At 68.1% G+C, this 55,095-nt stretch carries 58 protein-coding genes and 1 pseudogene (2 of these 59 running past the window's edge); 22 read left to right on the top strand and 37 right to left on the bottom strand.

The features are described from left to right. The 3 genes from ACIBK6_RS06405 to ACIBK6_RS06395 all read left to right on the top strand — a co-directional run. On the top strand, positions 1-385 hold the final stretch of the coding sequence (locus tag ACIBK6_RS06405; protein ID WP_399049243.1) for an MFS transporter. 857 nt of this gene lie to the left of the window's left edge; only the last 385 of its 1,242 coding nucleotides appear in the window; its start codon lies beyond the left edge, outside the window; it ends in the stop codon at positions 383-385. A gap of 501 nt (positions 386-886) precedes the next feature. Continuing rightward, positions 887-1,978, top strand: coding sequence for an IS110 family transposase (locus tag ACIBK6_RS06400; RefSeq protein ID WP_399049241.1), 1,092 nt, complete (start codon positions 887-889; stop codon positions 1,976-1,978). Positions 1,979-2,033: 55 nt separating this feature from the next. Next, entirely contained in the window at positions 2,034-2,732 is a 699-nt protein-coding gene (locus tag ACIBK6_RS06395; protein ID WP_399049240.1) for a transposase family protein, read from the top strand. A gap of 96 nt (positions 2,733-2,828) precedes the next feature. Here the strand turns inward: ACIBK6_RS06395 and ACIBK6_RS06390 are convergent, their stop codons facing one another. Both ACIBK6_RS06390 and ACIBK6_RS06385 read right to left on the bottom strand, forming a co-directional pair. Further along, positions 2,829-3,062, bottom strand: coding sequence for a hypothetical protein (locus tag ACIBK6_RS06390; protein WP_399049238.1), 234 nt, complete (start codon positions 3,060-3,062; stop codon positions 2,829-2,831). Then, positions 3,046-4,065: a hypothetical protein gene (locus tag ACIBK6_RS06385; RefSeq protein WP_399049237.1), complete on the bottom strand. Its 1,020-nt coding sequence runs from the start codon at positions 4,063-4,065 to the stop codon at positions 3,046-3,048. The genes ACIBK6_RS06390 and ACIBK6_RS06385 overlap by 17 nt, the downstream gene beginning before the upstream one ends. A 529-nt stretch (positions 4,066-4,594) precedes the next feature. Between ACIBK6_RS06385 and ACIBK6_RS06380 the strand changes: the two genes are divergently transcribed. Further along, complete coding sequence (locus ACIBK6_RS06380; RefSeq protein WP_399049236.1) at positions 4,595-4,900, top strand: hypothetical protein; 306 nt, start codon at positions 4,595-4,597, stop codon at positions 4,898-4,900. A 51-nt stretch (positions 4,901-4,951) separates the two neighbouring features. On the opposite strand, the gene ACIBK6_RS06375 is transcribed toward ACIBK6_RS06380, so the two are convergent. From ACIBK6_RS06375 to ACIBK6_RS06365, 3 genes are all read right to left on the bottom strand, one after another. Next, positions 4,952-6,214 carry an MFS transporter gene (locus ACIBK6_RS06375; RefSeq protein WP_399049234.1) on the bottom strand — a complete coding sequence of 421 codons (1,263 nt, stop codon included), beginning with the start codon at positions 6,212-6,214 and terminating at the stop codon, positions 4,952-4,954. 122 nt (positions 6,215-6,336) lie between these two features. Beyond that, positions 6,337-7,071: a TetR/AcrR family transcriptional regulator gene (locus ACIBK6_RS06370; RefSeq protein WP_399049233.1), complete on the bottom strand. Its 735-nt coding sequence runs from the start codon at positions 7,069-7,071 to the stop codon at positions 6,337-6,339. Positions 7,072-7,096: 25 nt separating this feature from the next. Then, entirely contained in the window at positions 7,097-8,299 is a 1,203-nt protein-coding gene (locus ACIBK6_RS06365) for a serine hydrolase domain-containing protein (protein WP_399049232.1), read from the bottom strand. Positions 8,300-8,584: 285 nt separating this feature from the next. On the opposite strand from ACIBK6_RS06365, the gene ACIBK6_RS06360 reads away from it, so the two are divergent. Next, positions 8,585-9,421 (top strand): SDR family NAD(P)-dependent oxidoreductase, encoded by an 837-nt coding sequence (locus ACIBK6_RS06360; RefSeq protein ID WP_399049231.1) that lies wholly within the window; start codon positions 8,585-8,587, stop codon positions 9,419-9,421. A 66-nt stretch (positions 9,422-9,487) separates the two neighbouring features. Continuing rightward, positions 9,488-9,748 (top strand): hypothetical protein, encoded by a 261-nt coding sequence (locus tag ACIBK6_RS06355; protein WP_399049230.1) that lies wholly within the window; start codon positions 9,488-9,490, stop codon positions 9,746-9,748. 50 nt (positions 9,749-9,798) lie between these two features. On the opposite strand, the pseudogene ACIBK6_RS06350 reads toward ACIBK6_RS06355, so the two are convergent. Beyond that, positions 9,799-10,230, bottom strand: a pseudogene (locus tag ACIBK6_RS06350) (site-specific integrase); the annotation flags it as partial. 131 nt (positions 10,231-10,361) lie between these two features. On the opposite strand from ACIBK6_RS06350, the gene ACIBK6_RS06345 reads away from it, so the two are divergent. Continuing rightward, on the top strand, positions 10,362-10,751 hold the full coding sequence (locus ACIBK6_RS06345) for a hypothetical protein (protein ID WP_399049229.1): 390 nt from the start codon (positions 10,362-10,364) through the stop codon (positions 10,749-10,751). A 545-nt stretch (positions 10,752-11,296) separates the two neighbouring features. Here the strand turns inward: ACIBK6_RS06345 and ACIBK6_RS06340 are convergent. Further along, the gene (locus tag ACIBK6_RS06340) at positions 11,297-12,508 is read right to left on the bottom strand and encodes an MFS transporter (RefSeq protein ID WP_399049228.1); all 1,212 of its coding nucleotides are present in this window, start codon (positions 12,506-12,508) and stop codon (positions 11,297-11,299) included. Positions 12,509-12,670: 162 nt separating this feature from the next. On the opposite strand from ACIBK6_RS06340, the gene ACIBK6_RS06335 reads away from it, so the two are divergent. Beyond that, positions 12,671-13,492, top strand: coding sequence for a helix-turn-helix domain-containing protein (locus tag ACIBK6_RS06335; RefSeq protein WP_399049227.1), 822 nt, complete (start codon positions 12,671-12,673; stop codon positions 13,490-13,492). Positions 13,493-13,636: 144 nt separating this feature from the next. On the opposite strand, the gene ACIBK6_RS06330 is transcribed toward ACIBK6_RS06335, so the two are convergent. Genes ACIBK6_RS06330 through ACIBK6_RS06305 form a run of 6 tightly spaced genes read right to left on the bottom strand, consistent with a single transcriptional unit; the run spans position 13,637 to position 18,208 of the window. Further along, positions 13,637-14,743, bottom strand: coding sequence for a zinc-binding dehydrogenase (locus ACIBK6_RS06330; RefSeq protein WP_399049226.1), 1,107 nt, complete (start codon positions 14,741-14,743; stop codon positions 13,637-13,639). Continuing rightward, positions 14,740-15,558 carry a phytanoyl-CoA dioxygenase family protein gene (locus tag ACIBK6_RS06325; RefSeq protein WP_399049224.1) on the bottom strand — a complete coding sequence of 273 codons (819 nt, stop codon included), beginning with the start codon at positions 15,556-15,558 and terminating at the stop codon, positions 14,740-14,742. The genes ACIBK6_RS06330 and ACIBK6_RS06325 overlap by 4 nt, the downstream gene beginning before the upstream one ends. 59 nt (positions 15,559-15,617) lie before the next feature. After that, entirely contained in the window at positions 15,618-16,352 is a 735-nt protein-coding gene (locus ACIBK6_RS06320) for an SDR family NAD(P)-dependent oxidoreductase (protein ID WP_399049222.1), read from the bottom strand. Positions 16,353-16,383: 31 nt separating this feature from the next. After that, positions 16,384-16,800 (bottom strand): aspartate 1-decarboxylase, encoded by a 417-nt coding sequence (gene panD / locus ACIBK6_RS06315; RefSeq protein ID WP_399049221.1) that lies wholly within the window; start codon positions 16,798-16,800, stop codon positions 16,384-16,386. Between the two features lie 53 nt (positions 16,801-16,853). Further along, positions 16,854-17,375 (bottom strand): flavin reductase family protein, encoded by a 522-nt coding sequence (locus ACIBK6_RS06310; RefSeq protein WP_399049219.1) that lies wholly within the window; start codon positions 17,373-17,375, stop codon positions 16,854-16,856. Then, positions 17,369-18,208 (bottom strand): acyl-CoA dehydrogenase, encoded by an 840-nt coding sequence (locus ACIBK6_RS06305; RefSeq protein WP_399049217.1) that lies wholly within the window; start codon positions 18,206-18,208, stop codon positions 17,369-17,371. Before ACIBK6_RS06305 ends, ACIBK6_RS06310 begins: the two co-directional genes overlap by 7 nt. Positions 18,209-18,276: 68 nt before the next feature. On the opposite strand from ACIBK6_RS06305, the gene ACIBK6_RS06300 reads away from it, so the two are divergent. Together ACIBK6_RS06300 and ACIBK6_RS06295 are read left to right on the top strand one after the other, a co-directional pair. Continuing rightward, positions 18,277-18,438, top strand: a complete 162-nt coding sequence (locus ACIBK6_RS06300; RefSeq protein ID WP_399049215.1) for a hypothetical protein — start codon at positions 18,277-18,279, stop codon at positions 18,436-18,438. 583 nt (positions 18,439-19,021) lie between these two features. Next, complete coding sequence (locus ACIBK6_RS06295) at positions 19,022-20,218, top strand: Cmx/CmrA family chloramphenicol efflux MFS transporter (RefSeq protein WP_399049213.1); 1,197 nt, start codon at positions 19,022-19,024, stop codon at positions 20,216-20,218. A 217-nt stretch (positions 20,219-20,435) separates the two neighbouring features. On the opposite strand, the gene ACIBK6_RS06290 is transcribed toward ACIBK6_RS06295, so the two are convergent. Together ACIBK6_RS06290 and ACIBK6_RS06285 are read right to left on the bottom strand one after the other, a co-directional pair. Then, on the bottom strand, positions 20,436-21,596 hold the full coding sequence (locus ACIBK6_RS06290) for a 3-deoxy-7-phosphoheptulonate synthase (RefSeq protein WP_399049211.1): 1,161 nt from the start codon (positions 21,594-21,596) through the stop codon (positions 20,436-20,438). A gap of 58 nt (positions 21,597-21,654) precedes the next feature. Continuing rightward, entirely contained in the window at positions 21,655-21,969 is a 315-nt protein-coding gene (locus ACIBK6_RS06285) for a chorismate mutase family protein (RefSeq protein WP_399049209.1), read from the bottom strand. Between the two features lie 116 nt (positions 21,970-22,085). Here ACIBK6_RS06285 and ACIBK6_RS06280 point away from each other — a divergent pair, with 116 nt between their 5' ends. Further along, positions 22,086-23,036: a UDP-N-acetylmuramate dehydrogenase gene (locus tag ACIBK6_RS06280; RefSeq protein ID WP_399049208.1), complete on the top strand. Its 951-nt coding sequence runs from the start codon at positions 22,086-22,088 to the stop codon at positions 23,034-23,036. Between the two features lie 665 nt (positions 23,037-23,701). On the opposite strand, the gene ACIBK6_RS06275 is transcribed toward ACIBK6_RS06280, so the two are convergent. Then, positions 23,702-23,950, bottom strand: coding sequence for a hypothetical protein (locus ACIBK6_RS06275; protein WP_399049207.1), 249 nt, complete (start codon positions 23,948-23,950; stop codon positions 23,702-23,704). Between the two features lie 86 nt (positions 23,951-24,036). Next, entirely contained in the window at positions 24,037-24,534 is a 498-nt protein-coding gene (locus tag ACIBK6_RS06270) for a nuclear transport factor 2 family protein (RefSeq protein ID WP_399049205.1), read from the bottom strand. Positions 24,535-24,726: 192 nt separating this feature from the next. Here ACIBK6_RS06270 and thrS point away from each other — a divergent pair, with 192 nt between their 5' ends. Next, positions 24,727-26,787, top strand: coding sequence for a threonine--tRNA ligase (gene thrS, locus ACIBK6_RS06265; protein WP_399049204.1), 2,061 nt, complete (start codon positions 24,727-24,729; stop codon positions 26,785-26,787). 69 nt (positions 26,788-26,856) lie between these two features. Here the strand turns inward: thrS and ACIBK6_RS06260 are convergent, their stop codons facing one another. The 8 genes from ACIBK6_RS06260 to ACIBK6_RS06225 all read right to left on the bottom strand — a co-directional run bounded on the left by ACIBK6_RS06260 (position 26,857) and on the right by ACIBK6_RS06225 (position 34,635). Beyond that, positions 26,857-28,122 carry an MFS transporter gene (locus ACIBK6_RS06260; RefSeq protein ID WP_399049203.1) on the bottom strand — a complete coding sequence of 422 codons (1,266 nt, stop codon included), beginning with the start codon at positions 28,120-28,122 and terminating at the stop codon, positions 26,857-26,859. Positions 28,123-28,154: 32 nt separating this feature from the next. Then, positions 28,155-29,462 carry a peptide ligase PGM1-related protein gene (locus tag ACIBK6_RS06255; RefSeq protein WP_399049201.1) on the bottom strand — a complete coding sequence of 436 codons (1,308 nt, stop codon included), beginning with the start codon at positions 29,460-29,462 and terminating at the stop codon, positions 28,155-28,157. 59 nt (positions 29,463-29,521) lie between these two features. Next, a complete protein-coding gene (locus tag ACIBK6_RS06250; RefSeq protein ID WP_399049199.1) occupies positions 29,522-30,862 on the bottom strand; it encodes a hypothetical protein in 1,341 nt (446 codons plus the stop codon). A gap of 61 nt (positions 30,863-30,923) precedes the next feature. Next, positions 30,924-31,967, bottom strand: coding sequence for a radical SAM protein (locus ACIBK6_RS06245; protein ID WP_399049198.1), 1,044 nt, complete (start codon positions 31,965-31,967; stop codon positions 30,924-30,926). A gap of 65 nt (positions 31,968-32,032) precedes the next feature. Further along, complete coding sequence (locus ACIBK6_RS06240) at positions 32,033-32,461, bottom strand: GFA family protein (RefSeq protein ID WP_399049197.1); 429 nt, start codon at positions 32,459-32,461, stop codon at positions 32,033-32,035. Between the two features lie 14 nt (positions 32,462-32,475). Further along, positions 32,476-33,435, bottom strand: coding sequence for a fatty acid desaturase family protein (locus ACIBK6_RS06235; RefSeq protein ID WP_399049196.1), 960 nt, complete (start codon positions 33,433-33,435; stop codon positions 32,476-32,478). Then, positions 33,432-34,382, bottom strand: coding sequence for a 2OG-Fe dioxygenase family protein (locus ACIBK6_RS06230; protein ID WP_399049194.1), 951 nt, complete (start codon positions 34,380-34,382; stop codon positions 33,432-33,434). Before ACIBK6_RS06230 ends, ACIBK6_RS06235 begins: the two co-directional genes overlap by 4 nt. Before the next feature lie 76 nt (positions 34,383-34,458). Then, positions 34,459-34,635: a hypothetical protein gene (locus ACIBK6_RS06225; RefSeq protein WP_399049193.1), complete on the bottom strand. Its 177-nt coding sequence runs from the start codon at positions 34,633-34,635 to the stop codon at positions 34,459-34,461. A 992-nt stretch (positions 34,636-35,627) separates the two neighbouring features. On the opposite strand from ACIBK6_RS06225, the gene ACIBK6_RS06220 reads away from it, so the two are divergent. From ACIBK6_RS06220 to ACIBK6_RS06195, 6 genes are all read left to right on the top strand, one after another. After that, positions 35,628-36,644 (top strand): LuxR C-terminal-related transcriptional regulator, encoded by a 1,017-nt coding sequence (locus tag ACIBK6_RS06220; protein WP_399049191.1) that lies wholly within the window; start codon positions 35,628-35,630, stop codon positions 36,642-36,644. 354 nt (positions 36,645-36,998) lie between these two features. After that, a complete protein-coding gene (locus tag ACIBK6_RS06215; protein ID WP_399049189.1) occupies positions 36,999-37,163 on the top strand; it encodes a hypothetical protein in 165 nt (54 codons plus the stop codon). Positions 37,164-37,371: 208 nt separating this feature from the next. Further along, positions 37,372-38,286, top strand: a complete 915-nt coding sequence (locus ACIBK6_RS06210) for a phytanoyl-CoA dioxygenase family protein (protein WP_399049187.1) — start codon at positions 37,372-37,374, stop codon at positions 38,284-38,286. A 67-nt stretch (positions 38,287-38,353) separates the two neighbouring features. Next, positions 38,354-39,730, top strand: coding sequence for a cation:proton antiporter (locus ACIBK6_RS06205; protein WP_399049185.1), 1,377 nt, complete (start codon positions 38,354-38,356; stop codon positions 39,728-39,730). A 123-nt stretch (positions 39,731-39,853) separates the two neighbouring features. Next, positions 39,854-40,582, top strand: coding sequence for a ferredoxin--NADP reductase (locus tag ACIBK6_RS06200; RefSeq protein WP_399049183.1), 729 nt, complete (start codon positions 39,854-39,856; stop codon positions 40,580-40,582). Positions 40,583-40,608: 26 nt separating this feature from the next. After that, entirely contained in the window at positions 40,609-41,832 is a 1,224-nt protein-coding gene (locus ACIBK6_RS06195) for a MalY/PatB family protein (protein WP_399049181.1), read from the top strand. A 113-nt stretch (positions 41,833-41,945) separates the two neighbouring features. Here the strand turns inward: ACIBK6_RS06195 and ACIBK6_RS06190 are convergent, their stop codons facing one another. The 4 genes from ACIBK6_RS06190 to merB form a co-directional block, all read right to left on the bottom strand. Beyond that, entirely contained in the window at positions 41,946-42,749 is an 804-nt protein-coding gene (locus ACIBK6_RS06190) for a class I SAM-dependent methyltransferase (RefSeq protein ID WP_399049180.1), read from the bottom strand. Positions 42,750-42,847: 98 nt separating this feature from the next. Continuing rightward, positions 42,848-44,173 carry a tryptophan 7-halogenase gene (locus ACIBK6_RS06185; protein WP_399049179.1) on the bottom strand — a complete coding sequence of 442 codons (1,326 nt, stop codon included), beginning with the start codon at positions 44,171-44,173 and terminating at the stop codon, positions 42,848-42,850. 288 nt (positions 44,174-44,461) lie between these two features. Beyond that, complete coding sequence (locus ACIBK6_RS06180) at positions 44,462-44,692, bottom strand: hypothetical protein (protein ID WP_399049178.1); 231 nt, start codon at positions 44,690-44,692, stop codon at positions 44,462-44,464. 13 nt (positions 44,693-44,705) lie between these two features. After that, the gene (merB, locus tag ACIBK6_RS06175; protein WP_399049176.1) at positions 44,706-45,704 is read right to left on the bottom strand and encodes an organomercurial lyase; all 999 of its coding nucleotides are present in this window, start codon (positions 45,702-45,704) and stop codon (positions 44,706-44,708) included. 83 nt (positions 45,705-45,787) lie between these two features. Between merB and ACIBK6_RS06170 the strand changes: the two genes are divergently transcribed. Continuing rightward, positions 45,788-46,186, top strand: a complete 399-nt coding sequence (locus tag ACIBK6_RS06170) for a heavy metal-responsive transcriptional regulator (RefSeq protein ID WP_399049175.1) — start codon at positions 45,788-45,790, stop codon at positions 46,184-46,186. Here the strand turns inward: ACIBK6_RS06170 and ACIBK6_RS06165 are convergent. Next, the gene (locus ACIBK6_RS06165) at positions 46,173-46,406 is read right to left on the bottom strand and encodes a hypothetical protein (RefSeq protein ID WP_399049174.1); all 234 of its coding nucleotides are present in this window, start codon (positions 46,404-46,406) and stop codon (positions 46,173-46,175) included. The two genes, ACIBK6_RS06170 and ACIBK6_RS06165, sit on opposite strands and share 14 nt — an antisense overlap. An 890-nt stretch (positions 46,407-47,296) precedes the next feature. Here ACIBK6_RS06165 and ACIBK6_RS06160 point away from each other — a divergent pair. Next, positions 47,297-47,479, top strand: coding sequence for a hypothetical protein (locus ACIBK6_RS06160; protein WP_399049173.1), 183 nt, complete (start codon positions 47,297-47,299; stop codon positions 47,477-47,479). A 160-nt stretch (positions 47,480-47,639) separates the two neighbouring features. Beyond that, positions 47,640-48,002: a hypothetical protein gene (locus ACIBK6_RS06155; protein WP_399049172.1), complete on the top strand. Its 363-nt coding sequence runs from the start codon at positions 47,640-47,642 to the stop codon at positions 48,000-48,002. A gap of 504 nt (positions 48,003-48,506) precedes the next feature. On the opposite strand, the gene ACIBK6_RS06150 is transcribed toward ACIBK6_RS06155, so the two are convergent. Further along, positions 48,507-49,673 (bottom strand): nitric oxide synthase oxygenase, encoded by a 1,167-nt coding sequence (locus tag ACIBK6_RS06150; RefSeq protein WP_399049170.1) that lies wholly within the window; start codon positions 49,671-49,673, stop codon positions 48,507-48,509. 413 nt (positions 49,674-50,086) lie between these two features. Between ACIBK6_RS06150 and ACIBK6_RS06145 the strand changes: the two genes are divergently transcribed. Then, positions 50,087-50,383, top strand: coding sequence for a hypothetical protein (locus tag ACIBK6_RS06145; RefSeq protein WP_399049169.1), 297 nt, complete (start codon positions 50,087-50,089; stop codon positions 50,381-50,383). A 401-nt stretch (positions 50,384-50,784) separates the two neighbouring features. Here the strand turns inward: ACIBK6_RS06145 and ACIBK6_RS06140 are convergent, their stop codons facing one another. The 6 genes from ACIBK6_RS06140 to ACIBK6_RS06115 all read right to left on the bottom strand — a co-directional run. Beyond that, the gene (locus ACIBK6_RS06140; protein ID WP_399049168.1) at positions 50,785-51,549 is read right to left on the bottom strand and encodes a hypothetical protein; all 765 of its coding nucleotides are present in this window, start codon (positions 51,547-51,549) and stop codon (positions 50,785-50,787) included. A gap of 55 nt (positions 51,550-51,604) precedes the next feature. Further along, entirely contained in the window at positions 51,605-52,072 is a 468-nt protein-coding gene (locus tag ACIBK6_RS06135) for a signal peptidase I (protein WP_399049166.1), read from the bottom strand. A gap of 218 nt (positions 52,073-52,290) precedes the next feature. After that, positions 52,291-52,926 carry a TasA family protein gene (locus ACIBK6_RS06130; protein WP_399049165.1) on the bottom strand — a complete coding sequence of 212 codons (636 nt, stop codon included), beginning with the start codon at positions 52,924-52,926 and terminating at the stop codon, positions 52,291-52,293. Positions 52,927-53,096: 170 nt separating this feature from the next. Next, entirely contained in the window at positions 53,097-53,654 is a 558-nt protein-coding gene (locus ACIBK6_RS06125; RefSeq protein ID WP_399049163.1) for a DsbA family protein, read from the bottom strand. Between the two features lie 191 nt (positions 53,655-53,845). Next, positions 53,846-54,466, bottom strand: coding sequence for a signal peptidase I (locus tag ACIBK6_RS06120; protein ID WP_399049161.1), 621 nt, complete (start codon positions 54,464-54,466; stop codon positions 53,846-53,848). Positions 54,467-54,601: 135 nt separating this feature from the next. Further along, on the bottom strand, positions 54,602-55,095 hold the 3' portion of the coding sequence (locus ACIBK6_RS06115) for a hypothetical protein (protein WP_399049159.1). Its footprint extends 160 nt past the window's final position; the window shows 494 of its 654 coding nt (coding positions 161-654); the start codon falls outside the window, past its right edge — the gene reads right to left on this strand; its stop codon occupies positions 54,602-54,604.

Here is a 55,095-nt window from a genome sequence, read left to right as displayed (position 1 = left end):
CGGAAGCCGCAGTCGGCGCTGGTCCGTCCAGGTCTCGCTCAGGGTGGGCATGGTGGTCGTCAGCGCGGGCGCCCTGCTGCCCGTACTCGTCTGGGACAACTGGTCGATGGGCCTGGCCCTGGTCGTCCTCGGCTCCTTCGAGGCGCCCATGACCGTGATCCTTTACAAGATCATCTCGCGGACCGCGCGCGCGACCCACGTCACCGAGGCGTTCACCTGGTCGTCCACGATCAGTCTCGGGGGCTCCGCGCTCGGCGCGCAGATCGGCGGCCTGCTCCTCACGTCCCCCGGCACCCAGATGGCCTTCCTCTGCGCGTTCACCGTCCTGCTCGTCGCCGTCACGATCGCCTTCACCACACGCCACCGGCTCGCGAAGGCCCTCTGACCTCGACCTCAGCCCTCGGCCTCGACCTCTCAGCCGGACCCCAGGCCAGATCTCATCTGACCTGGGGTTTTCCGGTGATGCAGCGCGCATTCCCGAGCCGCGCGTTTCGACAGGTGGGCGGGGGCGGCGGGCGAGCCGGGAGCGGAGCCCGTAGAACACGTTCAGTGAGCTTTTTCAGCTCGGCCACCGATCGGGTGATGGTGGGGGTGGCGTGACGGGCGAGGGCTCCCGGGAGTTGAGAGCGGTGTGCTGCGCCTCAACGCCTGTCCCCGGGAGCCTCGTTGGTTACCTATCCTGCCTGCGAGGATGGCCGTGCCGCTCCGGGGTGCGGTCTGGCCCATATTCTGCCTGGCTCGTCTGCCGATGCCCTGAATGCGATCTGCCGACTGTACTCGGGGGTGGCGTGTCTGCCTCCGGGCAGGAGGCTCGTGTCCGGATAGGGGCTTTGCTGCGGCATCGTCACAGGTCTGACCGTTCTTCCCACCTGGTGCACTGTTGTTCATGCACTTGGGACAGGGGACTGCGCCTGTGATTCATTCAGCGACGGCCGACCAGGGCGAGGTTGTCCTCGGTGTCGACACGCACAAGGACTGCCACGTGGCTGTGGCACTCAACACGCTTGGCGTGGTCGTGGGATGCCAGCCGTTCCCGGTGACTGCTGCGGGCTACCAGGACCTGCTGCAGTGGGCGTATGCCCTGGGCCGCGTCACGCGGGCCGGCGTGGAAGGCACCGGTTCCTACGGTGCCGGACTGACCAGGGCACTTCAGAGTGCCGGAGTAAACGTCGTGGAGGTGAACCGGCCGAACCGGGCGATGCGCCGGCGGCGGGGCAAGAGCGACGCCGTCGACGCAGAAGCAGCCGCACGTGCCGTGCTCAGCGGCGAGGCAACGGCTGTGCCCAAGAACGGTGATGGCCCAGTCGAGGCACTGCGGGTCCTGAAGATCGTCAAAGACTCAGCGGTCAAGGCCCGGGTCCAGGCCGTCAACCAGCTCAAAGCGGTGCTGGTCAACGCGACCGCATCGATCCGCGAACCGCTGGAGGGGCTGTCCCTGCCCCGGCTTCTCGCCCGGTGCACAGTATTGCGGCCGACCAGTTCGGCCCCTGCCGAGTCGACGGTGGTCCAGAGCCTTGGCCGACTGGCCCGGCGCATCCAGTACCTCGACGAGGAGGTCAAGGATGCCCTCGCGCAGATGACCGCCCTGGTCCGCCGGACAGCGCCGGCCCTGCTGGACTTCCACGGCATCGGACCGGACTCGGCCGCCACCTTGCTCATCGCAGCTGGCGACAATCCCGAACGGCTGCGCGGTGAAGCGTCGTTCGCTGCCCTGTGCGGGACCAGCCCCGTCGAGGCGTCATCCGGGAAGACCAACAAACGACGACTCAGCCGCGGCGGCGACCGGCAGGCCAACGCCGCCCTGTTCCGGGCCGTGCTCTCCCGCCTGCGCTGGGACGCAGACACCCAGGAGTACGCACGGAGGCGAACCACCGAAGGCATGTCCAAACGAGAGATCATCCGCTGCCTGAAGCGATACCTCGCCCGCACTGTCTACAAGATCCTGCGAGCCAGCCTGCCCCTGGCATCAGCTACTTGACTTCCATAGGGGCATCGCACTCGACCTGCCGCACGCCCTCGTGGAGACGGTCACGATGCTCATCGTCCTTCGGAAGGGTGACCGCCGGTGCAAGCTGCGCCCGTCCGCCCGTGCCCTGGTCGCGCTGGTGTACCTGCGCAAGCACGACACCCTCGCCCAGATCGCCGCGGGTTTCCGGATCAGCGTCGGCACCGCGCACGCCTACGTCCGCTCCGTCATCCAGCTCCTTGCCAAGCTCGCGCCGGGCCTCACCCGCGCCCTGCGCGAGGCGAAGGCCGAAGCGGAATACGTGCTGGTGGACGGCACGCTCGCGGAGTGCGACCGGGTCGGCGACAGCCGCGGCGACTATTCCGGCAAGCACCGCCGTCACGGCGTGAACCTCCAGCTCATCACCGGCCCCGACGGCCAAGTCCTCTGGGTCTCGCGGGCCCTGCCAGGACTCACCCACGACCTCACCGCCGCCCGGCGGCACCGCATCATCGCCACCTGCACCCGGCTCGGCGTCCCCGTCCTGGCGGACAAGGGATACACCGGAGCCGGCGGGACCTTCGCCTTCCCCATCCGACGCAAGCCCCGGACCGAGCCCACCGCCCGCGAGAAGTCGCTGAACAAGGCCCACGCCCGGCTCCGGTATCCCGTCGAGCGAGGCGTCGCCCGGATCAAGACCTGGCGGATCCTCCGCCACGCCCGCTGCAGCCATAACCAGCTCGCGTCAGCCGTCAAGGCCATCCTCACCCTGGAGACTCACCGCTGAAAAAGCTCAGTGGCAGATGGCGTCGCGAAAGTCGGTATCCGGCGATACTGAGGACCCCACTGCTACTAACAATCAAAAAATCGCCGATCTTTGCTGCTACATTCCCTTCGGTTCATCCTCTGCATACGGATGTACGTAGCAGCCCCTGTCGAAAGGGGTGAACCACGAGCCGATCGACATGGGCGCGATGCCGAGGGCCTCCCCAGCCGGGCTCTCGTCGATCCCGTCGGTCGAGTCGTCGTACAACCACTCGTGGTCCATGTCCTCATAGACGTTCGCAGCGAACGATTCGAGCGCGTCCGACACTCCGGAATCAAGGAGACCGACCACATCCAGGCTGACCTCGGCCTCGCGCAGCAGGAGCCGGAGGGCGAGCTCCTCCGCGAGACAACTGAGCTGGACGAAGCCGCCGTTGGTGAACCGGGTCGTCATGACAATTCGCGGTCACCAGGAAGCGGCGCGCGAAATGGGCGTTGTACTGGAGGGCGTAGCGCTCGGGCAGCTCTTCCAACAGCCAGAACGGCCGGTCGCACTCGGCAACGTTGGTGCGCTCCCGGGTCAGCGTCTGCACATCCTGGAAGAGCTTGTCCACCAACAGGTGCATCCCGTACGCCAAGGAGCCGGCCGCGAGTTTGGCATCCTCCGGCAAGACACTGAAGTCGTGCTCGCTCTCCTCTTCGCCCTCGTCGTCGAGCACGCCGAACATAACGGGCGGGAAGGAGCGCAGCTCAGCTGCCATGGCCAGCATTCGGTCACGCGTGGCCGCGGCATCCGCTTCCGCGTCGTAGTCGTCCCCGCCACTCCGAGCGGCAGCCTGTGCGGCATGGTGGGCCTTGCGGGAGGCCGGATCATCGGGCGGAGCGTCCGGGCCGTCGGAAGCGGCGAGGCTCTCCCGGGCCAGGTCGGGGTGGAGCTGGACCTCGCACTTGTCGACCGTCCACTCGGCCAGCACCTCGGAGCGCTCCAGCAGCTCCCCCACTACCGAGCTCACCGCCTCCTCGGCGAACTCCAACGCCGGGGCGTCCACGAAGATCTTGAGTAGCGCTCCGCCCGGATGGACGGCCACGATCGTCTCGTGGAGGTCGGCCTCCATCCCGTCCGGGCCCTCGATGCCCTCTACCGAGGCGAGCCCGGATTCGAGGATCGCCACCGCGCCGGCACGTTGCAGAGGGTCCATCTCCGGCGTGCCCTCCGGGATGTGGGTTTCCACGCTCACGACGTACGTCACGCCGACCAGCGTGGCAGGATCGGACCCTGCCGCGAGGGAAATCGGCCCGTTCGCGAGCGCCCTTGCTCCCGCAACCTCGATCCCCCGCCACGCGAGCGCGCTCATGCCACGGGGCGGATCAGAGAAGTCATCGCACCTCAGCCGGCCGCCTCGGCCACCGCGTGCCCCATCCGTGCCCTCCAGACCGGAAAACCCCGGTCAACAGCAGTGCAACTGGGTCCGCGATAGAAGCCACACCAGCCCCTGTTTTCGCAGGTCAGACAGCACACCATCCCCGCAGAACCCGTTGATTCCCAAGCTTAGAGCGCGGGTTCGATTCCCGTCACTCGCTCCATCCTTCGCCCCCAGGTCATCGGCCTGGGGGTTGTTTGTTGCCTAGACCAATTCGGCCCCATTCGGGGGCGCCGTGCCCCCCGAATGCCCTAAGTCGCGCCGAAGGGCTGGTCGGGGAGCGTCTTGCGAGGTCGACGGGGGACGACACCCGGAAGCCGTCTCGAATACCGATATGCATTTCGCGCGACCTGCGTCACTTGCCCATGCTCTCGGTATGAACTCGCTGCTGCAAAGCGGGGGTTGCGGGGTAGTCGCCGAGGACGGAGAGTCAGGGGGCAACGGCCTAGGCACCATGGGGTGCATGACGGTGACGCAGGAGTGGACCTACGACGGCACGGAGCTGGCCTGGCTGCAGGACGGGCTCAAGGGGCTCGGCAGCACGGAGGGGCACCTGGTCGCCGAGCTCGTGCCGGGCGGCTTCGCCGCGTACCTGCGCGTCTTCCACCGGTTCGAGGCGTCGGACGGGTCCGGCCGTACGCGGCTCTGGCGCGACTGGGCCGAGGAGAGCGGGGTGGTTTTCCACGCCGAGCTGTCGCACTACTCGCTGCCGGACGAGGAGCAGGTCCCGGGCAGCACCCCGCTGTCGTGGCATCGGCGGATCATCTAGGGGGCGCTGCGCTGAAATGGGTCTTCGTCCGCGTTCCGCCGAGCAGGATCGTCACTGAGGGCCGCGGGGCTCGGGCGGCGGGGCGGTGCCAGCCACAGGTGGTGGGGGCATGGGTGCAGGCATCATGGCGCCGGAACTGGTCACGCGGAGCAATGGCCCGACCGCGATGCAGGTGGCGAGCGCGAGGACGACGCCCAGTGCAGGGGCGCTGGTGGCGTCCAGCACCGCACCGACCGCTGGCGGGCCTAGTGCCGTGCCAACGGCCACGGCGCCGCTGCCGGCGGCGACCCAGCGACCTCCGGGGTCGATCTCCGCCATGACTGAGATCAGCAGCACCAGCACGGCCAGATAGCAGGCTTGCCACAGCACCGTGGCCACGGTGTACGTGGCGGCCGAATCCCCCCAGGCGATCGCCCACTTGGCCACCGCTTCGAGCAGCACGCACCCAAGCAGGGCGGGTGCCCGCCCGAAGCGGCGAGCGGTGAGGGAAGCGGCCGTGATTCCGGCGAGCGCGCCGATCCCGGCGACGGCGAGTACTGAGGAGACTGCCGAGGACGACAGGTGGACGTGCTCCTCACCGAGCACCGCCGCGTACGACCATGCCCCCTGGTCCGTCGCGGCAAGAAGTGCCACCGCGCCGAGCAGTACGGGCCCTGGCGCGGAGCCGGGCCCCGGCTTCGCGCCGCCGAGCTCGGCACCGTGCGCCTCGCAGCCGTCCGGCAGACCGCCGACCAGGACGTACGCTGCCCCGCAGCCCGCGGCGACCACGGCGAAACCGGCCCCACCGCCTCCGATGTCGTTCACTGCGGGAACCACGAGCAGGAGTACCGCGGTGACGACCGTGCTGCCGAAGACGGAGAGCGTCGAGGCGCGGTCGGCGTCGTCGGTCGACGCCAGCCCCGCGCTGGAAGCCGCAAACACCGCTCCCAGCCCTGCCCCGGCGACCACGTGCGCGATGGCCAGCTGCGCGGGAGCCTGCGCCAGCCCGGCACCGGCGAATCCCGCGCCCGCGATGAGGCATCCGATGCGCGCCGTGCGCACCCGCCCCGGACGCGCGGCTCGCCGGGCCAGGACCAGGGCCACGGCAGCCGTGGCCAGCAGTTGGGCTGCTGCCAGGATCCCCGCGACCGTGTGGGACAAGCGAAGGCGGGAGCTGTAGTCGGTCAGTAGCACCGGCAGCAGATTGCCGCCGATGTTTCCCACGGTGACACCCGCGATGAGCGCGGTGAGCATCCGGGCCCCCATCGAGGCGCCCGTGCCGGGCGTGGCCGCCTTCCTCCCAAGGGGATCCGGCAGCTCAAGAGGATCTGACATCGGCGACCTCGCAGAGGGAGTTACGCCGCGGTGGGGAGCGCAACAAGGTTGTCAACATTGGTGATATAGGTGGAGGATCTCCCGCTGTCAACAGGATGACCGCCTCGCGAGTGCCCCAGGCGTCAGTCCTCCGCGTGTTCGTCTTCGCGTTCGCGGGCGCGCTGCGCGCGGAGTTCCACGGCGTCGAGGAACAGGCCGATCGCGGTCTCGAACTGGTCTTCCTCGTCGATGTCCGCGAGATAGGGGGCCACCTGCGCCAGGTTTGGGTACCGCTGCGGCGAGGCCGCCAGGTACTCGCGGTGCCAGGCCAGCCGGTCCCCTTCCTGGGCGCCCTTGTCCAGCACGTTGAAGGACGCCTCGTACGCGCCGGCAGCCAGTGCGGTATCGGCCAGGACCCGGTAGTACGAGGCCGCTTCGCGTCCACGGAGGCCGGCCTCGAACAAGGCGCCGATGACCACGTCGGCACCATGGAACTCCGGGTCTCGACGCGAGGTGCGGGCCGCGACCAGGACGGCCACACCGGGGTGCCGCAGGCATGCGGTACGGATACGGCGGGCGAGCGACGCGAGGGTCTCGCGCCAGCTCTCGGACGGCGCGAAGTCGTGCAGGGCGTCCTTGACCAGCCGGGCGGCAAGGCCGAGCAGCAGATCGTCCTTGCTGCCGAAGTGCCGCAGGACGGCGGTGTGGTCGGCACCCAGATCAGCGCCCAGCCGACGGAAGGTGAGCGCCTCCGGACCATCCGTCTCGATCACGGTCATGGCGGTATCCAGGATCAGATCCGGGGTGAGGAAGGATGCCGGACGCCGCTTCCGCCGCGCGGGAGTGGCCCCCGTCGAGTCGGTCTTCGCGCTTGTCATGGCCGTCATCTTATCGACGGCGTTGTCAACGGTGGATCTCCTGCAGATGGTCGGCCACCGCCCGCAGCGCCGTGACGGACTCCGCGTCACGCGAGGCGTCGTCCGCCGTCGGCCAGGCGCTGGTCTTGACGATCACCACGTCGGCTTCCGGGTCCACGTACAGGTACTGGCCGTGGATGCCCACCGCGGTGAACGGACGCCGCTCGCCGCCGAGTGTCCACCACTGGTTGCTGTACCCGTAATGCGGGTAGCTGCTGGGGCCCAGCGCCCCGACGTCCAGGTGCGGCACCCCCCGACCCCGGCTGCGCGCCACCCACTCCTCGGGCACGATGCGCTGCCCGTTCAGCTCTCCGCCACGGGACATGAGCAGCCCCAGCCGGGCCATGTCGCGGGCGGTGGCGTTGAGCGAGCCGCCGCCGATGGCGGTGCGCGGATGTTTGCGAGTGAGCCAGTAGTACGCGTCGTGTTCGGCGCCGATGCGGCTCCAGAGGCGTTCCGTGGCGTACTGCGCGAGGGAGCGGCCGGTGGCGGCCTCCAGTACCCATCCCAGGACCTGGGTGTCGATCGTCGAGTAGTTGAACTGGGTGCCGGCCTCCGTCGAGCGCTCGGCCGCGGTGATGACGTCGTGCAGCGAGCCGCCACCCGTAGCGGCCTGCTCGAACCGGTTGATCAGGCTGTCCCGGACGGTATAGATCTCCAGGTCACCGACCCCGCTGCTCATGTCGAGCAGTTGCTCGATGGTCACCCCGTCGAACGCGGAGCCCACCAGCCCGCCGCAGTACGCCGTCGCTGGCTCGGTCACCTCCTTGATCGCCCCCTCGTCCAAAGCGATACCGATCAGCATTGACGTCACCGATTTGGTGACCGAGAACATCTGGAACCGCACGTCGTCGCCGGCGAAGCGTCCCGGGTAGGACTCGTGGACGATCTCGCCGCCGTGCAGCACGACGAAGGACGTGGTGTTCGTCCGCGCGTGCAGTTCCGCAAGGCTCCGCTCCCGTCCCTCGAAGACGTAGGTCACCGGCAGGTGCCCCGGCCGCCTCGACAGCGGGAAGACCTCCTCGCCGCGCCGGACGTCTTCGGTGGGCATGAGGAGGTTCATGTGGGTGAACGTCCACTCGTTGACCGGGCGACGGGTCATCACCGCGCCCTGATGGCGCCACAGCCACACCGCCCCGGCACCCGCCGCGGCAGCCCCCAGCAGCCACCCACCCGCAACATTTCGCATCACTGAGCCCCTTCATCACACGGACACGCCGAGCTTCGGCGCCCTCATTCTGAGAGTGGAATACCAACGGTGTCAACACTGGTGCACATGTCGACCAACGACGGTGTCACCAACGTTGACATCACTGTGGATGCGCGGCCATGATGACGGCGGCCCGTCGGGCCCACTTCCTCAACACCCCTACCAAGGACGGCTCATGACAGCGATCCATGGGCAGCTGTGCCACAGGCGCACCCCAGACGGACGCACGGTGAACGCGCTCGCGGACCGCAGGAACGGTGACCGATGAGCGGTGACGAACTGCCGACGGCCCGCCGACTGCTCGGGAAGCTGCCCTTCGTCGACCCGGGCCGGCCTCCGCTGCCCGCGAGGACCGCGTTCCTGACCGGTGCCAGTTCGGGGATCGGCAAGGCGCTGGCAGCCGAGTTGTGCGCCCGCGACTACGACGTGTGCCTCACCGCACGCAGGATCGATGCTCTGGAGGAACTGCAGGCGCAGCTCACCGCCGCATTCCCCCGGCGTTCGGTGACCGTGGCCGCCCTCGACGTTACCGACTACGAGGCGGTGACGCGGGCGGTCGACGACGCGACCTGGCGATTCGGCAGGCTGGGACTGGTCATCGCCAACGCCGGGGCCGACACCTGGGGCAACATCGGCGAGGGCCGCTTCGATGCGCACCGCGCGGTGGTCGACGTCAACCTGCTGGGCGCGATGGCGACCATCGACGCGGCCGTTACGCACTTCCGCCGTCAGGGCGCCGGGCAGGTGGTGGGCGTCACCTCAGTCGCGGCGGTCTGCGGTGTGCCAGGCGGGTCGCCGTACAGCGCCTCCAAGGCGGGGCTCGCGAGGTACCTTCAGTCGCTCCGTGGCGAGTTGTGGAAAAGCGGTATCACCGTGACCACGATCGCCCCGGGCTACATCGACACCCCGATCAACGACTCCCTGGGCGACAAGCGGCCGTTCCTCATCGATACCCGCACCGGCGCCCGCAAGATCATGGACCGCGTCGAGGCCGGTGCCGTCCATGCGACAGTGCCCCGCGTGCCCTGGGCCGTCGTCGAATACCTGCTGGCACGAACCCCGACCCATATGCTGCGGAAATTGGAGCACTTCGAGAACTGAACTCCCCGCGCGTCGCGGGGCGGTGCGGATGCTGCTCAGACGACTTTGCTCTGCCCGCTCAATGATGTGTCCAATGCAATTCCGCCCGTTTACACCCTTGGCAGGTCACCGACCGACGGCCGCAGCAAGGCCAGCAGCTGGTTGGCCCTGGAGACCGGGGCCAACCTCTGCTCGATCACGGTCTGGGACACCGGCGAGGCAGAACTCGATCAGGCAGAGCTTGCGAGCGCTCAGGTCCACTCCGAACACCGCGACCTGCAGACCCACGCCGATCTCAACGACGCGCTGGCCATTCTCGTCGTCTGGCTGCGTCGACCTCCGGGGTGAACCGGGTGGGAGCACCCCATACCGAGCGCTCCCGCCCTGCGCGTCCCGTTCTACGCCTCGCGGGCGGCTCGCTTCTCGCCGACCTTGGCCCGTTGGGCACGGACCAGGCCGTCGATGCCATCGGCGACCTCCATCTGGCGGTCCACCGGCGAGTGCTGGTACCCCATGGCCGCCTTCTCCGAGGACTGGCCGGCACGGACCATCGTGTCCTTCAGGGTCGCGCCGGAGCGGGTAGAGAGGGTGTGGCCCGTGTGGCGGAGGTCGTAGAACCGGAAGTTGTCCGGCAGGCCGACCCGCTCACGGGCCTTGCGCCACTTGCGGCCGAAGGTCGTACGGCGGAAGGGGGCACCCTTCTCTCCGACGAACAGCAGGCCGTTCTCACCCGGCTCGGCGAACCACCGCAGGTGCCTGTCAACCTCCTTGTAGAGGAAGCCCGGCAGGACGATCGTCCGCCTGCCCGCCGCCGACTTGGTGTCGCCGGGCGGCCACTCAGTGGGAAATGGGTCAGATCGGCCTCCAGACACAGCTGGAGAACTTCGAATGGCGCAATATTACGTTCTACAGCAAAGAGGGCAAAGTGGTGGACATATCCGAACCGAATTGGGGCGCCTGAATGGGTGAGGTGACGCCGGACTTCACCGGATCCGAGATGTTCCGATCGGACAGGTACTTCAAGGTCTGGCAATACGCCGTCGGTCATCGCCGCCTGCTCCTCCGCAGTAGCCGGGACCGGCCACCGGAGACCCGCATCGAAATCTACTTCGCCAACGTCGACCTCATGCTTCTCCGTCCCAACTACGACGGCTTGGTCATCCGCCGGGCCGACGACGAGGAATGCGGGAAGGTCGGCCTCGACTACGGGGTGGAAGTCAAGCCCGGGCGGCTGTTCGTGCTGGGTGGTGACCTGAGGAGCTTCGTCGTTTCGGCGCCTCCACAGTGGCATGAGGACGAAGGCGCGATGGACGATCCATCATGGTTCGGCCCCCTGCCGGGAATGCGCTGAACTGGTCGGGAGGCGCCTTCGTGAAGGGGCCTCCCGATGCTGTCTGGACGCTCCCGGTATCCGACGGACCACCCCAGTCATCAGCGACCGAGGCCCAGCACGGACCGTCGAGCCGCCTTCTCGGTGATCCGCCGCCGAGTGCCGGCCGCAACCTGACGGAATCGTTCCAAGGTCTCCTTCGACTGCTGCGGTGGCCGGTGCGCTCAGAGCGCAAGGTCTGTGGGGCCCGACGAGGAACGCCAGGGCCGGGCCGGCCAGACCGCCATTCACCCCCAGGAACAAGCAGAGTTCTCGCACCGATCGCACCCATCTCAGCGCCGAGCGCCACTGCGACCCGGGCCAGGGCCGATGCCAGGGCGGCCCTACCGGTTGGCCACCACGGTCCCGGGCCCCGGCCCGATCACGGCGGCCGATGCAACGGTCAGGCGTCGACCACGCGGTCGCAGCCTGCAGGACCACGAACTCCCTGGTCCGGCGGGCCGCCTTCGCTCGCCGTCGTCGGCCTTCCGTTCCCGACACCCGGGTGTGACCGAGACGCAGGCAGGTCAACTCCGGTAACGGGCGCGGCCCACAGCCGCTGCGATCGTCAGCGGGATGGTAAGGATCGCGGCCGTCAGGAACAGGCCCCCGTACGCGTGGTGTTCGGCAGGCCCGGCGGCGATGGCGCTGGCCAGGGCGCTGCCGACGTAGAGGGCCAGGCCGAACATCGCGACGCCGGTGGCGCGGGCCGCCGGGGACAGGCCGGTGGCCCAGGACTGGATCGTGGAGTGCATGAACGACCAGCCGCCGCCGAGCAGCAGCGTGCACACCACCAGTGCGGGCACCGATCGGCTGGCTGCGGCAAGGCTGAAGGCCAGGGCCATCTGCACCCCGCCGACCACGATCAGCCGCACCGGTGTCCAGCGTCCGACCAGCCGCTTGACCGTCTGGGCCGCGGCCATGGAGCCCACGCCGTACAGCGCGGACACCGCACCGGCCAGGGTCGCCGAGGCGCCCCGGGCCTCAAGGGCCGGCGCGATATACGTCAAGAAGCCGAGCAGGACGGCGCCTTCGAGCATGGCGACGGCCATGACGTACCACTGCCAGCGCGACCGCAGGACGACCTTGAACGGGGCGAGCAGCGCACCGGGCGCTGCGCGCGGCGGCTCCGGCAGGCGGCGCAGGGCGAGGGCCAGGTAGGTGGCGATCACGCCGGGCAGGGCGAAGACCAGCCGCCAGCTGACGTAGTGCGCCAGTGCGCCGGCAACGACCGTGGCCACGGCGGTGCCCAGGGCGAACGCGGTCATCAGTTCGCTGAGCGGGCGTTGGCGGACTGCGGCGGGCACGGTGTCCCCGATGTACGTGATGGAAGCGGCGATGGACGCGGCGAAGAACGCGCCGGCTGCGGCGCGCGCCACGATCAGCACCGTCGCGTCGGGCGCGATCACCGAGCAGAGTGCGGCGACGGCGGCGCCGGCCAGTGAGATCCGCATCACGCGCACCCGGCCAAGTCGGTCGCTGGCCAGGCCCCAGACCGGCTGCATCAGACCGTAGGCGAGGAAGTAGCCGCTGGCCGCGAGCATCACCGTGGGCAGCGAGACGCCGAGCTGGGCGGCGATGAGCAGCAGCATCGGGGTGATGCAGAAGCGGTCGAAGTTGCTGACGAATCCAGCGGCGCGCAGCAGCCGCAGCGAGGCGGCGGGAAGCGAGGGGGCAGCTGGGCCCGCAGGGGGTGCGGGGGGTGCGGGGGTGGTGCGTGCTGAGTCGGTGGTGTCCATGGGGCTCCTTGTGGCGTGCCTGCCGGTGCTTTCGGACCGGCAGCTCCAGCTCACCACCGCTGGCGATCAAGGTGGCCCCCCAGCCGATTACCCTTGCTCACACCCTGAGGGCGTGTTGCGCAGCCCCCCGGGGGCAGGTCTGCAGTGCAAGGGGGAGGGAGTATGAACGGCGGCGGAGTCAACGGCCCGGACCGCGAATTGGGCGCGTTTCTGCGCTCTCGCCGTGAGCGGCTGGCGCCCGCCGATGTGGGGCTGCCCGGTTCGCCACGGCGCCGTACCCCGGGGCTGCGGCGCGGGGAGGTCGCGGCACTGGCCGGGATCAGCAGTTCCTGGTACGCGTGGCTGGAGCAGGGTCGGGTGCGTACGTCGGAGCAGGTGCTGCGGTCGGTGGCACGGGCGCTGCACCTCGACGCGGACGAGACCGCGCATGTGATGTCGTTCGTGGAGCACGCCGCGCCGGCCGAGCAGCCGCCGGGGTGGGTGTCGCGCAACCTGCTGTCCCTGGTGGAGTCGCTGGCGCCGAACCCGGCCGTGGTGCTCGACCCGCACTGGGACCTGCTGGCCTGGAACTCGGGCTACACGGCACTGCTCACCGATCTGGCGCGGCTGGCGCCCAGGCAGCGCAACCTGCTGTGGCTGGTGTTCCGCTGGCCGCCCGCCCGTACCCTGCTGGCCAGTTGGGAGCCGGAGGCACGGAGTCTGCTGGGCCAGTTCCGGGCGAAGGCGGCCCGGCATCCGCAGGACGGCCGGTATGCCGAGATCACCGCGGAACTGCTTGCCGACCCGGACGCGGCGCGCTGGTACGACCGCCGGGAGACCTCGGCGTTCCATCCCGCCGTACGTCACTTCCGTCATCCGGTGGCCGGTGATCTGCGTCTGCGGTACGTCAAGCTCGCCGCCGTCGACGAGCCGGGCCACCATCTGCTTGCCTATCTTCCCGACGACCGGGCGACGCAAGAGGCGCTCGGGGCGCTGGTCGGGTGAGTTGGCGCCCCGCGTGCGGACGGCACGCGGGCAGCGGTGACGGCCCGATCACGCCGGTGGGCTGCTGTCGGGCCGTCACCTTCACCGTCACCGGCGCATCGCGGGGATCGGTGCGTCAGGAGGCGAGCACTGTGGGGTGGGGTGTCAGGAGGTGAGCACCGCCTTCATCACCGAACCGTCGGCGACCGCGCTGAGCGCGGCGGCGTGCTGCTCCAGCGGGAACGGTGTCACCAGGCTCGCCAGGTCAAAACGGGCGGTGAGGGCCGGCAACAGGCGGACGTATTCGACGAGATGGGCACCGGTGAAGGCCCAGGAGCCGACGACGTCGAGCTGCCGGTGGACGATCTGGTGCGGGTTGATCAGCGTGTCCCCGGCGTCCGTGTACTGGCCGATGATCAGGTAGCTGCCGCCCCGGCGGGCGAGAGTGAGTCCCTGTCCGACCGCGGCCGGCACCCCGGCGCACTCGATCACCAGGTCGGCGCCGTCCCCGCCGGTGGCGGCCCGTACCTCGCGCAGGACCTCATCGGGGTCGGCGGCGTCGGCGATGTTCAGGTGGACGTCGCCGATGCCGGCCGCGGCTGCCCGGTCGAGACGACCGGCCGGGCCGCCGACGACGATGACCTTGGCGGCGCCTGCCAGTTGCGCGAACGCGGCCGCCGCAAGGCCGACCGGGCCGCTCCCCTGCACCACCACGGTCTCGCCGAGACGCACCGGCCGCCGCTCGTACAGGGCGTGCGCCACGGTGGGCCCGGCGCATGCCAGCGACATGGCGGCGAGCGGGTCGGTGCCGTCGGGGACCTTGATGACGGTGGTGCCGGGCTGCAGCACGATGTGGTCGGCCCAGGCACCGGACAGTTCCGGTCCGTCGGCGAGGGCGCGGTTGACGCCATAGGTACGGCGCTGCTCGCACAGGGTCGGCTCGCGGTGCAGCCGACAGGGCGGGCAGACGCCGCAGCCGATGGAGGAGGCCCACATCACCCTGTCGCCGGCCGCGAGCGGAGCTCCGGTGGCATCGCGGTGGGTGCCGACACCCAACTCCCGTACAACACCGAGGCCTTCGTGGCCGAGGACGAGCGGGACAGGGATGTCCAGGTGCCCCCGGTGCAGGTGCAGGTCGGTGCCGCAGATGCCGCCGTAGCCGCAGGCGACGATCATGCCGCCGTCGGGGGCCTGTGGCAGTGGGAACTCCCGCAGCCGCAGCGGGGAGTTGAACTCCTCCAGGACGACGGCGCGTCCGGTGCGGGGTGTCATGACGTCACCGTACGCAGCGCGAGCGTCTCGGAAAAAGGTGCGGCCAGCGGGCGCAGCGGCTCGGTGTCGCGGCATACGACGTAGTCCGGGCGAGGTGCGCCCGCGGGCCGCGGCAGGTTGGCGGTGTCGTTGTAGGTGGCGATCAGCAGCCGACGGGCGAACGGCGACATGTTGGGTGCCGAACCGTGCACGATCTCCGGCGAGAACAGCACGACGGAGCCGGCCGGGCCCTTGGGGCTGGTCATGCCGTGCCGGTCGACGAGTTCGGCGAGCTGCTGCGGGGTCAGCGAGATGTCGTCGGGATCGAGATGCTGATCGGACCTGGCGGTGGCCGAGCGGCCCTCGCGGACGAGTCCGCCACGGTGCGAGCCGGGCAGGAAGATGACGGGGCCGTTGAATTCGGTGACGTCGTCGAGGAAGACCCCGATGCTGACCTGGCGGGGTGCGGGGAGTCCATCGGCGAGGCGCCAGGCGAGGTAGTCCTGGTGCCAGGCCCATTTGTCGCCGCCGAAGGCCGGCTTGGCGTTGATCTTGAACTGGTAGATGTAGACGTCGTCGGTGAGCAGTTGCTGGACGGGCGGCAGGACGCGTGGATCGCGGATCAGGCCGGCGTACTCGGGCTGGCGTTGGTGCGAAGAGTAGACCGCGCGTATCTCCGGTCCGCCGTCCTCGGTCACCAGCTGCGGGCCGGGGACCTTGGTGTCGCGGTCCAGGGCCGCCCGCAGCGTGTCCACTTCCCGGGGATCAAGTAGGGCTTCCAGCATCAGGAATCCCTGGTCGTGGTACTGGTCGACCTGTTGCCGGGTCAGTCGCATGCGCTTTTTCTCCTGAGAGTGTGGGGTGTGTCGGGGCGTGCGGAGTGATGGTGGGGTTGTCACCCCATGAAGTGGCCGCCGTCGACGATGAGTTGCTGCCCGGTGAGGTAGCTGCTGCGCGTGGTCACCAGGTATTCCAGGGCATCGGCCATGTCGTCTGTCGTGCCGAGCCTGCGGGCGGGGATGGCATCCAGGACGGTGGCCAGCCGCTCCGGGTCGTCCAGGCGGTAGCGGTCGGTGACCTCGTCGGTGTCGGTGAAGCCGGGCAGCAGGGCGTTCACCCTGATGTGCGGGGCCAGTTCGAGGGCCAGGCACTTGGTGAGCTGGAGCAGGCCCGCCTTGCTGGAGCAGTAGTTGGCGCCGTTGTTCCGGGGGCGGATCGCCGTGGTGGAGGCGATGTTGACGATGCTGCCGCCGCCGGCTTCGACCATCGCGGGCGCCAGGGCTTGGCTGAGGTGGAAGGGACCGGAGAGGTTGGTGGCCAGGACCGTGTCCCAGTCCTCGGCGGTCATGGACAGGAAGGGCCGGTCGCGGTTGACGCCGGCGTTGTTGACGAGCACGGCGGGTGCGCCGTGCTCACTGGCGATCCGGGCGCAGACCGCGTGGATCTCGTCGGGCCGGGTGAGGTCGCAGCGCAGTGCCGTGATCAGGCCCTCGCCGGCCTTCTCGGTCTGCTCTGCGGCGAGGTCGTCGCCGCGGTAGAGGGCGATCACCTGGTGGCCGAGGGCGGCGAGCCGCAGGCTCAGTCCCCGTCCGATGCCGCGGGTGCCGCCGCTGACCACGGAGGTCGTCATAGCGTCTCCCTGAACTGGCTTGTGAGGACGGTCAGTTGGCGACGAGGTCGCCGCGCTTGAGGCCCGAGCCTTCGGGCACCGCGGCCGGGTCGCCACCGAGGTCGGTGACCGCGTTGTGCTCGTCGACGAAGACGACGTGCGGGACAAAGCAGGCGGTCTCCTCGTCCGTCATGGCGGCGTACGCGATGACGATGACGCGGTCTCCGGGGCTGATGAGGCGGGCAGCGGCGCCGTTGATGCCGATGACGCCGGAGCCGGCCGGGCCCTCGATGACGTAGGTGGACAGCCGGGAACCGTTCTCGATGTCGACGATGTCGGCCTTCTCGCCGGGCAGCAGGTCCGCGGCCTTCATCAGGTCGGAGTCGATGGTCAGCGAGCCGACGTAGTGCAGGTCGGCCTGGGTGACGGTGGCGCGGTGGATCTTCGACTTCATCAGGGTGCGGTACATGGGGGTTCCTTACGTGGGATGGGTGGGTGTGTGCGGCCCTGGGCCGGTCCGGGTCAGGCGGTCGGCCAGGTGGCGTAGCGGCGCATGCCGTACAGGAGCGGCGCCGCGTCGGTCGCCGGTGTGTGGGTCTCGGTGTGCAGCACCTCGCCGATGACGATGGTGTGGTCGTCGGCCGGGATGAGGCGGGTCACGCGGCACTCGGCGGTGGCGTGGGCGTCCTGCGTCAGCATGGGAAGGCTGGTGACGGGTGCGGGCCGCCAGGGGACGGTGCCGAAGCGTTCGGCGGCCGGCCCGGCGAACGCCTCGGCAGCGCGCCGCCCGGCGCCGTGCAGGAGGTTGACGGTGAAGGCACCGCGGGCGGCGAGCACCGGCAAGGTGCTGCCGGTGTTGGCCGCCGACACCAGGAGCTGCGGCGGATCGAGGGAGAGCGAGCACAGGGCGGTGCAGGTGAAGCCGTACGGCGTGCCCTGCGCGTCGGCGGTGGTGATAACGGCGACGCCGCTGGGGTGCGAGCCCATCAGGGCCAGAAAGGCGTCGCGAGTGACTGCGTGTTCATCCTGGACCGGGATCACCATGCGAAGGCCCGGGCGTCGTAGAGGTTGACGCCGACGGCGGCCTTGCCCAGGTACTCCAGGCAGTCCTGCGGTTTGGCCGGCATCACGTGAGCGAAGGACGCCTCGCGGATCAGCCGCTCCAGGGGGTGGCTGCGGCTGACGGCAGCCGAGCCGCACAGCCGCAGCGCGTCCTGGGCGAGCTGCGGGCCGACCTCGCCCATGACGTACTTGGCGGCGTGCACCATGGCGTTGGCCTCCAGGCTGCCGCGTTGGGTGGCGACGAGGTCACCGGCCTCGTGGACCAGGGCGCGAGCGGCCCGCAGCCGGGCGGACATCCGGCCCAACTCCTGCTGCACAACGGGCGATTCGGCGCGGGCAGGGGACGCCGTGACGTGGTCGACGGTGTGCCGGAAGAGGGCTTCGGCGATGCCGAGGTAGGCGCCGGTGTAGCCCGCGATCATCCAGTGCGGTTCGCGTACGACCTTGAACAGGGACATGCCCTCGACGCCCAGGTAGAGGCGGGAGCGCGGCACCGGGACCTCGTCCAGGGTCATGGCGGCGGTGCTGGTGCCGTACATCGCGGACATGTGGTGGACGGTGCCGAAGCTGACGCCGGGGTCGTCGGCGGCGACGACGAAGTGCGAGACCTCGGCGGTGTCCTCGGTACCGTCCGCGGCGACGGCCGCGACGACGTAGTAGTCGGCGGCGCCCGCGAGTGAGACGAACGACTTCTTTCCGGTGAGGATGTAGTGGGTGCCGTCGTCGGAGAGGCGGTAACGGGTCTGTAGGCCACGGAGTTTGGCGCCCCGGCCGGCCTCGGACGGTGCAGTCTCCTCCGTGTCCGGGGGCGCCACCGGACACGGCCAGCGGACTTGCGCGGCTAACTCCCCGCCGGTCCACGGTCCCTTCAACCATTCACCGCGTGCTGCCGCACGCACAGAACGCCCTCGGCTGGGCCACGGTCGGGCTGTCCGCCGCGTTCTGCACCACCGGTGTGGTCCTCTCCCTGACCGGCCACGAGGAAGCGGGCATCGCCCTCATCGCCGCCGGATCACTGGGTGGAGGCATCAGCGTCCGGAAGTAGGGCACCGTCGCGGGCCTCTGCCGCCGGACTCACCCCGTCAGGCGGCAGAGGCCGACCTCCGCGGAGAGGCACGGCGCGCCCTCGACCGGACAGTCCAACCCGTCGAGCATCCGGGCGTTCAGCACATCTGCGGCACCAGGGTGCATCACAGCCGAGGAGTTGCACACGGGCAACGCCACCCAACTCCCCGTCGCCACAAACCCGGTGGACGCCGGCGCCCCCGCCTTACTAAGGTGTGGACCATGTCCAGTCCCGAGGCGTCAAGACGCTAGCCACCGGTCGTCCGGTGGCCTCTTGTTGTGCCGTGCTGAAGCCCCGCCTCCGCTGAGGCCGTGCTCGAATTCGTCGCACCCGCCACCTGATCACCGTCGTACGGGCTGTCCTTTCCCCGGATTCCGCTTCGCTGTCGCCACTTCGTGGTGACGGTCGCGAAGCCGTGCCCGGGTTCCTTCACGCGGTTGTCCCCCGCGCGCCCGCCCTGGTCGGCTGCTCCTCGCGCCGCGCCGTCGCGGTGCCGTCGCGGTGCCGTCGCGGCCTGCCGCGTCCTCGTCATCCAACCGCGACGTGGTTGTGGAGTTTTGTCGTGCCAATCGCTATCTACATGCTCGGACTTGCGGTCTTCGCCCAGGGGACATCCGAGTTCATGCTGTCCGGCCTGGTGCCGGACAGCGCCAGTGATCTGAATGTGTCCATCCCGGCCACCGGAGCCCTGACCTCGGCCTTCGCCGTGGGAATGATCGTCGGAGCGCCACTGATGGCGATCCTCAGCCTGCGGTGGTCCAGGCGACGGGCCCTGCTCGCCTTCCTGATCGCCTTCATGGTCGTCCATGTCGTCGGAGCGATCACCACCAACTTCGACGTTCTGCTCGTGAGCCGTGGCGTCGGAGCGCTGGCCAACGCCGGATTCCTCGCCGTCGGTCTCGCGACGGCGACCAGCATGGTCGAGCCCAACGCCAAGGGACGGGCCATCTCCGTGCTCCTCAGCGGTGTCACCATCGCCTGTGTCGCCGGGGTGCCCGCAGGCGCCGTGCTGGGTCAACTGTGGGGCTGGCGCTCCGCGTTCTGGGCCGTGGCCCTCGTCTGCGTACCCGTCATCTTCGCGATCGTACGATCGGTGCCGGGGCCCGCGCCAGCGGTGTCGTCCGCACCGGACGAGCTCGCGCCCAGCGCGCGCCGCGAACTGCGGTCCCTGCGCAGCCCGCGGCTGCTCGTCACGCTGACCCTGGGCGCCCTGGTGAACGCCGCGACGTTCTGCACGTTCACCTACCTGGCTCCCGTTGTCACCAACATCAGTGGTTTCAGCGAGAGTTGGGTGCCCGCCGTGCTGGCGCTCTTCGGACTCGGGTCGTTCGCGGGCGTGACCATCGGAGGCCGCATGTCGGACGCACGGCCCATGCGGCTCCTCGTTCCCGGGGGTCTCGCCCTGCTCGTCGGCTGGACGCTGTTCACGGCCACCGCGGGCAACATGGTGGCGGCGTTCCTGCTCGTCTTCGTCCAGGGGACGCTGTCGTTCGCCGTCGGATCGACCCTCATCACCCAGGCGCTGTACGCGGCGACCGAAGCCCCCTCCCTGGGCGGGTCGTTCGCGACCGCGGCCCTCAACGTGGGAGCGGCCCTCGGCCCCTCCATCGGCGGCATCACCATCGGAGCTGGCTTCGGCTACCGCTCCCCGCTGTGGGTGAGTGCCCTGCTGGTCGCGCTGGCGTTCATCACGGCAGGACTGGCCCAGGCAGTGCGGCGGGCCAGGGTGAGCCCCGCGGAGAAGGTGTTCGTCTCCTAGCGCCCGCGCAGTCCGGCCGCTTCCTCCGTCCGCCCCCGGGACCTCTTCCGGGGGCGGACCTCGTCCGCGTACGGGCACAGGGAAATGCCGCGTCCGCATGGGGGCCGGACGCGGCATCTCTTCGTCTGCCGAGGATCGGTCGGTCTCCGGAAGATCGGTCCAGGGAGGGGCGGTCTCCGGGGGATCGGTCTACCGAGGAGTTACGCGGGCTTCGCGGCTACAAGAGGGCGACAAAGCTGGAGATCACCTCGGCCGACTGCTCGGGATTCAGCCGGGGGTCGCAGCTGGAGCGGTAGTCGGTGAAGTCCATGTCGTCCACGTGCGCGGGAAGGCACTCGGTCACCGGGTCGGGGGTGAGTTCGAGATGCAGGCCCGCGGGCCACTGACGCAGGGACCGCAGCACCCGCACGAAGGAGGTCACCTCCTGAAGGACCTCGGCGACCGCTCTGGTCTTGACGCCGGACCGGATCTGCCCGTTGCCGTGCATGGGATCGCACATCCAGACGACCGGCGTGCCGGACCTCGCCACCTCTTCGACAACGGGCGGCAGGACACGGTCCACCTCGTGCGCACCGGCGCGGACGATGAACGTCAGCCGGCCTGCGATGCCCTCCGGGTTCAGGAGCCTGCTCAGCTCGGCAGCCTCTGACGGTGCCATCGAGGGGCCGATCTTCACGCCGATCGGATTGTTCACCGTGCGGGCCAGTTCAAGGTGTGCGCCGCCCAGGTTGCGGGTGCGCTCACCGATCCAGCCGAAGTGGGTGGAGCCCGCGTAGTCGCCGCGGACACCCGCGCGAACGAGGGGGCTCTCGTACGGCATGAGCAGCAGCTCGTGCGAAGCGAAGACCCGTTCCGTCAGCGGCCGGCCCGACCACGACCTGCGGAGTCCGCCGAGCGTCAGCGCGGCACACTCGTAGGCGGTGATCAGCCGACGCGGGTCGGCGACGCGCCGCCACGGGTCCGGGGCCGGGTCGTTCACGGCGTCGCCCCGGTAGGTCAGCAGGCGCTCTCCCTTCGCCGACTTCTCGAAGGGAGAGGAGCGTGGCTTGGCGTACTGGCCCGCCATCCTGCCGATGGCCACGGTGGGCAGTCGTGCCCCGGCACGCATGCCCGCGGCGAGGCCCTGAAGGTGGTCGGCCCGCTGCCGGACGCGTTCGGGTACGGCGTCTTCGAAGCGCTCGGCGCAGTCGCCGCCCTGGAGGACGAGCGCCGAGCCCTGCGCGACCAGTGCCATCCCCCGGGCGAGGTCGACGATCTCGTCCCCCGTGGTGAGGGCCGGCAGGTCGGCCAGCTCCCGTTCCGCCTGGGCGAGGGCCTCCGCGTCCGGCCAGTCCGGCTGCTGCAGGACGACTCGCTGGGCCAGTGAACGGCTGATCATGCTTCCCCCGGTTCACGCCGACGAAGGGTGACGGGGATCGCGCCCGTCGGTGAGGTGTTCATCGCGTCGCGCCATTTCCCATCACGGCGTCCTCGACCCGGCAGGTCTCGCCGATGATGAGGTCGTAGAGGCCGTCCAGGAAACCCGTGTCGATGCCGTGCGTCTCGCCGAAGCGCGCGGCCCGGCCTTTGACCAGATCTATGCGTCCCGGCTGCATCATCGGGACGTCGTACTCCGACTTGTGCCGGGCGATGCGCACACAGCAGTCGATGCGCCGCCGCAGCGCTTCGAGCAGTTCCTCGTCGATGCCGTCGAGTTCGGCCCGCAGCCGCGCCAGCCGCTCGGCGCCGTCTCGCTGGTTCGTCACGCTCATGTCGCGTACCGCTTTCGTTCGTCGCGGGTGGGAAGGGCACCGGGGAACGGCACCTTGGTGTTCGTCCGGGGAGTCGTACGGAAGGCCGGTCGCGAGGCCGGTGCTTCCCGGACTTCGTGGAACTGGCCCGCCAGTACTCCGGGACCCCGGTCTGCGTGGGCGACGGCAGCAATGTGCTGTTCAGCGACGCGGGCTGTGCGGCGCCCGTGCTGCGACTGCGCACCACGGGTGTGCGGTTCGCCCGGGAACCGCACGGCCGTGTGCTGGCCGAGGTGCAGGCGGGCCACCCGCTGTCCGGCCTGGTCGCCGCGACCATCGCCGAGGGGCTGAGCGGCATGGAGATGCTCGTGGGGATCCCCGGCACCGCCGGAGCCACGCCGGTACAGAACGTCGGCGCGTACGGTCAGGAGGTCTCCGACACCCTGGTCGAGGTGACGGCCTGGGACTGGGCGCTGGGTAGACGGGTGCGGATGAGCGCGGCGGCCTGTGGCCTGGGCCACCGCACCAGCACCTTCAAGGGATCGCGGCGCTGGACCCTGCTGACGCTGGTGTTCGCCCTGCGCCCCGCGCTGCTCAGCGCGCCGATCGCCTACCGGCAGGTGGCCGACCAGCTCGGCGTACCGGTCGGGACCCGCGTACCGATGACCGAGGCGGCTCAGGCGGTACTGACCGTGCGGCGGGGCAAGGGCATGGTGATCGAGGGTGCCGGAACCGACGGGCGATCGGCGGGCAGCGTGTTCCTCAGCCCTGAGCTCACCCCGGCCCAGGCCCGGCGCCTGCGGACACGCCGTGCCCCGGTCAACGAGTTCTCCGACGGCTCGACCCGGATCAGCGCGAGCTGGCTGATCAAGGACGCGGGCTTCGCCCTGGGCAGCCGGGTCGTGGACGGCATACGCATCTCGTCACAGCAGTACACCCTGGTCGCCGAAGGCGATGCGACCGCGGGCGGCTTTGCCGACGCCATAGGCGTGGTACTCCGCCGCACCCTGGACCGCACGGGAGTCCGCCTGATCCCGGAGATCGACTTCCTCGGCGAGTGGCAGACACCGGCGTATGACGTGCCATGAGGGACGAGGCGTACCCGCGCTTCGCTCGGGACGAGGGGGTCCGTCTCCGGAGTGCCCTCCGGGATGTGGGTTTCCACACTCACGACATACGTCACGACGACCAGCGTGGCAGGACAGGACCACGCCGCGAGGGAAAACGGCCCGTTCGCGAGCGCCCTTGCTTCCGCAACGCGGCTCTCCTGTCACACAAGCGCATGCATCCCACGGAACCGCTCCGAGAGGTCATCGCACCTCAACAGACCGCCTCGGCGACCGCGTGCCCCAGCCCTGCCCTCCAGACCAGAAGACCCCGGTCAACAACGGTGCAACTCGGGCCGCCCCAAGCTCCATCGGAGCCCCCATTTTCGCAGGTCAGACAACACACCCGCCCCGCAGCACCCGTTGATTCCCAAGCTTAGAGCGCGGGTTCGATTCCCCCGTCACTCGCTCCACAGAGAAACCCCAGGTCGGCGGCCTGGGGTTATTTGTTGTCTAGACCAATTTCTGGGCGCGTGCCATTCGCGTGCCACAAGAGGCCGATTACCGCAGCGAATTGGGGTGCGCAAGCCCTGTTTCGGACCGACGACATCCGCGACTCACCCGCCCTCGCCGTCGCCCAACGGCTCCACGAACTCGGCGCCAGGGTCACAGTCACCGGATGACTGGCGCGCCGCTGGCTGGAGCCATCAGGCTCTGGGCCGCCCCTGATTCCCGTCATACAGCCGGCACGAGACACTCGCCTCCTCCCCCTCCCGTACGAACGGGTCGACGCGGTCGATCAGCAGGGTCGGCGAGCCGCGCATGCCCCATCGCACCGCCTCGTCCTCGTCGTGCACCGCGCGCCAGACCACCGTTACGTCATTGCGGCCGGTGAGCACCTTGGCCAGCCGCTCGCGCAATACCTCGCCCGTCGGGCAATCGGGCACCACCAGCACTGGGCCTCCGCCAACTTGAAGTCACAGGCAAGAACCTACGCACCCTTCTTCCACAACCAGCTGACACCGAACAGCACTAGGGCCTGTCACGCCTCCTCAGGCACACCGCCCGCCGCCCACACCTCCTCATGGAGGTGCACGATTCGCCAGTCGGTGGCGCTCCGTCGCAGTACAGCCGTGTTGCGCACGAGTTCGGGCCGCAGCGGGGTGTCGTCGTCGGCAGGGGCATAGTCAACGCGGAGCCAGTAGCGCACGAGCGCCATGTGTCCGCAGACGTCGATCACGGGGGCGTACGCCTCGTACGAGGAAACCTCCGGCTCTCCCTGGGAGTCGGCGCGCTCGGCGCGGAGCCGGTCGAGGTCCTGCTTGCCGGCCAACATGGTCTCCGACTCCGAGTGCCACATCGTCGCCGCCGGGTCCAGCTGTTCGTCGACCTGGCCCTGTTCACCCGCTCCGTGCGCCGCGTACAACCCAGTGATCACCGCCCACACGGCGTCCGCATCCACCTGTCCGGAACCGGAAACGCCGAAAGCGGCCAGGGTGGAGTCGGGCTGTGCGGAACCGCGCGAGGCGTGTGCGGGCATGGGATGGCCTCCGAGCGCTGCCAAGGAAACGGGAAGAGGAAATGCCTGGTCAGGGACCATAGACACGTATGAGGTGTGACCCTAACTCGTGCCCGAGCAGAGGGATGTGGGCTGGGCAACATTCCCGTTTCTCCCATCTGCGGGCGCGGATAGCATCGCCAGGAACAGCAATTTCCGCTTGAGGAGCTCTCCGTGTCGCAACCAGGTGCCGACCAGTCCGTGATCCCGTCCAGCGTGACGGTGCCGGCCGGGACTACCGCCGGTGCCGCGCTCCGTGACGCGGGAATCCTTCCGAAGGGTGCGAAGGCAGTCGTCGTCGTACGCGACGACCAGGGCCGGTTGCGTGATCTCTCGTGGGCCCCGGAGGCCGACACGGAGGTCGGCCTCGTCACCGCTGACAGTGCGGACGGCCGCATGGTCATCCGGCACTCCTGCGCACATGTGCTGGCCCAGGCCGTGCAGCAGGAATTCCCCGAGGCGAAGCTGGGTATCGGCCCGCCGGTCAAGGACGGCTTCTACTACGACTTCCAGGTCGACCGCCCCTTCACCCCCGAGGATCTGGTGGCGCTGGAGAAGCGCATGAAGCAGATCATCAAGGGGTCGCAGCGATTCTCCCGCCGCGTCCTGGACTCGGTGGAGGCCGCCAAGGCCGAGCTGGCCTCCGAGCCGTTCAAGCTGGAGCTCGTCGATATCAAGAGCGACGTCGACGATGCCGAGGTGATGGAGGTCGGCGGCGGTGAACTGACCATCTACGACAACGTCGACCCGCGCAGCGGCGAGACGGTGTGGGGCGACCTGTGCCGTGGTCCGCACGCGCCGACCACGAAGCACATCCCGGCGTTCAAGCTGATGCGCACCGCGGCCGCCTACTGGCGGGGCGACCAGAACAACCAGCAATTGCAGCGCGTCTACGGCACCGCCTGGGAGTCGCAGGAAGCCCTCGACGCCCACCTGGAACTGCTCGCCGAGGCCGAGCGGCGCGACCACCGCAAGCTCGGGACTGAACTGGACCTCTTCTCCTTCCCCGACGAGATCGGTTCCGGCCTGGCCGTGTTCCATCCCAAGGGCGGCATCATCCGGATGGAGATGGAGGACTACTCCAGGAAGCGGCACATCGCGGCCGGGTACTCGTTCGTCAACTCGCCCCACATCGCCAAGGGCAACCTGTTCCAGACCTCCGGGCACCTCGACTGGTACCGCGACGGCATGTACCCGTCCATGCACCTCGACGAGGAACTCGACGCGGACGGCAACGTGCGCAAGCCCGGCCAGGACTACTACCTCAAGCCGATGAACTGCCCGTTCCACGACTTGATCTTCCGCTCGCGCGGTCGGTCCTACCGTGAACTGCCGCTCAGGATGTTCGAGTTCGGCTCCGTCTACCGTTACGAGAAGTCCGGCACGATCCACGGACTCACCCGGGTCCGCGGCCTCACCCAGGACGACGCGCACATCTTCTGCACCGCCGACCAGGTCCAGGACGAGCTCAAGTCCCTCCTGAACTTCGTCCTCGACCTGCTGCGCGACTTCGGACTGGACGACTTCTACCTGGAGCTGTCCACCCGTAACGACGAGAAGTACGTCGGATCCGACGAGATCTGGGAGACGGCCACAGCGGCTCTGCGTACCGCGGCCGAGGAGTCCGGCCTGGAGCTGGTTCCCGACCCGGGCGGCGCCGCCTTCTACGGTCCGAAGATCTCCGTGCAGGCCCGGGACGCCCTCGGCCGCACCTGGCAGATGTCCACCATCCAGCTGGACTTCAACCTGCCGAAGGCATTCGACCTCGAGTACTCCGCTGCCGACGGCACGCGACAGCGACCGGTGATGATCCACCGCGTGCTGTTCGGCTCCCTGGAGCGGTTCTTCGGCGTACTCACCGAGCACTACGCGGGCGCGTTCCCGGCCTGGCTGTCGCCGGTCCAGGTGGTCGGCATCCCGATCTCCGATGCGCAGATTCCGCACCTGCGTCAGGTGGAACAGGCTCTGCGGCTCAAGGGACTGCGCGCCGAGCTGGACGTCTCGGACGACCGCATGCAGAAGAAGATCCGCAACCACACCACGCAGAAGGTCCCGTTCATGCTGCTCGCCGGCGCCAAGGACACGGAGGCGGGGGCGGTCTCCTTCCGGTTCCGCGACGGCAGCCAGGTCAACGGCGTACCGGTGGACAAGGCCGTGGAAACCATCGCCGACTGGGTCGCCCGCCGCGAGAACGCCTCACCCACTGCGGAGCTGTTCCCCGGCCTCCAGGGCTGACAGCACCCCGAACGCGCTGTGGCCGTACCGTCATGGCGGTACGGCCACAGCGCGTGGGTGAGTTCCCGATCAGGTCGCTTCCGACGGCGCGGACGCGACAACCGCGACGGGCTCATCGCGGACCGATCCCCCGGCCCGGTCGTTCGCCGGCACCACGAAGCTCCGCACTCCTGGCACTGCCGCGGTCCCGACGCAGGCGCCGCCGACCAGCAGTGCGGAGACGGTCAGCGTGACCCCCGGCCCCCATGCCCGCGCGGCCACCGGAGCGAGAACGTAGCCGACGGGCATCGCTCCCAGCGACATCAGCCAGTCGTAGGAAACGACCCGGGCCAGGGCATGCGCGGGCACCGTGTTCTGCACCATGGCCTCCCACACCGGGCCCAGAAATCCGAGCCCGGCCATCCCGACGCCGTACGCCACGATGACCACCGGCGCGGGCGCGGGGACAGCTAGCATCGCCAGCGGGAGCGCGTAGAGCGCCGCCGCCAGGTTGCCCGCAAGCACGGGGCGCCGTACCCGCACTCGGCCGGCCAGCAGGGCACCTGCCAGGACACCGACCGATCCGCTCTGGAGCACGGCGACCCAGATACCTTCTCCGCCCAGCGACTGGACTGCGATCGCGGGGCCGAGGACCATGAACACCGCCGCCGTGAAGTTCCACAGGCCGTGCGCGATCAGGCTGGTCCAGTACCAGTCACGACTGCGTACCTCCGCCCAGCCTTCCAGCAGATCGGCTCGGAACGAACGCTTCGGCGGCGCCACGTGCTGCACCCTGATCGACAGGAGCAGCACCGCACTGGCGGCGAAGGTCACGGCATCGAGCACGAAGGCCCAGCCGGGCCCGGTAGTCCAGATCAGCAGCCCGGCGAGAGCCGGTCCGCCAAGCCGCGCGATGCTGCCCGCCGTGCCGAGCAGGGAGTTGGCCCGCTGCCTCTCCTCGGCCGCAATGGTTCCGCTGACCAGAGGAGACAGGGCCGGGACAGCGAACGCGGACGCGGCTCCGCCGACGGCCTCGGAGACCGCGATGAGCCCTACCGACGGTTCGCTGCGCAGCAGTTGGGCCCCGGCGAGGAGCTGCGTCACGCAGCGGATGACATCCGTTCCCATCGCTACCGTACGGGCGTTGAAGCGGTCGGCGATGACGCCACCGACCGGCAGCAGGACAATTTTGGGCACCATCGCGCAGGCAAGTACGAGAGCGAGAGCCGATACGGACCCGGTGGCTCTGAGCAGCGCGAGGGCCAGGGCCGCGGGAATCACAGCATCGCCGATGAGCGAGAGAAAGCGGCCCAGAATCAGCCGGCGGAAGGCAGGTTGGCGCAGCGGAGTCGCCACGTCAGTCCCCGTCCCGCGAGCCAGGGCACGTCTCATGCCATGGCCTCCCGCAGCTTCGCCTCTATCTCACGTACGCGGTCCCGTGACGCGCCGACGACCAGGCACTCCATGTTGTTGGTCAGCAAGGGATCGCAGGCCAGGACGAGCACGCCCTCCTGCGATGCGCGGCTGAAATGGAGATCTCGCTCGCCCAGGACACGCAGCACATCGCTCAACGAGGCCGGCGGCACATCTCGCAGCGTGGAGATCACATGGGTGTCGGCGTACCGCTCGCCGATGAGCCGCTCGCAGATGTTGTGCGCGACCAGGCCGCCGCCCCACCGTGCGTTCACCTCGTTGAAGAGCAGCTCGCCGGTGTCGGTGGCGATGGCGTCGATATTGATGTGTCCCCGGTAGCCGATCTCCGCCACGAGGGTGGCCAGCCGCAGGGAGAGGTTCAGTGCGTTCGCCGACAGGTACGGGGGTAGTTCGGCCGGGATGTCCAGGCCGATCCACACGAGCTCCGTCGACGTGGGGTCGCTGTCCGGACGGACCCTGATCCTGCCGCTGTTCAGGAACGTGGGAACGCCGTCCCCGCCGATGACGTACTCAAGATAGAACTGGTGCGTGGCCGTGTGGTAGCTCTCCACGACGAGCCCATGGCTCAACCCGTCTGTCAGTGACTCCCACACCTCGGCTGCCAGTGCGGGAATGTCCTCGCCGACGTGCCGCGTCTCGCGCGAGCCGGGCAGCGGGGTCGCCTCGCCCCGGGTGAGCGTGAGGTTCCCCAGGCCGCCCGCGCCGTCGTCCTGCTTCACGATGACTGTTCCGGTACGCGGCAGGTGCTTCTCGATGGCCCTGGCCAGCGCTTGCGGTGTCCGTACCACTGAGCCGTCGGGAAGCGGGAGGCCCGCGCCGGCCGCCAGCTGACGGAAGTGGGTCTTCCGGTTCAGGAAGTCGGAACCGCGCTGTGCGGCGAAGTCGAGTCCTGCACGGGACTCGATACCGATGAGGGCAGCCAGTTCGGCTACGCCTTCCGTCCAGAAGCACGGCATCAGTTGCCATGAGGAGCCATCGCCGACCAACTCCGCCAATTCCTTGAGGAGTTCCTCGGACAGCAGCAACTCATCGGTGACGATCCGGTCCCGACCGAGGACCGTGACGGTGGCGGCGTCGAACCCCAACGCGCCGCCCAGGTACCGAAGGAAGTCCTCGTCGACACTGACCGGGCTGACCAGGATGTCGCCCTCTTCAGCGAACCAGGCATGGCGCCACCCCGATCTCGTGATCGGATGGGTGCTCGAAGCACGGTCGCCGAGTGCGTGCTCCGTACCCACGTTCAAGATAATGATCTTCGGCATGTATCAGGTCGCTCTTCTCGTGTTCTTCGGTAGGGGAGCAAGGCCGGGTGCCCGTGCGGTCATTCGTCTTCCGGCTCGAAGAAATCGACCGTCGGCAGCGGAGAACGACCGGTCTCGTTCCAGCCGACGTTCAACATCCTGCTGCGCAGGAGCGGGGGGCGTTCGGTCTGCACGAGTACGAGGTCGGGGTCGACTTCGCGCAGGAGCCTGCCCTGCATCGCATATGTCGCGAACTTCCGTACGACGACGTCCGCGAGGGTCTTGTCGTCAGGCTCGGGCAGCCCTTCGTAATAGGAGCCGGGGCGCCACAAGCCCCGCATGATGGCGACTTCTGCCTGGATGTCCCGCTGCCTGAAGTGATCGAACGGGGCGGCGAGCACGGACGCGCAGACGTCCTGGCACTCCGTGGAGGGCGCCATGGCTGACAGACGCCGCACCACGACGGTGCCCTTGCGCACAACGCGGGGGTGGGTGCCCGGCGATCCGGGCACTTCCTCGGTCAGATAGCTCTCCACTGCGGCGATGAGCTGCTCCCTGCGCGCATCCAGCACCACTCGGTCGAGGTTCACCGGCGCGGGGACGCCGTGCCACAGATAGTCGTCCTCGTCCGTGTCCCCTATGAGCGTGCGGAGTTCGAACTCGACGCCCGTACCCTCCAGACCGCGGAAGAGGTCACGCAGACGGCCCGCCAAGCGGCTCAGGACGCTTCCGTGCATGTGGTCACGGAGGTAGAGCTCCGGGTGGCTTCCCGAGATCCGGGTGAAGTCGACGGGCGGACACACGAAGAGGGCCAGCCGGATCTTCCCGTCTCGCTCGACGCTCCTGAGGAGGCTCCTCGTCCTCTCTGCCGTGGGCGACAGGTGCGAGGCGTCCCACGCGGCCAGCACGAGCATCGCGGCCGCGACCCGCTCGTACGTCTTGGCCGCGTGCCCGGGGTACTCAGCTGCCAGGCTCTTGGCCAGCTCGCCCACCACCTCGAACCGGACGGTGAACTCTTCGACCGCGTCATGCAGCCTGCGTGAGACCTTCTTGAGGCGTTTGCCGCTCACCGCGAGCCGGATCGACTGCTCCCCGTTGAAAACGACGGACATGAAGCGGTCGAGATAGGTACGCAGCAGGAAGTGCGCGTACTCAGGAAGCGACTCCCCACTCCGCGAGGCCGGGGGGAGGCCGCCGAAGAGCGCCGGCTCCGTCGACGGGTCGGTCAGCACCGTCTCGATGACCTCGCACGCCTCATCAACACGCTGTGCCAGGAGGGTCCGGGTGGCCGCGAGGGCATCTCCGATGCCCGGGATTCTCGGGACCTCGCTGCTCGGACAGGGCCGGGTGGGCAAGGAATGTCGTCCGGTGTTGAGTTCTTCGCTGACGAGCACGCTGTAGAACGCCGTCTCCGTGATCATCGCCAGGCACGCTCCCCCGCAAAGGCGCTACGGGCGGCGTCTGGCGCCTTGGGTGCGCGAGTCACGCCGCATCGCTCCGTCGCGCGATCCGCAGCTTGTCGGCAGCGGAGCCGTATCGGCGGTCGAGCAGGCGGGTGACGCGTGCCCAGTCGTCAAGGTTCCGGATGGAGTTCCGCTGTTCCGACACGAAGGGGTCGTTGCGCCACGCGAGAGCCCGGCTCCACAGGACGTCGAGGGGCTCCTCCAGCACATTGCCCACCTTGGCCTCGTAGTTGGTGACCGCCCTGAGCTGTCCGTCCGCCTCGATGTGTGCGATGGTCTCGCCCTCGGCGCTGAGCGGAGAGGTTGGGAGGAACAACCGGGCGTCCGTCACGGAGACGTGGGCGCCGTTCCTCGCGTACGACGCGAGTTCGGCCTCCGATTCGCTGAGCTCCACCAGCTGTTCGTCGCTGAGGAGCTCGCGCGAGGCGAACTTCTCCTCCTGGGCGAGCCCTTCGGGAATCACCGCACCGAAGGTGACGTAGTCGACCTCGGGGAAGCGGGATGTCACCTGCTCGACGAACTGCTCCTTGCCCTCCCAGCCACTGCGCGTGACCGTGTACTCGACTCCCAGCCGATAGCAGCTCTCGCCGCGCTCCCTGCGCTCCTTCTTGATGCGGTTCAAGTGCTCCAGCGACGCCATGGACTTGCGGAAGGAGCCGGCACGTCCACGGATGAGGTCGTGGACCTCCTCGCTCGCGCCGTCGACGCTGACCGCGACGCCGGTCACGGAGTCGGAGAGCCGGTTGGCTATCGCCTCGTTCATCAGCCAGCCGCTGGTGAAGATCGTGGTCGGTACCCCGGCCGCGGTGAGGCGCCGCGTGGCCTCCTCCCACCACGGTGCGAGCAGCGGCTCGCCACCGCCGATCGAGAGACGCTTCGGCCGGGCGTTGATGATCACGTCAACGACTTTCAGCGCATCCTGACGGCGAAGCATGCTCGCCGGCCGCCGACCGGACTCGGACAGGCAGTGCAGGCAACGCAGGGGACAGGCATAGGTGAGATCCCAGACAAACCGCTCGATCGGGGTCGTGTCCTGCGTCTCGGGTGATTCGAGTGATTCCATGACGGATTCCATGACGTCTCGCAAAGTCTTCTTGATTCGGATGCGGAATGAGCGCAGCAACAGCACTATTCGGTCAGGACGTGCTTCCCGGCAGCGATACTCTCTTCCCAGTTCTGCCCATCGAACTCGACGTATTCAATCTCTTCGGAAGCAGCCAGGTCGAGGCAGCGGGCATTGACACTGAAGAACCCGGTGGGGTGAGAGCGCGGCCGATAGAAAGGCATGATCCCGCAGACGGAACAGAAGGTGTGATCTGCAATCTTGTTGCCGAACCGGTACGGCTTCAGGAATTCCTGCCCCTGGTGCAGCTGGAACCGCTCTTCCGGAACCATGAGCTCCTGATGTCCCGACATGAAGCAGATCCCGCAGTTGCACAGGGTGACGGTAGGATTTCGGCTGGCGGCTGCCGAGAACTTCACTCCGCCACAATGACACTGCCCGTCGTACCAGACACGTTCAATGGTCTCGATTTCGGGCGTCGCCGCTTCGGACATGGCAATGATCCCGTTCAGTTGTGAATCTTATCGCCCGTCGCGCGTTCGCTGCTTTCGGGCGCTTCCAAGGGGCTCTGATCCTTCGAGCTGATGGCTTTTACCATCTTCACGTGGAAGCCCAGGTAGGACCGCTCCTGAATGGGGTGCGGAACGGGCATGGCCTTGTGAAGGCGGTGCAGATTGAGCGTCGCGACAGCCGGGTAACGGTGGTGCTCCGCATGGTAATTCGCATTCCACAACAGGAATCGTGCCATGCTGTTCGAGCGGACGGTCCTCGTGTTGCGGGTAACGTCCGGGGAACCAAACAGCCCGTAATGCTCCGGTAGCGCAAGGAAGATGATCGCGGGCCCCGAAAAGTACAGCGGAAGCCAGTACGCAAAGAGGAGCACACGCGGGAAGAACAAGGTCAGGACGACCGCCAGTGCCAACCAGCACGCGATGACCAGGTTGTCCCGCCGGGCCTCGGAGCAACGTTGGTCGTTGTTGACGCTTTCCGGGAAATTTCCCCTCCACGCCTCGGCCAAGCCCGCGAACGTGTGGCGCCAAAGGGAGATGCCGGTCAGCGCGTAGAGGTAGGCCGGCACATTGGCATAGGTCCTGTTGGATTCGGTGTCCCCCTCGACGCCCGTGAAGCGGTGGTGCACGAGGTGCTGATAGCGGTAGACGCTGAAGTTGACCAGCACCGGCGTGGACCACACCGCACCCATGACGCGGTTGCCTCGCTTCGAAGGCAGGTGCGAGCGGTGTACGCAGTCATGGGCCGCGTTGAGGAATCCGGCCAGCACCATGCCCAGAAGGATTGACGTGAGGACGGCTGCCGCGTACCCGAAGCCGAAGCGAAGGGAGATGGCCGTACCGGCGGCGTACACGACGAGAATGAAGAGCGTCCGTATCGCGACGCGCCGCCGACTCGCTTTGGCCAATTGGCGCAACAGATCTTTCCCGAGACGGGGCTCATTGGCGGTCTCGTTCATCGCTCCACGCCCCCTGCGGCAGGCGCCCCGGCTGCCACAAGGATCTTTTCCTCCAGAGGCAGCGGCAGATCAACCGCCATGGGGAGTCCAGCATGGGCCCCGAGAGAGTCGTACGGATGCGAGATGTGCCCCTCCATCACCGGCTTGCGGGTGAAGAAGATGAGCATGTCCCGTGTTGCGGGCAGTCGCTTGTCGACGGCCGAGACCGGGGACAGGCTGTGCTTCCGCTCGTGGTCGACCACGATCATGGTGTCGAGGAAATGGCGGTGCTGGCACCGGCCCAGGGCCAGCCCGGGGTCCGTGCCATTCCACCGGGTCCCGTTCTTCTCCTCCATGGCGTGGAGGAAGGTGACAGCGCTGTCGGCCGTCATGTTCCGGCTGCCGAGGAAGGTCGTCATCGTGTGGTCCACACCGTCGCTGTGGACACCCTCAAGAGCAGGCTCCCCCTGGAGGTCGGGGGTGCTGATCGTCCTCAGATTGAACAGCGTGCATATCCACTCGGCGCTGTCGTAGTCCAGCTTCGGGCGGCGATCGGTGCTCAGCCCCCGGAAGATCAGCGACTTGAAGACCAGGAGCGCCTGTAGCGCGGAGTTCAGCTGCAGGTCGTTTCCGATCTCCTCGAAGATCCTCGTCTGGCCGGAGTCATGCCGTACGAAGTCCTCCTCCGCGGAGAGCGCGAAGGGCTGGAATTCGAGCCGATAGGCGCGGGAGTTGTCGAAGTCGAAGCAGAAGCGCCCATTCTTGGATTCCCGGAAGGGCAGGGTCGGATCCTTGGGCAGATCATCGCTCACCAGCTTGATCTTCTCCAGGTCCTCGGCCGAAGCCCCGAGCGCCTTGAGGATTTCGACCATCCGGTCGCCCTCGATGAAGACCGAGCGCTCTCTGGCGTATCGCTCTCTGATCTCCATGATTTCCGACATCGCGTCATTGAATGTGGCGTCGTTCATGCGGTCAACCTTTGGCGAACGTGGTGATTGGTAGTCCGTGCGGTGTGGGAGTGCGCTCCGATCGGCCCCAGGTCAACTACTGCCAGCCGGTGGTTTCCTGGACGGCTGGGGCGGTGGCCTGCCAGCCGGTGGTCTGGGGGGCTGCGACGGTGGTGGTGTGGCCGGTGGTCGGGGTGCCGGTGGTGGCCTGGAAGGCGCAGGAGGCGAGGAAGACCGCGGCGAGGGTCTTGGCGGAGCGGCGGGCGAAAGACATGACAACTCCTGTGCGCTGTGCGAAGTTCTCGGGCGTCCGGATCCGGGATGGTCGAGTCCCTCTGGCTGGTTCCGGTCGGGCGGGTGATCTGTGAGCTGGCCCGTGGTGCCCGTGAGCAGCACTCTTCCCCAGCCGGTCGCGCGCTGTCATCGATCTGAGCTGTCCGGATCCGGCGGTGGCATAAGCAGTCCACCTCTTCACGGCATGCCCAACAACCGCTCGTAGAAGGGCGCCACGAGAGGCGCTTGGCAGGAGGCGATCGACACCCCCGCCAGTCGGGGATGCCGCTTGAGGGCTCTGCACACCACGTCGCACGCGGTCTGCTCCGCCTCCTCCACAGAGGGGGCCGTCACAAAGACACCGAGCACGGGACGGTCGCCGACATGGACGATCGCGTGATCAAGCCGCTCACCATTACTGGCACACGACATAAGAAACGAAGAAAAATCGGACTCAACACGTCCATAGGGATCATTTAGGGATACGTGGACAAGGTGCATACCAAGCAGCATCAAGGAGTGGCATTCCGTCCACCAGGGTGGCGAGCGGCCGCATGCGGACGAGGACGGAAGAGGACTTGCGCAGTTCGCCCACGCGGGCGGCGGGGCGCCGACCGCCGCGTCGCGAGCGATGCACGGTCCCCCCAATTCCCTTACCCCGCAGTTAAGTTCAGCCCGCCAATGACGCTGCGATGCGAACGCGCACGCCCCGGCCTGCATTAGTTGCCAACTAAATCACTTCCCCTTGCCGAGCCAGTTCGGGGAAGCCGTTGAGAACGGAGCTCTCATGCAATCAGGCTGTGACGCGCGGCACTTACGGAGCGTCCGGCGCTCGGCACACAACCGGGGAAGCCCAACCGCCCTCTGGCTCCGGGAAGTGAGGCCTGCCATGCAGGCACACGACCGGGGAAGCCGCTGCTCGTCATGTATTCTCAGCTCACTTAATACCGGTGCGCAATTTGGCACCGTTGCACTGAAAGAAACGGGGGAGATATGCCAGAAACACTGGGCATGGAAGAGGTGACCGAGCTCGTATACCGAACGATGCTCGCCCACCCCAGTGAAGAATTTACCCGAATAAGGGAAATCACTGGTCTTCCCGAGAGCGAGCTTCGGGTCCAATTGGGCCGGCTCAGCCAGTTGGCCCTCGTCCGCCCCTCGTCCGACGATCCCAACCGGATGCACGTCGTCTCCCCGCAGATCGGCATGAAGGTCCTCCTGGCCGAACGCCAGGCCGAGCTCGCCGCCGCTCAACAGCAGCTGGAGAACGCCAAGTTCGCGGCCGAGAAGATCATCGCGGAGTTCTCCCGGGTCCAGGACAGCGGCAACGGGGACGTCGAGAAGCTGTACGCCCTCGACGAGATCCGGGACCGGATCCGCATGCTGTGCTCCGAAGTGCGTGAGGAGATCATGGCTTTCACGCCTGACGGCGCACAGACGGCCGAAAACATGGAAGCGGCAAAGCCCCAGGATGCCGAGCTGCTCGGGCGTGGCGTCAAGATGCGCACCGTCTACCTGGACAGCCTCCGCAACAATCCGCCCACCATCGCCTACGCCAACTGGCTGGCAGAGATGGGCGGCCAGGTCCGTACGGTCCCCTCGCTTCCCATCCGCATGCTGATCATGGATCGCACCACGGCCCTGATCCCTGTCACCCGCGACGACAGTTCCATGGGGGCCGTCATCCTGCGCGGTGACGGAATACTCGCGGCCATGTGCGGGCTCTTCGAGGCAACATGGGAGCGAGCCACCCCACTCGTCACCAAAAGGGTGCACGAGCGCGACGACCGGGGCCTGACCAGCGCGGAGGCCGAAGTCCTGCGGCTGCTCGCCAAAGGCCACACGGACGAGTTCATCGCCAAGCGTGTGGGCGTCTCCTCGCGTACCGTCCGTCGCATCGCAGCCGATCTGATGGAAAAGCTGGACGCTCGCAGCCGATTCCAGGCAGGTGCGCAAGCCGCCCTGTACGGCTGGATCACCGCGGACGAAAGCGCTCCGGCACCCGTTTAGCAGCATGGGGCGGACGCCCGCAGACCCAGAACGCTGACCTCCAGGGGGACTTGGCTCCCGCCCAGAGGCCGGGCCGCACGGAGGGAACAACTCCGAGCGGCCCGGCCTCTGCGTGTCTGCGTGTCTGCGGCCACGACACACGGCTCCGGTCCGGTGGCGGGGTGGACTGCTTATGCCACCGCCGGATCCGGACAGCTCAGATCGATGACAGCGCGCGACCGGCTGGGGAAGAGTGCTGCTCACGGGCACCACGGGCCAGCTCACAGACCATCCGCCCGACCGGAACCAGCCAGAGGGACTCGACCATCCCGGATCCGGACGCCCGAGAACTTCGCACAGCGCACAGGAGTTGTCATGTCTTTCGCCCGCCGCTCCGCCAAGACCCTCGCCGCGGTCTTCCTCGCCTCCTGCGCCTTCCAGGCCACCACCGGCACCCCGACCACCGGCCACACCACCACCGTCGCAGCCCCCCAGACCACCGGCTGGCAGGCCACCGCCTACACCACTGGCTGGCAGTAGGAAGCGGGCCGCGCTCCTTCGGCCCCTTGCATCACGCAGTACATCGCTCCACCCGGCCGCCTTTCCCCGGCCCGCCGCTCTCCGGATCCGAACCGATGCTCCGGCCACCGATTCCCGCGGCCCCTCGCCACCGAGTCGCTCCCTCTCATCCGCGCGCCGCACAGCGCGCACCCATACACGCACAAATCCACCACAGTGGGGGTTACCCATGTCCGAGTTCGACACCGCAGCCGTACTCAACGAGTACGAGAAGAACGGTTTTGCAATTCTCCGGAACGTCCTCGACCCGGAACTCATCGCAGAGGCACGGGAACACGTCGAGTGGCTCGGCCGTCGGTACCCGCACCTGCGGCCGGAGGAATACCACCACCCGCTGATGCGCAACGACGCCTTCTGGGTACGCCTTGTCACCGACGAGCGCCTGGTCGACATCGCCGAACTGATCCTCGGCCCCGACCTGGCTTGTTTCACCTCGCACTATGTCTGCAAGCCCCCGCGCGACGGCCGACCGGTTCTCTGGCACCAGGACGGCGCCTACTGGAAGCTGCAGCCGATGCGGGCACTCACCGTGTGGGCCGCGATCGACGAGTCCACCACCGAGAACGGCTGCCTGCGGATCGTTCCGGGCAGCCATGAACTGCCCATCCACGCCCCGTCGGTGCGTACCGACGTGGCCAACATGCTCTACTCCGAGACCCGCGAGGAAATCGTCCGCGACTGGGTGGAGAAGGCGGGCGTGGTCGACATCGAGCTCCAGCCCGGCGACGTTTCCATCCACCACCCGAACATCCTGCACTGCTCCGAGGCCAATACCTCCGAGAAGCGGCGCTGCGGCCTGGACATCGGCTACATCTCCACCTCGACGCTCGTCGCGAACGAGGGCCTCTACCTGGACCCGATGCTGGTCCGCGGCCAGGCCGGCTCGGCGGCCAACCAATACCGCGAGTACCCGGCTTACTCGCCCGAGGAGTCGATCGCGTTCCGCGGCCACGAGGAGTGGAACGCCAAGGTCGCCGAGATCAACGAGCGCGGCGGCTTCGCCGAGCCTTCCTCTCAGGAGACCCCGCTGGAGACCACTCGTCGCATGGTGCGGCGTCTGGAAGCGGGAACCGTCAGCCGCTGAGCTGACCTCTGAGGTCCTCTCCTTCAAGCCCACACCCCTCAGTGAAAGATCCGAGGTAGTCGGACCGATGCACGACCCGAAAATGCAACTCCTTCTAGCAGTGACCGCGGCCCTGTGTGTCATCGTGCTGGCAGCCCAGGTGTTCGGGCGCCTCGCCACCAAGATCGGTCAGCCGGCGGTCGTGGGAGAGATGGTCTCAGGCATTGTGCTGGGACCCACCGTGCTCGGCGCACTCGCACCCGACTTCAGCGGCTACGTCTTCTCCGCCACGGCCAAACCCACGCTCTATGTGGTTGCGATGATCGGGCTCTGTCTGTACATGTTCCTGGTCGGACTTGAGCATGAGTACCACCCAACCACCCGCAAAGACGCGGTACTTCCGGTGGTCTTGTCCATCGCCGGCGTGGTGGTCCCACTGATCGTCGGCGCGGCGGCCGCGTGGTACATCGCCGGCGACTACCGCCCGTCCAGTGTCAGTCTGCCGCTGTTCATGCTGTTCGTCGGTGGTGCGCTCTCCCTGACTGCCTTCCCGATGCTCGCCCGGGCACTCCAGGAGCGAGACATGATGCGCACGCACTTCGGCGGTGTCGCCGTTCGGGCGGCCGCGATCGACGATGCTGCGGCATGGTGTGTGCTCGCCGTGGTGAGCGCCCTTGCCATCCACGGTGACTGGCTGGCCGCGTGGCAGACCATCGTTCCCGCAATCGTGTTCATGGTGGCGGCCTTCGTTGTGCTGCCGAAGGTGTTCCGTGCCCCGATGGAGAAGGCCGTACTTTCCGGGCAGGTCAGCGACGGGCTCGTCGCGGGACTCTTGGCGCTGGTGCTGGCGGCCGGCTGGTTCACCGACTACATCGGCATCTATTCCGTCTTCGGCGGATTCATCTGCGGCATGGCGCTGCCTCGTGTGCCGGGCTTCGCGCCCCTGCTGAACATCCGACTGATGCAGGCCGTCCGATGCCTGTTCCTGCCGGTGTTCTTCGCCTATTCCGGGCTCAACACCGATCTCACAGGCGCGCTGAGCAGCGACTACGTATGGGCACTGCTGGTGCTGCTCATCGCCGGCTTCACCTCGAAGTTCCTCTCCGCCCTGTCCGTCCTCCGCTCCTTCCGCTGGGGATGGGGCGAGTCGGTGGCGATGGGCGGACTGATGAATGCCCGAGGGCTGATGATCCTGATCTTCATCAATATCGGACTCTCGCTTGGGCTGATCGAGAAGCAGCTGTTCTCGATCCTGGTGCTGATCGCCGTCCTCACCACGGGTCTTGCCATGCCGCTCTACCGGCTCCACTTCAAGCCGGCCCGAGAGGAAGCCGCACGTCTGGAATTGGCGGCCAAGACCAACTCCCCTGGAATGAAACCGACTTCGGACATCCACGCGTCGGCCGCTCCTTCCGAGGTGCTGGTCCGTACGGAGGCCCTCGTCGGCGCGCACGGCGGTTCCTGAACGCCCGTCGACCACCGCGCCTGCCGGGGCGTGCCTCAGGAACGTCCCGGCGGCGCCCCGAGCGGCCCAGGCACCGCCGTTCCCACCGAGCGCACTCGCATTTCTGATGGAAGAGGACGGCCCGTGAGCCGAGCAGCCACTCCACTCGTTCAAGTCAGCATTGACCACATCGTCAGCGAGGGCCGCGACGTCAAGACCTTCGTTCTGGAACCGGCGCCGGGACCGGAATCAAAGCCTCTGGACTACCAGGCAGGACAGTTCCTCACCCTGCGGATTCCCGTCGCCGCCGACCGGCCCGTCCTGCGTTCCTACTCGATATCCACCTGCCCGGTGTCAGACCCCCGCCTTGCGGTCACGGTCAAGCGCAACCCCGGCACCGGCTCGAACTGGCTCTACGAACGGGCCGAACCCGGCATGACGTTGGATGCGATTCCCCCCACCGGTCACTTCACCCTCGACGACTCCGACAGCGAGATCCTTCTCTTCGCTGCCGGCGTCGGCATCACTCCCCTCTACTCCTTGTGCAAGTACGCCCTCGCCGCGTCCGACCGCAAGGTGTACCTCCACTACTCCGGCCGACGCCGCGACACCACTCCGTTCATAGCGGCCCTTGAGGCACTGGAGCGGGCCAACCGCGGCCGCATGCGGCTCGCACTCCGTCTGACCGAGACGGACGGCAGGCTCCACGCCAGTGCCGTGCGGAACATCGTCTCGGCCATGGACGCCCCCACGTCGTACGTGTGCGGACCTGCCGACTACAAAGCCATGGTGATCGATGCTCTGGTCGCGGCCGGTCGGCCGCCGGGCTCCATCAGGACCGAGTCGACCGGCCCCATTCCTGGTACGTCATGAAGCACGGCCATGCGAGCAACTCGCTTATGACAAGGCCGACTTCACCCGGCCGTTCAGCGCTGGAAACCGACGGCATCACCGAGGAATCGCTCCGCGAGGCGGGCCACCTCAAATGGACCGCGTCCGGACCCGGCCTGCTGGGAGCCTGTGCCGCCGAGATGGACTACGGCACCGCTGCGCCGGTCACCAAGGCGTTGGCCGAAGCCATTGGCAGGAACCAACTGGGCTACCTGCCCCCGGCTCTCGCGACCGGCCTGAGTGAGGCGTGTGCCGCCTGGCAGCGAGAGAGCCACGGCTGGGAGGTCATGCCGGATGACGTCCGGCTGCTGCCGGACGTCATCCGTGCCTTCCACGTGGCCGTCGAGCACTTCTCCCGGCCCGGCTCGGCCGTGATCGTGCCCGTGCCGACCTTCACGCCCTTCCTCAGCGTTCCCGGTCTGCTCGGTCGGCGGGTCATCCAGGTCGAGCTGGTCGAGTCGAACGGCCGCTACGTGTACGACCTGGACGCCCTGGACCGCGCCTACAGAGAAGGCGGGCACCTGCTCGTCCTCTGCAACCCGCACAATCCGGTCGGCCGGGTCATGGAGCCCGAGGAACTGGCCGCCATCAGCACGGTGGTCGAGCGCCACGGCGGACGGGTCTTCTCCGACGAAGTACACGCTCCCCTGGTCTTCGACGGGCACCGCCATATTCCGTACGCCACCGTGTCGTTGGCGGCCGCGAACCACACCGTCACGGCCGTATCCGCCTCGAAGGCATGGAACCTGGCCGGGCTGAAATGCGCCCAGATGGTGCTCACCAACGATGCCGACCGTGTCCGCTGGGACGGTCTCGGTCGGCTGGCCACGGACGGCACCTCGATCCTGGGCGTGGTGGCCGCGACGGCCGCGTACCGATGCGGAAGACCGTGGCTCGACGCGGTGCGCGGCCAACTCGACCGCAACCGCCACCTCCTGGGCGGTCTGGTGCGCGAGCACCTGCCGGGCGTCCGGTACGCGCCGCCGGAAGGCACCTACCTGGGCTGGCTGGATTTCCGGGACCTGAATCTGCCGGGCCCCGACCTGGCCGAGTTCTTCACCGCCAAGGCAGGGGTGACAACCGTGGACGGTGGCAGCTGCGGCCCGCCCGGCCGGGGCTTCGTGCGCCTCAACTTCGCCACCACCGAGCCGATCCTCACCAGGATGGTTCGCCAGATGGCCAACGCCGTGGTGCACGGCAGCGCGGGTGCCTCCAGCCCCTGGACCAGGTGATTTCGCAGTACACGACAGGTGGGGAGAATCGTCGGTGCCCCACCCCACAGTGCTCAACGCAAGAGCCGTGGGATGGGGCACCGTCTGCGATGCCGGACGAACGGGGCTCCGGATCAGACCTTCCTGGCGATCACGAGGCAGTGGCTGCTGGCCCCCCGCTGCGAGGGCTGGGAGCAGGTCTTGAGGTGGTAGGAGCGGAAGTCGTCGTATGCGTCCTCGTCCAGCCCTTCAAGGGTCTCCGGGAAGAAACCGCCCACTCCGTCCGTACCGGCGTGCTCCACGATGTCGAAGCCGCACGACCGAAGCTCGTCCTCGACGGCCTCCTGCGTGGAGAAGTGAGAGACATTGAAGAACTCGTCCGGATAATCGACGCGTTCGTCATCGGGCCGCATCAGCGACTCGTACTGGTCCGGCGTCAGCCCCTGGCCCGTCTTGAGCAGGTAGTTCACGGCGAAGATCCGGTTGATGTACGAGACCGCGACGATGCCCCCGTCGCGCACCACCCGGCGGCATTCGAGCAGAGAGCGGCGCCGCAGCTCCCACGTCCTCAAGTGGTAGTAGGGGCCGAGACTCAGGACGGAGTGGAAGGCGTCATCGGCGAAGCCCACCAGGTCCGTCGCATCGGCCTGCCGAATCTCGACCGTGTCGAGATGCTCCTCGTTCGCGAGAGCCCGCATGGCCTCCACGTTGACGTCGACGAGGTCGGTTGCGGTGACGTGATGTCCCTGCCGGGCGAAGTGGAAGGAGTACGCCCCATGTCCGGCGCCGAGTTCGAGAACGGTGGACTGCGGGGAAAGGTGCTTGCCCAGAACATGCAGAGTGGATTCGAATTCGAGCCGCCGGACCCGCGACTTCTGGAGCCTCGGTCCTTCACTGAATGATTCGTAGTGTCGTGCGACGAGGGAGTGGTCGATCATGAGACCTCTTCGTTGAGCGAGAACTGACGACGCCCGCCGACGCGGCTGCGACCGAGTGATTCGCAGCCGTGCGTCGGCGGGGTCGACAGGGGGACGGACTAGCGGATCCCGCCGTCCTTCCAAGGCACTCGCAGACCCAGCAGGAGAGCCAGGTGGCCGTCGTAGCCGAACATGCTGCCCGGCTTCCCGGCCGCATCGGTGAACAGCGCGGGACCGGTCTCCTGGTAGACCTTGACGTACTCCTCAAGCCCTCCCAGAGGGGTGTCCCGGACCGCCATCTCCCAGAACTCCGTCTTCAGCCGGTTGTTGAAGCGGTAGTGCAGGGCGAGGAAGTCACGGATGTCGTCCCACTGCAGCTGGACAGCGTCGTTGTAGTCCTGCGCGAGGTCGGGGTTGGTGAGGCCACCGGCGTTGATGGCCTGGGCGAGCCGCTGCGAGTGGGAGCAGATGACCTGGATGTTCGTCGCCTCCAGCGGCTCGACAAAGCCGCAGGCGTTACCGATGGCTGCGACGTTCTTCACCCACGGGCGCCGGATGTGTCGAGCCTCGAACGGGACGACACGGAGGGTGTCGGGATTGATCTTCGGGTTCTTGCGCACCAGCTCGTCGGCAGCCTGGTCGACGCTGATGTGCGCACTGCTGTGGACGTAGCCGCGGTTGATGGCGTGTTCGTGATCGATGCGCCACGACCAGCCGGCGTCCATCGTGTCCATGGTCGTGTACGGCTGGATCGACTCGTCCTCACGGGACCAGCCGCCCACGACCGCCCTGTCGCAGAACAGGTGGTCGCGCATGCTGACGAAAGGCTCGCCGAGCCCCTTGCCGATCAGCTCCGCCCGGAAGCCCGACGCGTCGACGTAGAAGTCCGCGGTGTGGCGTTCACCCGACTCAAGGACAAGGCTCTCGACGCCGGCCTCACCGACCTCCACGGACTGCACCTTGGCATCGACGAGCTTTCCGCCGAGTCCGGCGAAGTGCTGCTCCAAGTACTCCACGAACGGCTGGTTCTCGATGTGGTAGCCGTAACTCTTCGCAGGCGCCACACCCTTGACAGCCGCCGGCAGCGAGCCATCCTCGTAGTCGTCCAGATGGTAGTAGCCCCACGGCTTCTGCTGGCTGGGCAGAATCTGGTTGTCGAACTGCTCGTTGAACGGGTAGTCGAAGTACGGACGCGGGCCCCACTTGAGCCGCACACCAAGCTTCCAGATGGGATTGACCTTCGCGTAGAAGTCCTCCCGCGGGATCCCCAGAACGTCGTGCAGATAGTTGGGCGTATCCGCGAACGTTCCCTCGCCGACCATGATGTTGCCGAGCGCCGTGGAGCGGATGACGGTGACGTCCGTGCCGGGGCACGTACGAAGAAGAGTGATGGCAGCAATCAGACCAGCTGTTCCGCCGCCGACTACGGTTATTTCGCGCTTCACGCTCGAGCCTTTCCAATGTCGCGAGGTTCCCTGATCAGCAGGCTCCCCCACCCAAGGACGCGCTGTCATCGCCCTGAGCTGGCCTGATCCGGACCTGGCATAAGCAGTCCACCGGCGGACAGTCACCCAAGCCTTCGCACCCGACGACGGGGCATCGCCCGCCAACGTCGCTCGTCGGCGACCATCGAGGGTCGGCGCATCCCGCCTTCGATCGCAAAGCGCTTCCGCGAACCGCTCTCCAGCTCCTGCCCGCAACAGCACGGTGTCGGCTCCTGCGGCTGGCTGGTGTCAGTCCTGTCGTGCGCGCTGTCGTCGGTGCAGGGCCCATGCTGTAGCGGTGGTTGCGAGCAGCACGGCGGCAGCGATGGCGAAGGGATTCGCCAGTACAGCTCCGAGGACGCCGAGGGCCCCGGCGGCGATCAGCGCCGGTCCCGCGCAGCAGGCAATGGCCAGTACGGCGGCGCCGACCGCGATGAGGGCTGTGTGGATGCCACCTGGCTGGTGGCGGGAGACGGGCATCACGACCTGCCTTTCAGCAGTCACATGGCCGCACGTCGGGGGTCTCGCCCAGCAGGGGCCCGAAGATCTGGGCACCGAGCTGTTCGGCCTGTGCGCGGTCGACCACTTCGCCGGCCACGTCCTGGTGCTGGGCGGCCCATGTCCGGGCGTTGGCGGTGTCGGTGAAGAAGTTCAGGGTGTCGCAGCACACCGCGGCCGCCGGCCCTGGACCGGAGCGGCGGCCGACGAACACCACCGCGCCGCGTGGTTCCCACTCCGTCCGCCCGCCGGTGACCGTCACCGTGACCGGGGTGCCGTTCAGCGGGTCGGCCGGGGAGATCACGGCGTCCGTGCCCAGCATCGCCGGGATGCCCAGCGCGTCGATGGCACACATCGACCACGCCTCGCTCCCACCGGCGATGCTCACCCGGTGGGCGGTGGGCACGGCGGAGAAGGGGTAAGCGGCCCGGATCGCGCCGCTCTCGTCCAGCGTGAGGAAGTCTTCGGCCGCCAGCTCGGCCAGCACGTCGCGCGCCGACCGCCCGAAGCGGGCCGCCACCGGCTCCAGTACCGCAGGACCGGGTGCGCTGCCGGTGGTGGCGAAGTGCCGCAGGACCGTCTGCTGCACGGCCCGCAGCCCTCGTTCGGCCGGGGCGAGCCGGCCTCGACCGGCACGCCCGACGGGGTCGAGCGGGTCCACCGGCGGACCGTACCCATCCTCGTCGGCGGACGCGCCGACAGCCTGCATCGCCTGCCGCAGGTCATCCACAGTGGGGGATCCTTCCACCAGGCCGTCCCGGCTCCGGTACAGGCGGCAGGACACGCTCGGCGGCGCCCCCGGCACGGCGAACGGGTCCACACCGTCCAGCAGGACCGTCGGCGATCCCGTCATGCCCCACCGCGCGGCCTCCCTCTCGTCCGCCACCTCGACCAGGTCCACGGTGGCGCTCCGGCCATCGAGCGCCAACCCGATCCGCTCTTGGACCACCGGGGCGTTGGGACAGGCGGGGACTGTCAGGACCGTGATCCGCATGATGCCGTCCTCCCAGGTCGTTCTCTCTGCATCCGACGGTAGACCTTCCACTCAACTGGAAGGTCAAGGGCTAACCTGGACGTATGCGTATCGGTGAGCTCGCCTCCGCCGCCGGGCTGAGCACCAAGGCCATCCGCTTCTACGAGCAGGAGGACCTCCTGGCTCCGCCGCCGCGCACGTCCGGCGGCTACCGCGACTACCCGCCCCAGGCCGCCACGCGCCTGGCCTTCATCCGCGATGCCCAGAGCGCCGGGCTGACGCTGGCCGAGATCCGGGGCGTCCTCGCCCTGCGCGACAGCGGCCAGGCCCCCTGCACGCACGTCGGCGAACTGATCCAGCAGCACCTCGCCGACATCGACCAGCGCCTCGCCGACCTCCGCAAGACCCGTAACGCCCTGCGTGGCCTCGCTCGCCGCGCAGCCGACACCGACCCCAGCACCTGCACCGATGCGGACATCTGCACCATCCTCACCCGGCCCTGAACATGCATTGCGCCGCGGCTTTCCGTTCGTCGCACTGGGCACAGCTGCCCCTGCCGTGCCAAGCGTCGCGTCCTTCCTTGACCGCGATGATGGCGGTGATCAGGGCGGCGAAGGGGCCGACGCAGGCCCATCCGAGGAGGAAGTTCGCGAGCCGCGCGGCTGGAGCGGTGCCGGTCTGCTCGACATGAGCGAACTCCTGAGCCGACATCGGATCGATCAATCGCGGCTCCGTGCGCAGGACCTTGAAGGCGCGGGTGGGGTCGGCGAAGGCACGGCCGTACTTCTTGGCGAACCGGAAGAGCTGGCGCAGGGAGGAAACCGCGTGGGAGTACCGGCTGCCGGGAGGTGAGCTGCCTCCAACTCGCCGGGTAGGTTGCAGCGGGCGGCGGGGCGCGTGACTTCCCCACCAGGAAACGGCCCGCCCTCGCAGGTCAGCGACCTCAAATGCGGGAGCATTGCGGGGAGCGGATGCCTTTGGACGGGCCCTCTGGTGGACTGCCCGAGGCTGCCTTACCTGGACGGGGGATAGCCTCTGACCTGCGCTGCGCAGGAGTCCACAAGCGAGACCAAGATCCGCCGAGCCGGACGATCTCCTTTCGACTTCTCATCCGTTGGTTGCCAGTTCGCGGCACCGGGCACACGTCACGCACTCACCCCACGGAAGGACCACTCCTGCAAACCTACGCGCCAGGGATTGCTCACCTGGAGTACCGAAGGGCACAAAGAGGCCTTACGAAGCCCTCCCTCACAGCCACTGCCAACCGACGTGCCACTACGCGCCATCCAGGGCGGTAAACAGCGGCCACCAGAGGCCCCGTCCGATCAGCCACGAAGCATCCACAGCACCGGTGTTTCCGCAGATCAGAGCCACATCAGCCCCTCAAGCCCCACGTGATTCCCAAGCTTGGAGCGCGGGTTCGACAGAACCGGAAGTGGCAAGAAGCTCGGGGCAGGCTCGGCCCGAGGGCGAGAAGAACGACAATGCGGCCATCTACTAGCCCGTTCGGGCGAAGGAGCGCATCCGATCATCGGCTCGGACTGTTGAGGGGAACGACTCGTTCCGATTGTCGAGTCGAGCGCCAACTCACCTTCTCCGAAAGGCACTTCGCCATGCGTCGCACCGCTGCCGTCATCCTGGGTACCGCCGCGCTCCTCGGCGCCCTCGCCACCCCCGCCTCCGCCGCGCCCCGAGGCGGCACCGTCGCCACGACGGTCGCCTCCGTCACGGCCACGGCCGGGAACGCGATCGTGGGCGTCCAGTCCGTCATCAGCAACGCCACCGCCGGCCTGTAGCCGCGCCCCTCCACGGCACAGGCGGGACCCGCCTCGCGGCGGCGTGAACAGTAGCGAAAGACGCCACTTGCCTCATTCAGGCCAAAGGCGGCCAACCAGCCGCTATACCGGGTAACTCCGGAGCGCCTGAGCAAGTCCCTTCCATGTGAGGACTGCCCCCTTGACGCGCCTTCGCGCCATCACCACCGCCGCTGCCACCTGCGCCTTGGCACTGGTGGTCGCCGTTCCCAACCCGGCCTCCGCCGAGACCCTCGGCCACTTCTACTACGTGTACACCGACGCGAACGGTAACGAGCAACAGGCCAACAGGCAGGCCATCCCGACGGGGAATTGCTACAACCTCCCGGAAATGGCGGACTCCAACGAGTCCAAGCCCGCGTACTCTCCCAACAACAAGACTGGGGGAGTCGCCTACGTCTACGAGGAAATCGACTGCCGCAGCACCAGGTACGCCTTGAAGGCGGGCGTCAAAGGCGGAGCGAACATGAAGATCCGCTCGACCTACTTCCCCGCCCAGGGATGACGCCACCGCCCCGGTGCGGCCCCGTCCAGAGCCCGCACCGGGGCATCTCGCCGTGGCGAACACGCCGACGCACCCCGACATCGACCTCCGTCCCCCGCACGGGGACACGACCCGCACCACGTGCCATTCCATGCCAGTCAGGGTGGCGAACAGCGGGCACAACCGGACCCGTGCAACGCTTCCGAAAGCTCCCTCTCGCGGGGCATTTCCGCAGCTCAAGGGCCACACCAGCCCCTCAAGCCCCGCGCGATTCCCAAGCTTAGAGCCCGGGTTCGATTCCCGTCACTCGCTCCATAGCGAAACCCCAGATCAATGGCCTGGGGTTTTGTTTGTTGCCTAGGCCAATTTCTGGGAGCGTGCCATTCGCGTGCCATAAGGGACCGACTACCGCGCCGAATTGGGCAGCGCAAGCCCCGATTCGGGAGCGCGCTGGGGACAGGGCCGCGCAGCAGAGCGCGGTGGGGTTCGGCCGGGCGGTGCGGCAATGAGCTGAGCGGCACCCGTTCACCCCTCGGTGCTGCCGGTCGACCAGGGGACCGGTTGGGGAGAGAAGTTGGGGAGCGCCCTGGTGGGCTCGTACCGGCGCTGCCAGATGGGAGTGGTGGAGCCGCTGGTGGCCGGCACGATGGCGGACCAGTCGGCCGGGCAGCCGCGACCGTGTTTGTGTTCGCGTTCCTCGTGGCGTACGAACTGTTTGGTGGCGAAGTGGTGGTCGACGATGGAGACCCCGGCCTGGTCGTAGGAGTGCAGTACGGCCGCGGTGAGTTCAAGGAGCGCGCGGTCGCGCCACAGGGTGCGGTCCCGGCCGGTGTCCAGGCCCATCCCTCGTGCGACTTCGGGGAGTTTGTCGTACCGGTTGGTGTCGGACAGGTTGCGGGCGCCGATCTCGGTGCAGGTGTACCAGGCGCTGAACGGTGCCAGGGGGTAGCGCAGGCCGCCCAGTTCAAGCACCTGGTTGGAGATGGTGGGAAAGGCGTGCCAGCGCAGTCCGAGCCGTTCGAACCACGGGTAGTCGGGGTGACTGATGCGCACTTCGGGTACCGCGTCCGGCGGCAGGTCGAATAATCGGGGTTCGCGTCCCGGCCACTGGATGACCAGGGGCAGGACGTCGTACTCGGTGCCCCGACCGCGCCAGCCGAGCCGCAGCACGGCCTCGGTCAGATCCACCGTCTCGGGGTCGCCCAAGACGGAGCCGTCGTGCTGCCGGTATCCGGCGTAGCGGATGAGCTGGCCGTTCCAGACTCTGGGTCCGCCCCGATCGGGCCCGCTCGGGGCGAAAACACTCAGGAGCATGCGTACCTTGCCGCCGTTCCAGGCCAGCCGGAGATGGTCCACGAGAGCTTCGAACAGGGCGCTCTCATCACGGCCGCCGGCCCCGACGTCGCGGCAGTCCCGGGTCTCCAGCCCCTTCCAGTAGAACTTGCCGATGCACTGCGGGTTGTTCCGCCAGGCGATCCGGGCACCGAGGCGAAGCTCGTCGGAGCTCTGCCGGTAGGTACCCGTCGCGTCGAGCTCGGCCCTTATCTCTCTGGTCCGCCGCTCCGCGGCATCGGCCGGGAGGTGTCCCTCGGCGGCGAGTTGGCCCACCAGGTCCTCGGCCTCGGCAACTACCGGCCCGGCCGGCGAAGAAAGGGGCGTGGAAGGTTGTACGCACAGACGTGAGGTCTTCACGATGAGCTCCCTGTCAACTGCGAGGATGGGGCACCCAGTTCACGTGTACGAAACATCTGCCGGCAGCCGAACACTACGCACGGACAGCCACGGTGCGAACCTGGACATCGCCGCTTTGACGGGACCCATGCGCACCCTTGATGGCTGCGGTAAGGCCGCCGCGAAACAAAGGCCCGTGAGGGGGCGCTGGAGGACCGTTCCGGTGGGGGAATGCCTGACGTTCTCGCACGCACCCCCGTAGATCACATTGTGGGTGGCCCACCCCGAGGGTCGGGTTCGTCGGCGTAGGGCGCGTTGACGGGGGCGGGCCTCACCTCCGTACGCCCATGACGTCAAGTAGTCATGCACATACGGTGAGTTGAACCAGTGGGCCGCTTGAGGGTGCGGCCCGCGGTGACGGAAGGGATAAGTGCATGGTGCGACGCATGGTGACGGCGCTCGGTGTGTTCACGGCGGCCGCGGCACTCGCGCTGGGGGCGCCGAACGCCGCGTACGCGGCTGCCGGAGTACTCATCATCGACGGTGTGGCCCATGAGGATCCGAGCGGCTGCTTCCCGCTCGGGGACTTCGTGCAGCCCGTGGTGACCAACCACACGGACGCGATCGCCGAGGTGCACTCCGGGCCCGACTGCACGGGGCAGGTCACCTGGTTGATCTATCCCAGTGAGACATACCGCCCGAACGGGAGCCGGAGCGTGTTCGTCCTCTGAACCGTGTGTCCCCTCGGTTGAACCATGTGTCCCCTCGGTCCGCGCCGGCGCTCGGACCGAGGGGACACCGGCTTCGAGGCGAACTCGCTTCGATAAAGCGGGAGTTGCGGAGCCTCCGCCGCGGCATCCTGCTGTGGCATGCATGGACGGGTCAGCGGGACGAATGGACCCCGCCGTGCCCTGGTTCGCGCGCTGACCCAAGCCGGCGAGGACCAGCCGGTCTGCTCTTGGCCATCTCAAGCATCCTCATCTTCCGCACTCTTGATCCTCCGCACTCTTGCATTCCTTCTCGGCAAGTAGGCCGGGAGCCGCGGCGAAGGCCGGCTCGGGTGGGGATCCTGAGCCGGTTTCAGGAACGGCCGCCTCCCGTGGGCGGAGGCGGCCGTGTACTGCGGAACGGTTCAGATGCGCCTGCGGCGGGCGACCACGGCGGCAAGCCCGGCGATCACCGCACCCGCCGCCAGAAGCGCTGCGGGCAGCAACGTGGTGCCAGTGTGCGACAACTGCCCCTGGGCGTGGCCGCCCTGTCCGGCGCCACCCTGGCCCCCGGTGCCGCCCTGGCCTCCAGTGCCGTTCTGGCCACCGTTCCCGTGATCGCCACCGCCGTTGCCGCCCCCTCCGTTACCGCCGCCGCCCGACGTCGTGTCGGACGCCGTGGCGTGGAAGACCGCGCGGCCGCTGGAGCCGTAGAGGTGCTGGGGAAGGTCCTTGGGGACCGTGATGTGGACCTTCAGGTGCCGGGTGGCGTGCGCTGCGAGTGACGTGACCGAGAGGCTACGGGACTCCGCCAGCGGACCGTCTCCCAGCAGGGAACGGCTGAGGCCCGAGCAGCTTCCGTCCGCGGCCCAGGAGACGCTGCACTCCTCAACTGCCGTGCGCAGTCCCCCCTTTCCCGCCAGGTCCCCCTCCCCCGCCAGCCGGGAGGCGAGGGTCATCGTCCGGGGGAACGACGACACCAGATCCAGATACCGGACCTCGCTGGCCCCCGGAGCCAGGTGCGGCGTATCGGCCGACCAGGCCGTGCCCGGCCCCTGCTGGACGTCGATCCGCTCGGCCGGGGCCGGGTTCTCCTGCCCCGCAGCACTTGCTCCGGCCGCGGCCAGGAGGGGGAGAGCCGCGGCGGTGACCGCGGCGGCGAGGAGACGCGGACGACGTATGCGTGTCATGAGCAAGTTCGTACTTTCTTCTCTTGTCCGACTTGTTTTGTCCAGCGCCCTGCCCTCAGGCACGGGAAAGGCGGCGCAGACCGTGGACCGTCAGCGCCAGTCCGCCCAGAGTCGCGGACAGCCCCAACGGGCCCATGGCAGCCAGGACTTGGGCCGCAGCTCCGGCGTGGGGCACCGCGTAGACGACCTCTGAGTAGCCGGGCGACCCCGGCGGCGGTACCTTCAACACCCACGAGTCCTCGGCCGCGTTGGCGTCCCCCTTGGTCTGCAAGGACCGGTGGCCGTCCGGCTGGGTCTCCAGCTTCCAGACCCGGTGCAACACCGGCTTGCCGTCCTGCGGGGCCAGGGGCGCGGGGGGCCGGAACGCGATGATCTGCCCGACCGCGAGGTCCGCCGGGTCCAGGGGTGCGGTCACCGCCAGCGAGCCCGGCGGCATGCCCGGACTCATCGAGCCCGTCAGCACCGGTACGTAGCGCAACCCGTGGACGAACCAGCCGTAGGCGGCCGCGCCAACCACCGCCACGAGTGCCAGCGTGCCCACCGTGCCAGCCCAACGCAGCGTACCGACACCCCGCTTGGGCGGCACTGGCGGCCGGGCGCGACGCCGCCCCCGCCCCCGAACCAAAGAACGCCCCAACGACAGCACGGTGCAGAAGCCCTTCACATCAGATCCCAGATGCGGGTGCCCAGGAAACGCCGAACCCGAATTCCTGGGCCACCCGAACCGCGGTACGGAGACCGTTACTTACCGGAGCCCCGGAAGGTGAAGTCGATGGAGTCGAGGGACTGACCCGCGGCCGCTGCACCATTGACGTCAATGAAAATAACCTTGAGGTTAAATTCTGCGGCCTTCTGTCCACCCTTGGGCAGATCCACATCGATGCTCATGAGAGGGCGGCCCGAGTTGATAAGCGAGTGCAGGGTCCCGCGCTCCACCACCTTGCCAGAGGCCTTGTCCCGGATCTCGATGGCCAGAGCCTTGGCGAGAGAGTCGGAAACGGGCTGGCCGCCGCTCTTGGCCGTGACGGACTTGAGAGTCAGCTTCTTGATGTCCTCAGCATTGCCCTTGTTCCGGAGCGTGAAGTCCTGCGACACCGTGTCGCCCTTCTTCATGTCCTTGAAGGTGAGGTCCTTCGTGAACTCTTCGGCGTTGTCGACCTTCAGGTCCATCGGGTCCGCCATCGGGGCGGCGTCCACGGAGAACACGCCCGACTTCAGCAGGACATCCGACTGCACTGCTGCGTAGCCACCGGCGGAGAGCAGGCCGGCGCCGGCGAGCAGCGCGACCGCCGCGGTCCACTGCTTCTTCCGGCTCTTCTTCCGGCCGTCGCCCTGGACGGGGCCCTGGTGGGTGGGCTGGGTGAGGGAAGTCGTCATGACGAGGCAATTCCTTTGGTTATTGGCGATGCCATAGAGATGCCATAGAGGCGGGGATCGGTGTTGCACCAAGAACGCTACGCAGCGGATTCGAGCCAAAAGGCAATTGAGTTCCGCGCTTTGTCAACGCCTGCCAGTGCCGAAAGTTGATCGCGGGTGAGGTGAGGCCGTCAGGAAATGCCGGAATCGGCGAGGAAGGCGGTGAAGGCGTCCACGTCGTACTTGACCACGTCCGGGTGTACGGCCCTGCCATCGACCAGAACCGTCGGGGTCGCGGAATGTCCTGAATTAGCAAAGGCCCGTTGGGAGTTGGCTGCCCACGTCTCGTACGAGCCGTTGCGCAGGTCGTCCTGGAATCCGGGGCCATTCAGCCCGGGTACGGTGTCCGCGATCTGGCGCAGAAAACGCGGGGTGTGGTCGGCGGGGCCCGAGGCCATGAGTGCGGCCCGGAATTCGGGGAACTTTCCGCGCTCCAGTGCGGCACGCAGGGCTGCGGCCGCGCGCCGGGAGCTGTCGTCACCGCGCCGGTCGTCCAGGAACGAGGCGACCGTGTACTGGATCCTCACGGACCCGAGGGCCGCGAGCGCGGTCAGCTTCGGGCCCACCGCCGCCTCGAAACGACGGCAGAACGGGCAGCTCGGCTCCTCGAACACGCGGATCGTGTGGGGCGCTTCCGGCTGCCCGACGGTGATCGTGACGCCGTCCTCCTCAAGCCGCGCCGTCAGCATCCTGAGGACTTCCGCCAGGGGCGCCTTCCGCACTGTCGCCGCCCGGGGACCGGTCGGCGTAGGGCCACTGTCCCCGCATCCGGTGCCGGTCAGGGCGAGTACAGCGACCGCGAGCGTCCCCGTGAGAACCGTTCGCAGGCGTCCGGACAGTGACGGCGTCGGCGTCGGCGTCCCGGGCGTACGGAAGCAACTCACCGTCGCCGGAGCCGCGCCGTCACGTGCCCCGGCGCCAAGGCGCCCTCCAGGCAACCCCGAAGAGCGATCGTGTAGAGCAGGACCGCGATGGCCAGATGGGCCCACTGGCCGCCCTGCAGCCACAGCCACGTAGCGCCCACGAAGGGCACGACGGCCGCGACCACGCCCTTCAGCCGGTCCGGGGTGACCAGACCCGCGTCCGGCTTCGGGTTGGCGTCGCCCTTGGTCTCGTACGAGTCGCCGTGCCACCGCTTGATCGCCCGGTGAGCCGTCAACTGCCCTCCGTGTGAAGGGTCGTTGAAGGCGATGACGGCTCCGCCGCCGACCTCCGTCGCCTTCACCTGTCGCACCGCGATCACATCACCGCGGCTGAGCGAGGGCTCCATCGAACCGGAGACGATGACCGAGGGGCTCCAGCCGCAGGCGAGTGCCGCCAAGGGCATGCACAGCAGCGAAGTCACCACCGTGACCGCGGTGCGGCAGCCGGCCACCCGCAGAACCCGGAACCAGCTCTCCTCGTGCCCGCCAACGGAACCCGCGCCCTGACCTTCGCCCTCCGGCGCTCCCACACTGCTGCCGGAGCGGGGTGTCTCGTTCGGCTCTGGCCGGCTGTTCATGCGCGTACTTTCTCGTGTCTCGTTCTCGGTCCGTCGACGCGGCCGTCCGGTGCGGCACACGGTCCGCGATCGGACCGCGTGCCGCACTGACGGGGCGTAAGTACCGTCCGGCGTACGGGCGTACAGCCCGCCGGACTACTTGGGCGGCGTGGTGGCCAGCTCGGCGCCGAGGGCGAAGCCGATCTGGCTGCTCTGCGCCGCCTCCGGAGCGTTCGTGTCCAGGGACCAGGAGATCTCGACGTCCTTCTTGATCACCTTTGACGTGTCGTTGATCTCCGCGTCACTGACCCGAGCGGTGCCGTTGTTGGCCGTCGCGGCCTGGAACCATTCGGCGACGGTGTACGACTTGGTGACGCCCTGGTCCTGTGCGCCTTCGTGAACCCGGATCTTCAGGTGCAGGTGCTTGGCCAGCTCCGAATCCGCGACATCCTCGATGGCCCGGTCGCCGTCGCCGTTCGCGGCGAAGAAGTCCTTGAGCAGCACGCCCGCGAAAACCCGGTCAGCCGAAGTGTGGTTGTTCGCCTGGAAGTTGTACGACACCTCGGCGGTGCCGGTCTGGCCCGGCTTCAGGTCCTTGACGTTGACGACGGCCTGACCCGGCTTGCTGCTGGTGACGTCGTACTTGGCCC

Origin of the sequence: Streptomyces sp. NPDC050485, assembly GCF_044458185.1 — a bacterium.
Taxonomy (GTDB): domain Bacteria; phylum Actinomycetota; class Actinomycetes; order Streptomycetales; family Streptomycetaceae; genus Streptomyces.
This window is presented reverse-complemented; position numbering and strand designations above follow the sequence as displayed.

What these genes read in the sequence shown, in the direction of transcription:
- ACIBK6_RS06220 (WP_399049191.1), top strand. Translation starts at nt 35,628, where the DNA reads ATGCCAGAAACACTGGGCATGGAAGAGGTGACCGAGCTCGTATACCGA.
- ACIBK6_RS06370 (WP_399049233.1), bottom strand. Translation starts at nt 7,071, where the DNA reads ATGACAAGCGCGAAGACCGACTCGACGGGGGCCACTCCCGCGCGGCGG.
- ACIBK6_RS06330 (WP_399049226.1), bottom strand. Translation starts at nt 14,743, where the DNA reads ATGACACCCCGCACCGGACGCGCCGTCGTCCTGGAGGAGTTCAACTCC.
- ACIBK6_RS06375 (WP_399049234.1), bottom strand. Translation starts at nt 6,214, where the DNA reads ATGTCAGATCCTCTTGAGCTGCCGGATCCCCTTGGGAGGAAGGCGGCC.
- ACIBK6_RS06160 (WP_399049173.1), top strand. Translation starts at nt 47,297, where the DNA reads ATGCGTCGCACCGCTGCCGTCATCCTGGGTACCGCCGCGCTCCTCGGC.
- ACIBK6_RS06140 (WP_399049168.1), bottom strand. Translation starts at nt 51,549, where the DNA reads ATGACACGCATACGTCGTCCGCGTCTCCTCGCCGCCGCGGTCACCGCC.
- ACIBK6_RS06250 (WP_399049199.1), bottom strand. Translation starts at nt 30,862, where the DNA reads ATGATCACGGAGACGGCGTTCTACAGCGTGCTCGTCAGCGAAGAACTC.
- ACIBK6_RS06340 (WP_399049228.1), bottom strand. Translation starts at nt 12,508, where the DNA reads ATGGACACCACCGACTCAGCACGCACCACCCCCGCACCCCCCGCACCC.
- ACIBK6_RS06130 (WP_399049165.1), bottom strand. Translation starts at nt 52,926, where the DNA reads ATGACGACTTCCCTCACCCAGCCCACCCACCAGGGCCCCGTCCAGGGC.
- ACIBK6_RS06205 (WP_399049185.1), top strand. Translation starts at nt 38,354, where the DNA reads ATGCACGACCCGAAAATGCAACTCCTTCTAGCAGTGACCGCGGCCCTG.
- ACIBK6_RS06240 (WP_399049197.1), bottom strand. Translation starts at nt 32,461, where the DNA reads ATGTCCGAAGCGGCGACGCCCGAAATCGAGACCATTGAACGTGTCTGG.
- ACIBK6_RS06335 (WP_399049227.1), top strand. Translation starts at nt 12,671, where the DNA reads ATGAACGGCGGCGGAGTCAACGGCCCGGACCGCGAATTGGGCGCGTTT.
- ACIBK6_RS06120 (WP_399049161.1), bottom strand. Translation starts at nt 54,466, where the DNA reads ATGAACAGCCGGCCAGAGCCGAACGAGACACCCCGCTCCGGCAGCAGT.
- ACIBK6_RS06145 (WP_399049169.1), top strand. Translation starts at nt 50,087, where the DNA reads ATGGTGCGACGCATGGTGACGGCGCTCGGTGTGTTCACGGCGGCCGCG.
- ACIBK6_RS06215 (WP_399049189.1), top strand. Translation starts at nt 36,999, where the DNA reads ATGTCTTTCGCCCGCCGCTCCGCCAAGACCCTCGCCGCGGTCTTCCTC.
- ACIBK6_RS06385 (WP_399049237.1), bottom strand. Translation starts at nt 4,065, where the DNA reads ATGAGCGCGCTCGCGTGGCGGGGGATCGAGGTTGCGGGAGCAAGGGCG.
- ACIBK6_RS06320 (WP_399049222.1), bottom strand. Translation starts at nt 16,352, where the DNA reads ATGACGACCTCCGTGGTCAGCGGCGGCACCCGCGGCATCGGACGGGGA.
- ACIBK6_RS06230 (WP_399049194.1), bottom strand. Translation starts at nt 34,382, where the DNA reads ATGAACGACGCCACATTCAATGACGCGATGTCGGAAATCATGGAGATC.
- ACIBK6_RS06310 (WP_399049219.1), bottom strand. Translation starts at nt 17,375, where the DNA reads ATGGTGATCCCGGTCCAGGATGAACACGCAGTCACTCGCGACGCCTTT.
- ACIBK6_RS06400 (WP_399049241.1), top strand. Translation starts at nt 887, where the DNA reads ATGCACTTGGGACAGGGGACTGCGCCTGTGATTCATTCAGCGACGGCC.
- ACIBK6_RS06270 (WP_399049205.1), bottom strand. Translation starts at nt 24,534, where the DNA reads ATGCCCGCACACGCCTCGCGCGGTTCCGCACAGCCCGACTCCACCCTG.
- ACIBK6_RS06345 (WP_399049229.1), top strand. Translation starts at nt 10,362, where the DNA reads ATGGGTGAGGTGACGCCGGACTTCACCGGATCCGAGATGTTCCGATCG.
- ACIBK6_RS06285 (WP_399049209.1), bottom strand. Translation starts at nt 21,969, where the DNA reads ATGAGCGTGACGAACCAGCGAGACGGCGCCGAGCGGCTGGCGCGGCTG.
- ACIBK6_RS06360 (WP_399049231.1), top strand. Translation starts at nt 8,585, where the DNA reads ATGAGCGGTGACGAACTGCCGACGGCCCGCCGACTGCTCGGGAAGCTG.
- ACIBK6_RS06210 (WP_399049187.1), top strand. Translation starts at nt 37,372, where the DNA reads ATGTCCGAGTTCGACACCGCAGCCGTACTCAACGAGTACGAGAAGAAC.
- ACIBK6_RS06125 (WP_399049163.1), bottom strand. Translation starts at nt 53,654, where the DNA reads ATGCTGACGGCGCGGCTTGAGGAGGACGGCGTCACGATCACCGTCGGG.
- panD (WP_399049221.1), bottom strand. Translation starts at nt 16,800, where the DNA reads ATGTACCGCACCCTGATGAAGTCGAAGATCCACCGCGCCACCGTCACC.
- ACIBK6_RS06325 (WP_399049224.1), bottom strand. Translation starts at nt 15,558, where the DNA reads ATGCGACTGACCCGGCAACAGGTCGACCAGTACCACGACCAGGGATTC.
- ACIBK6_RS06190 (WP_399049180.1), bottom strand. Translation starts at nt 42,749, where the DNA reads ATGATCGACCACTCCCTCGTCGCACGACACTACGAATCATTCAGTGAA.
- ACIBK6_RS06170 (WP_399049175.1), top strand. Translation starts at nt 45,788, where the DNA reads ATGCGTATCGGTGAGCTCGCCTCCGCCGCCGGGCTGAGCACCAAGGCC.
- ACIBK6_RS06195 (WP_399049181.1), top strand. Translation starts at nt 40,609, where the DNA reads ATGACAAGGCCGACTTCACCCGGCCGTTCAGCGCTGGAAACCGACGGC.
- ACIBK6_RS06255 (WP_399049201.1), bottom strand. Translation starts at nt 29,462, where the DNA reads ATGCCGAAGATCATTATCTTGAACGTGGGTACGGAGCACGCACTCGGC.
- ACIBK6_RS06225 (WP_399049193.1), bottom strand. Translation starts at nt 34,635, where the DNA reads ATGTCTTTCGCCCGCCGCTCCGCCAAGACCCTCGCCGCGGTCTTCCTC.
- ACIBK6_RS06235 (WP_399049196.1), bottom strand. Translation starts at nt 33,435, where the DNA reads ATGAACGAGACCGCCAATGAGCCCCGTCTCGGGAAAGATCTGTTGCGC.
- ACIBK6_RS06395 (WP_399049240.1), top strand. Translation starts at nt 2,034, where the DNA reads ATGCTCATCGTCCTTCGGAAGGGTGACCGCCGGTGCAAGCTGCGCCCG.
- merB (WP_399049176.1), bottom strand. Translation starts at nt 45,704, where the DNA reads ATGCGGATCACGGTCCTGACAGTCCCCGCCTGTCCCAACGCCCCGGTG.
- ACIBK6_RS06290 (WP_399049211.1), bottom strand. Translation starts at nt 21,596, where the DNA reads ATGATCAGCCGTTCACTGGCCCAGCGAGTCGTCCTGCAGCAGCCGGAC.
- ACIBK6_RS06180 (WP_399049178.1), bottom strand. Translation starts at nt 44,692, where the DNA reads ATGCCCGTCTCCCGCCACCAGCCAGGTGGCATCCACACAGCCCTCATC.
- ACIBK6_RS06380 (WP_399049236.1), top strand. Translation starts at nt 4,595, where the DNA reads ATGACGGTGACGCAGGAGTGGACCTACGACGGCACGGAGCTGGCCTGG.
- ACIBK6_RS06365 (WP_399049232.1), bottom strand. Translation starts at nt 8,299, where the DNA reads ATGCGAAATGTTGCGGGTGGGTGGCTGCTGGGGGCTGCCGCGGCGGGT.
- ACIBK6_RS06245 (WP_399049198.1), bottom strand. Translation starts at nt 31,967, where the DNA reads ATGGAATCACTCGAATCACCCGAGACGCAGGACACGACCCCGATCGAG.